This is a genomic window from Shewanella sp. 10N.286.51.B8, from assembly GCF_041469325.1.
Taxonomy (GTDB): Bacteria; Pseudomonadota; Gammaproteobacteria; order Enterobacterales; family Shewanellaceae; genus Shewanella.
Genome location: NZ_JBFRKG010000004.1, coordinates 99,373 through 155,467, shown reverse-complemented (window position 1 = coordinate 155,467; position 56,095 = coordinate 99,373). Strand labels below are relative to the sequence as shown.

The 56,095-nt window shown below is 41.1% G+C and carries 48 protein-coding genes and 1 pseudogene; 21 read left to right on the top strand and 28 right to left on the bottom strand.

Annotation, left to right across the window (positions count from 1 at the left end; genetic code table 11):
- On the top strand, positions 1-687 hold a 687-nt coding region (locus AB4160_RS01965; protein WP_372003437.1), incomplete at its 5' end, for a M16 family metallopeptidase.
- Positions 688-757: 70 nt separating this feature from the next.
- Here AB4160_RS01965 and AB4160_RS01960 read toward each other — a convergent pair.
- Both AB4160_RS01960 and nrfA read right to left on the bottom strand, forming a co-directional pair.
- A complete protein-coding gene (locus AB4160_RS01960) occupies positions 758-1,183 on the bottom strand; it encodes a GFA family protein (protein ID WP_102438428.1) in 426 nt (141 codons plus the stop codon).
- Between the two features lie 141 nt (positions 1,184-1,324).
- Positions 1,325-2,719 (bottom strand): ammonia-forming nitrite reductase cytochrome c552 subunit, encoded by a 1,395-nt coding sequence (gene nrfA / locus AB4160_RS01955; RefSeq protein WP_198590494.1) that lies wholly within the window; start codon positions 2,717-2,719, stop codon positions 1,325-1,327.
- Positions 2,720-2,968: 249 nt separating this feature from the next.
- On the opposite strand from nrfA, the gene narQ reads away from it, so the two are divergent.
- Together narQ and AB4160_RS01945 are read left to right on the top strand one after the other, a co-directional pair.
- Positions 2,969-4,705, top strand: coding sequence for a nitrate/nitrite two-component system sensor histidine kinase NarQ (gene narQ / locus AB4160_RS01950; RefSeq protein ID WP_303412005.1), 1,737 nt, complete (start codon positions 2,969-2,971; stop codon positions 4,703-4,705).
- Positions 4,698-5,327, top strand: coding sequence for a response regulator (locus AB4160_RS01945; RefSeq protein ID WP_102438422.1), 630 nt, complete (start codon positions 4,698-4,700; stop codon positions 5,325-5,327). The genes narQ and AB4160_RS01945 overlap by 8 nt, the downstream gene beginning before the upstream one ends.
- Positions 5,328-5,464: 137 nt before the next feature.
- Here the strand turns inward: AB4160_RS01945 and AB4160_RS01940 are convergent, their stop codons facing one another.
- Positions 5,465-5,836, bottom strand: a complete 372-nt coding sequence (locus tag AB4160_RS01940; protein WP_102438420.1) for a YacL family protein — start codon at positions 5,834-5,836, stop codon at positions 5,465-5,467.
- Positions 5,837-6,093: 257 nt separating this feature from the next.
- On the opposite strand from AB4160_RS01940, the gene AB4160_RS01935 reads away from it, so the two are divergent.
- Entirely contained in the window at positions 6,094-7,062 is a 969-nt protein-coding gene (locus AB4160_RS01935) for a zinc transporter ZntB (protein ID WP_102476908.1), read from the top strand.
- A 55-nt stretch (positions 7,063-7,117) separates the two neighbouring features.
- Here the strand turns inward: AB4160_RS01935 and fkpA are convergent, their stop codons facing one another.
- The gene (fkpA, locus tag AB4160_RS01930; protein WP_102438416.1) at positions 7,118-7,870 is read right to left on the bottom strand and encodes an FKBP-type peptidyl-prolyl cis-trans isomerase; all 753 of its coding nucleotides are present in this window, start codon (positions 7,868-7,870) and stop codon (positions 7,118-7,120) included.
- 150 nt (positions 7,871-8,020) lie between these two features.
- Between fkpA and AB4160_RS01925 the strand changes: the two genes are divergently transcribed.
- The 6 genes from AB4160_RS01925 (at position 8,021) to pepN (ending at position 14,651) form a co-directional block, all read left to right on the top strand.
- The gene (locus AB4160_RS01925) at positions 8,021-8,986 is read left to right on the top strand and encodes a WD40 repeat domain-containing protein (protein WP_372003436.1); all 966 of its coding nucleotides are present in this window, start codon (positions 8,021-8,023) and stop codon (positions 8,984-8,986) included.
- 21 nt (positions 8,987-9,007) lie between these two features.
- A complete protein-coding gene (locus AB4160_RS01920) occupies positions 9,008-9,220 on the top strand; it encodes a SlyX family protein (RefSeq protein WP_076540726.1) in 213 nt (70 codons plus the stop codon).
- 134 nt (positions 9,221-9,354) lie between these two features.
- The gene (gene def, locus AB4160_RS01915) at positions 9,355-9,891 is read left to right on the top strand and encodes a peptide deformylase (RefSeq protein ID WP_102438412.1); all 537 of its coding nucleotides are present in this window, start codon (positions 9,355-9,357) and stop codon (positions 9,889-9,891) included.
- Positions 9,885-11,258, top strand: a complete 1,374-nt coding sequence (locus AB4160_RS01910; RefSeq protein WP_372002057.1) for a COG3014 family protein — start codon at positions 9,885-9,887, stop codon at positions 11,256-11,258. Before def ends, AB4160_RS01910 begins: the two co-directional genes overlap by 7 nt.
- A 68-nt stretch (positions 11,259-11,326) precedes the next feature.
- Positions 11,327-11,920 (top strand): penicillin-binding protein activator LpoB, encoded by a 594-nt coding sequence (lpoB, locus tag AB4160_RS01905; protein ID WP_372003435.1) that lies wholly within the window; start codon positions 11,327-11,329, stop codon positions 11,918-11,920.
- Between the two features lie 97 nt (positions 11,921-12,017).
- Positions 12,018-14,651: an aminopeptidase N gene (gene pepN, locus AB4160_RS01900; protein WP_102532007.1), complete on the top strand. Its 2,634-nt coding sequence runs from the start codon at positions 12,018-12,020 to the stop codon at positions 14,649-14,651.
- A gap of 53 nt (positions 14,652-14,704) precedes the next feature.
- On the opposite strand, the gene AB4160_RS01895 is transcribed toward pepN, so the two are convergent.
- Positions 14,705-16,027, bottom strand: a complete 1,323-nt coding sequence (locus tag AB4160_RS01895) for an endonuclease/exonuclease/phosphatase family protein (protein ID WP_372003433.1) — start codon at positions 16,025-16,027, stop codon at positions 14,705-14,707.
- Between the two features lie 212 nt (positions 16,028-16,239).
- Between AB4160_RS01895 and AB4160_RS01890 the strand changes: the two genes are divergently transcribed.
- The 3 genes from AB4160_RS01890 (at position 16,240) to AB4160_RS01880 (ending at position 19,052) form a co-directional block, all read left to right on the top strand.
- On the top strand, positions 16,240-17,616 hold the full coding sequence (locus tag AB4160_RS01890) for a DUF4397 domain-containing protein (RefSeq protein ID WP_372003431.1): 1,377 nt from the start codon (positions 16,240-16,242) through the stop codon (positions 17,614-17,616).
- A gap of 180 nt (positions 17,617-17,796) precedes the next feature.
- A complete protein-coding gene (locus AB4160_RS01885; protein WP_372003429.1) occupies positions 17,797-18,360 on the top strand; it encodes a CIA30 family protein in 564 nt (187 codons plus the stop codon).
- Between the two features lie 92 nt (positions 18,361-18,452).
- Positions 18,453-19,052, top strand: coding sequence for an HAD family hydrolase (locus AB4160_RS01880; RefSeq protein WP_372003427.1), 600 nt, complete (start codon positions 18,453-18,455; stop codon positions 19,050-19,052).
- A 159-nt stretch (positions 19,053-19,211) separates the two neighbouring features.
- Here AB4160_RS01880 and AB4160_RS01875 read toward each other — a convergent pair whose 3' ends face one another.
- Both AB4160_RS01875 and AB4160_RS01870 read right to left on the bottom strand, forming a co-directional pair.
- Positions 19,212-19,571 (bottom strand): DUF2750 domain-containing protein, encoded by a 360-nt coding sequence (locus tag AB4160_RS01875; RefSeq protein ID WP_372002053.1) that lies wholly within the window; start codon positions 19,569-19,571, stop codon positions 19,212-19,214.
- 133 nt (positions 19,572-19,704) lie between these two features.
- Positions 19,705-20,085 carry a hypothetical protein gene (locus AB4160_RS01870; RefSeq protein ID WP_303445958.1) on the bottom strand — a complete coding sequence of 127 codons (381 nt, stop codon included), beginning with the start codon at positions 20,083-20,085 and terminating at the stop codon, positions 19,705-19,707.
- Between the two features lie 1,290 nt (positions 20,086-21,375).
- Between AB4160_RS01870 and AB4160_RS01865 the strand changes: the two genes are divergently transcribed.
- Positions 21,376-21,591, top strand: a complete 216-nt coding sequence (locus tag AB4160_RS01865) for a TIGR02450 family Trp-rich protein (protein ID WP_102438391.1) — start codon at positions 21,376-21,378, stop codon at positions 21,589-21,591.
- Here AB4160_RS01865 and AB4160_RS01860 read toward each other — a convergent pair whose 3' ends face one another.
- The 3 genes from AB4160_RS01860 to AB4160_RS01850 form a co-directional block, all read right to left on the bottom strand.
- Positions 21,592-22,263, bottom strand: coding sequence for a nitroreductase family protein (locus tag AB4160_RS01860; RefSeq protein WP_102438389.1), 672 nt, complete (start codon positions 22,261-22,263; stop codon positions 21,592-21,594).
- 63 nt (positions 22,264-22,326) lie between these two features.
- Complete coding sequence (locus AB4160_RS01855) at positions 22,327-22,500, bottom strand: YbaM family protein (protein ID WP_102438387.1); 174 nt, start codon at positions 22,498-22,500, stop codon at positions 22,327-22,329.
- Positions 22,501-22,654: 154 nt separating this feature from the next.
- Positions 22,655-23,029, bottom strand: coding sequence for a PH domain-containing protein (locus AB4160_RS01850; protein ID WP_102438386.1), 375 nt, complete (start codon positions 23,027-23,029; stop codon positions 22,655-22,657).
- Between the two features lie 420 nt (positions 23,030-23,449).
- Here AB4160_RS01850 and AB4160_RS01845 point away from each other — a divergent pair, with 420 nt between their 5' ends.
- Entirely contained in the window at positions 23,450-24,166 is a 717-nt protein-coding gene (locus AB4160_RS01845) for a nucleoside-diphosphate sugar epimerase (RefSeq protein ID WP_372003425.1), read from the top strand.
- 166 nt (positions 24,167-24,332) lie between these two features.
- Here AB4160_RS01845 and cydC read toward each other — a convergent pair whose 3' ends face one another.
- A complete protein-coding gene (cydC, locus tag AB4160_RS01840) occupies positions 24,333-26,120 on the bottom strand; it encodes a heme ABC transporter ATP-binding protein/permease CydC (RefSeq protein ID WP_303445955.1) in 1,788 nt (595 codons plus the stop codon).
- Entirely contained in the window at positions 26,120-28,000 is a 1,881-nt protein-coding gene (gene cydD / locus AB4160_RS01835; protein WP_372003422.1) for a heme ABC transporter permease/ATP-binding protein CydD, read from the bottom strand. The genes cydC and cydD overlap by 1 nt, the downstream gene beginning before the upstream one ends.
- Positions 28,001-28,350: 350 nt before the next feature.
- On the opposite strand from cydD, the gene AB4160_RS01830 reads away from it, so the two are divergent.
- Positions 28,351-29,232 (top strand): sensor domain-containing diguanylate cyclase, encoded by an 882-nt coding sequence (locus AB4160_RS01830; protein ID WP_102532015.1) that lies wholly within the window; start codon positions 28,351-28,353, stop codon positions 29,230-29,232.
- Between the two features lie 56 nt (positions 29,233-29,288).
- Here the strand turns inward: AB4160_RS01830 and AB4160_RS01825 are convergent, their stop codons facing one another.
- The gene (locus AB4160_RS01825) at positions 29,289-30,362 is read right to left on the bottom strand and encodes a DUF3626 domain-containing protein (protein ID WP_102476891.1); all 1,074 of its coding nucleotides are present in this window, start codon (positions 30,360-30,362) and stop codon (positions 29,289-29,291) included.
- A 277-nt stretch (positions 30,363-30,639) separates the two neighbouring features.
- Between AB4160_RS01825 and AB4160_RS01820 the strand changes: the two genes are divergently transcribed.
- From AB4160_RS01820 to AB4160_RS01810, 3 genes and pseudogenes are all read left to right on the top strand, one after another.
- Complete coding sequence (locus tag AB4160_RS01820) at positions 30,640-32,058, top strand: DEAD/DEAH box helicase (protein WP_102532017.1); 1,419 nt, start codon at positions 30,640-30,642, stop codon at positions 32,056-32,058.
- A gap of 304 nt (positions 32,059-32,362) precedes the next feature.
- Positions 32,363-32,725: pseudogene (locus AB4160_RS01815) on the top strand (DUF6445 family protein); the annotation flags it as partial.
- Positions 32,726-32,813: 88 nt separating this feature from the next.
- Positions 32,814-33,293, top strand: a complete 480-nt coding sequence (locus AB4160_RS01810; protein WP_303411965.1) for a hypothetical protein — start codon at positions 32,814-32,816, stop codon at positions 33,291-33,293.
- Positions 33,294-33,395: 102 nt separating this feature from the next.
- Here AB4160_RS01810 and dbpA read toward each other — a convergent pair whose 3' ends face one another.
- From dbpA to AB4160_RS01775, 7 genes are all read right to left on the bottom strand, one after another.
- Positions 33,396-34,799 carry an ATP-dependent RNA helicase DbpA gene (gene dbpA, locus AB4160_RS01805; protein ID WP_102438372.1) on the bottom strand — a complete coding sequence of 468 codons (1,404 nt, stop codon included), beginning with the start codon at positions 34,797-34,799 and terminating at the stop codon, positions 33,396-33,398.
- A 129-nt stretch (positions 34,800-34,928) separates the two neighbouring features.
- A complete protein-coding gene (locus tag AB4160_RS01800; protein WP_372003419.1) occupies positions 34,929-35,810 on the bottom strand; it encodes a pirin family protein in 882 nt (293 codons plus the stop codon).
- Between the two features lie 185 nt (positions 35,811-35,995).
- On the bottom strand, positions 35,996-36,391 hold the full coding sequence (locus tag AB4160_RS01795) for a DUF2391 family protein (protein WP_102438368.1): 396 nt from the start codon (positions 36,389-36,391) through the stop codon (positions 35,996-35,998).
- Positions 36,392-36,443: 52 nt separating this feature from the next.
- Positions 36,444-37,856 carry a class II fumarate hydratase gene (fumC, locus tag AB4160_RS01790; RefSeq protein WP_303501796.1) on the bottom strand — a complete coding sequence of 471 codons (1,413 nt, stop codon included), beginning with the start codon at positions 37,854-37,856 and terminating at the stop codon, positions 36,444-36,446.
- A gap of 159 nt (positions 37,857-38,015) precedes the next feature.
- A complete protein-coding gene (locus tag AB4160_RS01785) occupies positions 38,016-38,375 on the bottom strand; it encodes a group 1 truncated hemoglobin (RefSeq protein ID WP_102438364.1) in 360 nt (119 codons plus the stop codon).
- Positions 38,376-38,814: 439 nt separating this feature from the next.
- Positions 38,815-39,471, bottom strand: a complete 657-nt coding sequence (locus tag AB4160_RS01780; protein ID WP_102438362.1) for a hypothetical protein — start codon at positions 39,469-39,471, stop codon at positions 38,815-38,817.
- A 222-nt stretch (positions 39,472-39,693) separates the two neighbouring features.
- Complete coding sequence (locus AB4160_RS01775) at positions 39,694-40,416, bottom strand: hypothetical protein (protein ID WP_303445951.1); 723 nt, start codon at positions 40,414-40,416, stop codon at positions 39,694-39,696.
- Positions 40,417-40,696: 280 nt separating this feature from the next.
- Between AB4160_RS01775 and AB4160_RS01770 the strand changes: the two genes are divergently transcribed.
- Positions 40,697-40,924, top strand: coding sequence for a hypothetical protein (locus AB4160_RS01770; protein ID WP_133126443.1), 228 nt, complete (start codon positions 40,697-40,699; stop codon positions 40,922-40,924).
- Positions 40,925-41,057: 133 nt separating this feature from the next.
- On the opposite strand, the gene AB4160_RS01765 is transcribed toward AB4160_RS01770, so the two are convergent.
- The gene (locus AB4160_RS01765) at positions 41,058-41,507 is read right to left on the bottom strand and encodes an SMI1/KNR4 family protein (RefSeq protein ID WP_102476887.1); all 450 of its coding nucleotides are present in this window, start codon (positions 41,505-41,507) and stop codon (positions 41,058-41,060) included.
- 413 nt (positions 41,508-41,920) lie between these two features.
- On the opposite strand from AB4160_RS01765, the gene AB4160_RS01760 reads away from it, so the two are divergent.
- Positions 41,921-44,335: an ATP-binding protein gene (locus AB4160_RS01760; protein WP_372003416.1), complete on the top strand. Its 2,415-nt coding sequence runs from the start codon at positions 41,921-41,923 to the stop codon at positions 44,333-44,335.
- A 167-nt stretch (positions 44,336-44,502) separates the two neighbouring features.
- Here the strand turns inward: AB4160_RS01760 and AB4160_RS01755 are convergent, their stop codons facing one another.
- The 7 genes from AB4160_RS01755 to AB4160_RS01725 all read right to left on the bottom strand — a co-directional run.
- The gene (locus AB4160_RS01755; RefSeq protein ID WP_102438353.1) at positions 44,503-46,662 is read right to left on the bottom strand and encodes an ATP-binding cassette domain-containing protein; all 2,160 of its coding nucleotides are present in this window, start codon (positions 46,660-46,662) and stop codon (positions 44,503-44,505) included.
- Positions 46,663-46,665: 3 nt separating this feature from the next.
- Positions 46,666-48,276 (bottom strand): ABC transporter transmembrane domain-containing protein, encoded by a 1,611-nt coding sequence (locus AB4160_RS01750; RefSeq protein WP_198589346.1) that lies wholly within the window; start codon positions 48,274-48,276, stop codon positions 46,666-46,668.
- Positions 48,269-49,645, bottom strand: coding sequence for a TolC family protein (locus AB4160_RS01745; RefSeq protein WP_372003414.1), 1,377 nt, complete (start codon positions 49,643-49,645; stop codon positions 48,269-48,271). The genes AB4160_RS01750 and AB4160_RS01745 overlap by 8 nt, the downstream gene beginning before the upstream one ends.
- The gene (locus tag AB4160_RS01740) at positions 49,642-51,873 is read right to left on the bottom strand and encodes a response regulator (protein WP_102520556.1); all 2,232 of its coding nucleotides are present in this window, start codon (positions 51,871-51,873) and stop codon (positions 49,642-49,644) included. The genes AB4160_RS01745 and AB4160_RS01740 overlap by 4 nt, the downstream gene beginning before the upstream one ends.
- 2 nt (positions 51,874-51,875) lie before the next feature.
- Positions 51,876-53,225, bottom strand: a complete 1,350-nt coding sequence (locus AB4160_RS01735) for an HlyD family type I secretion periplasmic adaptor subunit (RefSeq protein ID WP_372003412.1) — start codon at positions 53,223-53,225, stop codon at positions 51,876-51,878.
- 43 nt (positions 53,226-53,268) lie between these two features.
- Positions 53,269-53,592, bottom strand: a complete 324-nt coding sequence (locus tag AB4160_RS01730) for an Hpt domain-containing protein (RefSeq protein ID WP_102438343.1) — start codon at positions 53,590-53,592, stop codon at positions 53,269-53,271.
- 184 nt (positions 53,593-53,776) lie between these two features.
- Positions 53,777-56,095, bottom strand: a 2,319-nt coding sequence (locus AB4160_RS01725; RefSeq protein WP_372003410.1) for a tandem-95 repeat protein, incomplete at its 5' end; no start/stop codon positions are given.

The following is a 56,095-nucleotide window of genomic DNA, read 5'->3' as shown; positions in this document are numbered from 1 at the left end:
AAAGCAAGTGCTAAAGCAAGCACTATAAATTCAAGCACAGTTGAAACCAGCACTGCAAAGGATAAAATCCTTTATATCATTGATGCGCCAGACACTGTGCAGACCCAAGTCAGAATTGGACTCGTCACAGCTACAGCTGATGCGACAGTGCAAGATGCCAATACTTGTCAGATGATTGCCGCGCTATTAGGTAGAGGTTATTCAGGGCGGTTATTTTATGATTTACGTGAAGTGCGCGGCTTAAGCTATGGGGTTTATGGCCGCTGCGTCAATGCGCCATTGAGTCAATATATGTATTTTTATGGCAGCACCGCATTAGAAAACTCAAGCGCTTTTATAAAAGGGATGCTGGATCATTTAAGTCTTATCACTGAGCAAACCGCCTCACAAAACGAAATCAATGCCACTGTGACCTACTTACAAGGTAAGCAGCAACTTAGCCTTGATAGCCCATTCGGTAAAGAAAGCCTCTACATCCGTCAATTATTAAGCGGCCAAACCACGGCTGAATTTAGCCAAGGGATGAAGCAACTTCAACAACTGACTCCGATGCAATTATTGCAACAGGCCAACACCTTGAGCCTAACCACGCCTATCGTAGTGCTGCGCGGTGATGCCGACAAAATCAGCGCAGACCTACAGCAAAAACTGCCCACATGGGAGCTTAGGCAGTTAGAGCCTGATTAACTGTATTTAAAGCGAAAATTAGCTGTATTTGAAGCAACAATGAACAGCAGCTGAAGTCGATCAAAATCAATCAACTGCTTCTTTCATATTGATAACGCTGACAATCGTCGACAATATTAAGCCAGCTAACCTGATTTTGAGTATAAATGTGGTAATTGGGTTTCACTGAACTTGGCTTATCAAGGGATGCGATGGTTAAAGTGTAATAATCAGGATAGCGGCGGTCTCGATAACTCATAGTACAGCCACACTGAGCGCAAAAGCCCCTTAGTATATGCTCAGAAGAGGCATATTCAGTCACTGCGCCAGCGATCCAGCTTATCTGCTCAAACTTAAAGTCCATCCAAGCTTGAAACACTGCCCCAGATGATTTTTGACACTGCACACAATGGCAATAATCGGCATCAAACGGCGCAGCACTGACTTGATAGCGAATTGCGCCGCACAAACAACCACCCGTGAGCATAGCTGCCTGCTCAGTTGATTTATCATCCATATAAACCTTCAATTGTTAAGCCTGTAAACCTTAATTAAAGCATAAATTTACCCCAATAAAAAAGCCCTCAAAAGAGGGCTTTTACAAGACATAATGACCTAAGCTCTAGTGCTAAGTTCTAGTGCTAAGTAATAGTGCTAATTAGTAAGTCGCTTCGCGCTTTTCAGCTTCAGCATCCCACTTAGGCGCAAGTTCTTTTAAGAATCTTTGCTTATCAGCATTCATTTTGTCCATATCCATGCCAAGTGCTTCCTGTGCTTTCTCTTTAGTAGAGATATCAGGGATAGCGATAGGCATTTTAACGCCTTTAGCAGCAAGTAATTGAGCCAGCTTGATACGTGCATCAGCGGCTTTATCAACAGCGCCACCTAAAATACGTAATGCTTCAGCTGGAGCATGTGCAGCAACACCGTGAGATGCAGTTGCAAAGTCCCAACGCCACTGGCTGTGACGGATATCCATTAGGATAGGCTTCATTTCAGCTTCAGTTGCACCAGCGTCCCATGCAGCACCCGCTTCGAAGTGAGCGTGTACAAGTTGAGTTTCAGCTCTTAGCTTGATTTCTGTAACACTTTTTTGATTAGCATGTGTTACTTCCATCATGAACTCTTTAGTCTTGCCTTTATGACAAGTTGCACAAGTTTCTTCGAAACGATCAAATGGGTTACCCACTTTATGATCGGTAAACTTACCTTTACCATTTGCTTTAGCAACACGTGGCATGTGACAGTCAGTACAACTTACGTTGTTCTTACCGTGCATACCTAACTGCCAAGTTTCATAACCTGGATGTTGTGCTTTGAGCATCGGGGTTTTAGACACAGCATGAGTCCAATCAGAGAAGTTGATGGCATCGTAGTACACTTCCATTTCTTCAACTGTTGTACCGTTATCCCAAGGGAATTTTACGAAACCTTTACGGTCTGCTGTTTTCTCGAAGTAGTACTCAACGTGACATTGACCACAAACCATAGATTGCTTGTCTTTACGAGAAGCTTTATCAAATGGCTTATCAATTGCTACTAGAGCGCGATCAACATATGGACGAGAAATACGTAGTTTTGGTGAACCTTTTTCATGACAATCGCCACAGCCAAGACTGTTAACGATTTCAGGACCGCCTTTAGCCCATTTACCTTTGAAGTAACCGTCTTCGCCTTGCTCTTCGATCATGCGAGGTACATCAGGGCTTTTACAGCTCCAACATGCCATAGGCATTGGGCCGTCATCAGGTCCTGTTGGTGCGCCAGTACGTAATGTATTACGTAAGTCAGTCACGGTATAATGGTGACCACGTGCTTTATTGTAATCCTTAGCAAAGCCGTAACCTGCCCATAACACAACAAGGTTTGGATCTTGAGCTAACACATCAACAATTTCATCACTTTCTGAGGTAGCATGCCAAGTTTCATATTGAAGCTTGTACTTATCTTTATATACTTCATTTCTAGGTTCTGTTTTATCACTAGCCATTGCACTAGTCATCATAAAACTGCTTGCTAATAATGCACTTAGTGCAACAATCTTTCCTTTCATCTTCATCACCGTTCATCTCCGTGTTACATTTTATATTTGAATAATCACGACATCTCTATTGGCAAACTTATACATTTAAGGTTCAATTAAGAATACCCCTTAATGAGTATTAAGCAATAAGCTTGCGCTAGATCAAAGTGTTAATATGTTGTATGTCACATATTTGCTATTCTGTTAACATAATGACAAGGCTCTCAATGAAAAAATTGAGTGCTTTGTGTTCAATAATATACTTAAGTTGGGTAACTCATGGCGCAGCGAGGCAGTCTCACATCAACAATATTAAGACTAATGTTAGTACTAATATTTATTTCTTCCAGCCTAGCTGTGTACTCAATTATTAATCTTTCATTTAGTATTGGCGATGCCCGAGCCATTAATGCCTCTGGTTCATTAAGAATGCAAAGTTACCGCTTAAAGTTATTTTTAGAGCGAGAACCACAGTTATTGAATGAAAAAATAAATCAGTTTGAAGAAACCCTAGACTCTGAAGCACTACAGCGCTCCAATGCTTGGTATAGCCCGAAAGAACTTTCAGACCAATATTTATTGGTCATTGATAAATGGCAACAAATGCGTTATTTCATTGAAAATAATGAAAAACCACTCTATACCGCTGCCCTAAAAGACTTTGTTGATACTATTGATTTACTGGTGCTAGAAATGGAGCGGTTTGCGGCATTTAAGCTCAGAGCATTAGTTATAAGCCAAATAATCGGTTTATTTTTAATGCTAATAGTGGCAAGTTTTGCGACCCGCTATACCCGCAAAAAGATGGTGCAACCGATACTGCAATTAATGGATGTGGCCAATTCAATATCTAAAGGAAAATTTAACGTTGAGGTGCCAGCCACAGACTATATAGAGCTGCACTCATTAGGGGTCGCTTTCAAAAAGACCGCCGCCGAGCTTGATAGGCTATATCAAGACTTAGAAGGCCAAGTAAATGAAAAAACCACTGCCTTAACTCGCGCCAATAATGAGTTGAGTTTTTTATATGACAACTTAATTATGCTTCATGCTGACAGACTGGATTACAAAGCATTGGGCTTAGCATTAAACCAGCTGCAGCAATTTGAAAGTCTTGATTTTTTACGCCTTGTTATCGAACATGATGACCATTCAATCGATACCATTGAGGCTGATACAGGCTGGCCATCACCTGAACATATCCTAAATAAAGAAAGCAAACTAATCCCTGTTAAGTTTGACCTTAAACTGGAAAATAAAACCTTAGGTTATCTGGAAGTTATTTCTCTAAAGCCGATCAATAACATGTTATTTGTCAATTTCGCTATGATGCTAACCCGCTCTATTGTGATCCATAATGCCACCGAAGAGCGCCAGCAATTAGCTTTAATGGAAGAGCGCGCCGTGATTGCCAGAGAGCTACACGACTCTCTAGGTCAGCTATTATCATATTTAAAAATTCAGGTGAGTTTATTAGGAAAACAAATTCAACCAGCACATAAAACTGAGAAAGTAGCATCACAATTAGCTGATATTAATGAAGGTGTTAGCGTAGCATACGGTCAATTACGAGAACTATTATCCACCTTCCGCTTAACCATTAAAGAGCCTAATTTAAACCAAGCCATTGAAGTCATGATTAGTGAGTTACGTAAGCAATCTGGCATTAACATTGAGCTTAAATATAGCCTTTCGCAGCACCTATTTGCCTCAAGCCAGCATATTCATGTGCTACATTTAATGCGTGAAGCAACCATTAATGCCATAAAACATGCCAAGCCAAATAAAATAGTTATTGATTGTTTTTTAGCAGACTCTGGTATGATACAAATCAACATAAAAGATGACGGCATTGGTGTCTCTCACTTAAAAGAGCGGGATCAACATTTTGGCATCGGCATCATGCATGAGCGTGCAACTAAATTGCACGGCACGGTAAAGTTTGACAATAATCCGCAGGGCGGCACAACTGTTTCCCTCGTATTTCCACCCCAGCAGGAGCCTTTAAATGGGTAAACCTTATTCTGTACTCGTAGTTGATGACCACCCTCTACTTCGGCGTGGCATCTGTCAGTTAATAACCTCAGATAGCGATTTTAAACTATTTGGTGAAGCCGGAACGGGGTTAGATGCATTAACCGCAATAGGTGAAGACGAACCTGATATTATTTTGCTCGACCTTAATATGAAAGGCATGTCAGGCTTAGATACCTTAAATGCTATGCGTCAAGAAGGAGTCACTGCTCGTATTGTGATCTTGACCGTGTCTGATGCTAAACAAGATGTGGTGCGGCTATTACGCGCTGGCGCTGACGGCTATTTACTTAAAGATACTGAGCCAGATTTATTATTAGAGCAGCTTAAAAAAGCCATGCTTGGCCATCGCGTTATTAGTGATGAGGTCGAAGAATACATTTATGAGCTGAAAAATGCTGATAATGATGAAACTTGGATAGCCTCGTTAACCCCACGTGAATTGCAAATTCTCAAAGAGCTTGCCGAAGGTAAAAGCAACCGCGTGGTCGCTGAAGATTTACATATCAGTGAAGGTACGGTAAAAGTTCACGTGAAAAACTTATTACGTAAAGCCAATGCTAAATCAAGAACTGAAATGGCGGTAAGATACTTAAACCACTAACTTCAGTCGCAGCTACTTGTGCCCATTGAAAGTGTTTAGGCCATAAAAAATGGATGACAGCCACTGGCTATCATCCATTTTTATCTCTAAAGCAATAATAAACAGCTATAAGGTCAAGATGCCTGACGAAACATCAACTAGGCTCTGGCGATAAACTCAACCCAACTCTTTAAGGCACTTTCAAAGTCTTCTAAACCACAAAAGGCTTCTGACTCTGCATCATACATATTCATTGACTCTTCCAAGTCAAAGTCTTCATCAAAATCAATGGCATTGGTATAAATCCGCACCTGCTCACTGTCAATCGCGATAGACAAATCGTTACTTTGCCACGACCAGCCTGCTTTTTTGCTGGCCCTAATTTGTTCAATTTGCTGCAAAATATCGTGGCATTGGGATTTATCAGTACCAAGTTGCTCAGCAAAAAATCGTCCGAGTATCGCATGCTCCATACTGAATTCTGCAAACACGGTGCCGTCTAGACTATTACGGCGAAATTCATATTCCATGGTAAAGCTCAATTAAATAAGGCATTAAGTCTATTTTAACTGATATTGATGCAAACTGCTTAATTACAGCCAGTAAATAATTAAAAATACCCCGAATGGTATTTAAACTTACAGCATCTAAAATGCCTTAATAAGGCATTAGCAAGTAGGTTAAATAGTTAGCGGTATATTTAATGCTAAGTGATAGGATAGGCATTACCAACAAGATAAATCCGCTTTTAAACCATACACCATACCGCCTAGGTATAAGGAATCATATGGAATCAGGTTTTATATATTGCTTATTGTTATCAGGTCCTAATGCTGGTCAAAGTTTAACACCTGAGCAAGTTAACCAATGGCAGCCTGCAGATGGTTTATTGTGGCTACATCTGCGTTATAGCGCAGCCGATGCCATAGCGTGGATTAACAACGCCCAATTACCCGCCACTGAAACAGACACCCTACTGGCAGAGCACACTCGCCCAAGGGCTCTTAGCACTGCAGATGGTATATTAATGGCTTTACGCGGAGTTAACCTTAACCCCAATTCAGCGCCAGAAGACATGGTGTCGATGCGCGTTTTCGCCCAGCCACAGCGGATAATCTCTACCTGTGAACGGCCACTACAATCGGTAAAAGATATTGCTCAACAGATAATAAGCTCACCTGGATCTATTGATTCTAGTGCTGATTTTCTTATCTCTTTATGTGAACGTTTAACCCACAGAAAAGTAGAACTCATCCATAATCTGGAAGATGAACTAGATAACCTTGATGAGCAGGTGTCTGAGCATAACAGCCAAACTTTACGCTCCGATATTGCTGAGCTGCGTAAGCAAACGGTTATTTTACGGCGATACTTTTCGCCCCAACGGGATGCTTTTTCGCGGCTACTCAATGACAGCCACTTGCTCTTTAATACTGAGCATAAGCTTCGCATTAGAGAAATTAATGAAGTGCTCATTCGGGTCATTGAGGATTTAGATGCGGTGCGTGATAGAGCCAGCGTCACTCAAGAGCAGCTGCAATCAGTACAATCTGAGCAGCTTAATAAACGGCTTTATTTTCTGTCACTGATCTCAGCAATATTTTTACCATTGGGCTTTTTAACGGGCTTGCTTGGGGTCAATATTGGCGGCATACCTGGTACTGATAGCCATTTAGCGTTCAGCTTATTTTGTGCAGGACTGTTTGCCATTATTGCGCTGCAAATGTGGCTATTTTATCGCTTTAAATGGTTGTAGTGATTTTCAGACAATAAAAAAGGACGCTTGGCGTCCTTTTTTATTATTCGAAAAATTACTGCGCAGCTGGTGCCGCTTGTGCTTTTTCGATAGACAGCAATTCAACTTCAAATACTAAGGTTGAATTAGCTGGGATAGTACCAGTATCACGTTCGCCGTAAGCAAGTTCTGATGGGATAACGAACTTGTACTTAGCACCAACAGGCATTAATTGAACACCTTCAGTCCAACCAGGAATAACGCGGTTTAGTGGGAACTTAGCTGGCTCACCACGGCTGTATGAGCTATCAAACTCAGTACCGTCAATCAAAGTACCTTTATAGTGTACTTCAACCGTGTCTTCAGCAACTGGAGTGTCACCTGCACCCGCTTCAAGTACTTCGTACTGTAAACCAGATTCTGTGGTTACTACGCCTTCTTTAGCTTTGTTGGTTTCAAGGAACTTTTTACCTTCTTCAACCGCTTTGCTGGCTAATAATGCAGCTTGCTCAGTACGCTTTTCGTTTAATTTAGTGTCTAAACCTTGAAGAACCACTTGCATCTCTTCTTCAGTTAACTCTAGCGTATCAGCTAAACCATCGCTAAAACCTTGGATAACTAAAGTTCTATCAACTGCAAACCCTAACTCTTCTTGTTCAGTAATATGACCCGCCATGTAACGGCCAATAGAACCACCAACACTGTAAGCTTCTTTTTGTGCATCCGTTGTTAATTCAACTTTTTTAGCAACAACTTCTTGCTCTTGATTACACGCTGTTAGACCAACTACAGCCAATGCAACTAACGATAATTTGTAAATAGATTTCATTAAAGCTTCCTCAGCACTCTTGAGCGGTTACAATAACCTTTAAATGTAAAATTTGTATATATTTGGCCACTTTATACTAATTAAAGTGTTTTTAGCAATGGCCGTAAGTCATATCAACGCCAATGAGACAACATTTATGGGAGTAAGTTCATGGTTAGGATCATAATGCTGATATTTTGCATTTGCTTACTCATAGGTTGTCATCCCTCTGCCACACACGTCTTTAGCGTCACTGATGATGCCAGTTACAGCGCCAGCTTATCTGAAAATGGCCAATATGCACTTGTTAGTACAGCAAGTAATGGGATTTTATGGTGGGATCTCAAGGCTAACCAGCTAAAATACCATTGGCAGCATGGCAATAGTGCTAGCGAAAGCGATAATAGCGTCTTTGATACAGCGATCTCTGCCAATGCGCATTATGCCGCGACATTATCTAATAGCTCATTAGTGATTTGGAATATCCAAAGTGGTAAATCCATTGGCTGGTGGTCGTTGCCCGCATCAGCACAATCGGTGGCGATTGCTAATAATGCCCAAACCCTAGTGGGATTGATTGATGGCTCAGTAATGTCATTGGCACCAGAGAAAAATCTGATTAAATTTTTGGGCCATAATGAGCGCGTTTCAAGCGTGTCAATTTCCGCTGATGGCCAGCGGGCACTAACAGGCTCCAATGATGGCTCTGTTATCTTGTGGCAAGCACAAACAGGCCAACCGATTCAGCAATGGCAACTTGAGTCACGCCTTAGTAAAGTACAATTGAATCAGCGCGGCAGCTTGAGTTTTGTCAGTGATATTAAAGGTCATGCCTATATCTATCACAATGACACTGGCGCACAGCAATCGCAATTGGCCATAAACCGACGCCAAATGACCTTTAGTAGTGCCAGGTTTATTCATCAAGATAAACAGCTAATAACAGGCTCACCTTCCAAAGAAATTATATTATGGGATACAAAAACTGGTAAAAAACAAACAACAAGGCAAATTCAGCTGACGAAAAACAGCCAAAATAGAGGTGCCGTTGTATACTCTATTGCAAGTGATGAAAATCAAAACATCATCAGTATCAGTAATCAAGGTTTAGTAGAAACATGGGGCAACTTAAAATAGTGCCATGTTTGGAGAAGATTAATGCAAGATGTACATCAAAAAATTGATGATTTAGAAATGAAAGTCGCTTTTCAAGAAGCAACCATTGAAGATCTCAATCAAGAAGTGATTAAATTAAATGACCTTGTTGCGTTTCAGCAACATCAATTGTCATTAATCGTCAATAAACTACAAGCGATTGAACCCAGTAATATGGCTTCTCAAGCAGATGAAACACCACCGCCACATTATTAATCTATGCTATATAAGCCATGATGAGCTAAGCCGCTATGAGCTAGCTTTTAGATAACGTGGTCGCTTTATTATTAACATTAAAGAGTCAAGAATTCGCTTGATGTTATCAAGCTGAATTTTCAGTAAGGGATTATATGCTAGAAAGTAACATTCTAACGATTGCTAAAACCGGTGCCGCTATTTTAACTCACCAAACTCAGCCCGTTGTTACTTTTGATCAAGCTCTGGTTCAGCTAACCGACGATATGATGGCTACTATGTTGGCAGCCAATGGAGTCGGGATCGCTGCGCCACAAGTGTTTAGTAATAAAGCGGTATTTATTATGCATTCAAGGCCAAATGCGCGCTATCCCTCAATACCCACAAGCCAAGCAACCATAGTTATCAACCCACAAATAATTAGCAGTTCGTTAGAGGTGGAAGCGGCTACAGAGGGATGCTTATCAATCGATAACCAGCGTGTTAGCGTCTATCGGCATAAACACATTAACGTGGAATACCAAACCTTAAGCGGTAAGTGGGTAACACAACAGTTGAGCGGCTTTGATGCCCGCATTTTTCAACATGAATTTGATCATTTACAAGGTATTACTTTGCTAGAAAGGATAAATATGCCAGATCAGCAACAGGCCTTCGACCAAGAAAAATCACGGTTGCAGGACGTATGCTAATGAAAGCACTGAGCAGTATTTTCCTATTGCCAATCCTGTTATCAGGCTGCGCTTATAATAGTGTGCTGATTAACTACCCTTCGCAAATTGCGCCGATTAAACAGCAACTCAGTGGCCCAACACCCAGCGCCAAACTTAATGAGTTGGCCGGTGAAATTGATACCAATGATGGCCTACTTTACGCCCAAGAAGCTGGCCGAGTAGCGCAAATATCGGGTGATTTTGATGCCAGTAAAAATTATTACCAACAAGCCATCAAAGCCTATCAAGCCTTTGATGACAGAGCCGTTATTAGCGCCTCAGACTTAACCGCCACCGCCAGTAGCCTAGTATTAAACGACAATGCCATTCCATATCGCGGCCCTGGCTATGAGCGCATTATGGTGCATCAATACCAAGCCTTTAACTATTTATTTGCCGGCGATCCCCAAGGGGCGTTAATTGAAGTGCGCCGCAGTAATGAGCTGCAAAGCAGTGAGCAGGCGCGCTACCAAAAATCGCAAAAATCAGTGCAAGCCATGGCCAATGGCACCATTGATAGCGAATTAAATAAATTAGGATCAGCGGCTGGCACAGTCACCAGTTCCTTTTTAAATGCCTACAGCTATTACACTACAGGGTTACTGCATGAGTTATTGGGCGAGCCCAATGATGCCTATATTGATTACCGTAAAGCCGCTCAAATAAGCCCGAATAATAAATACCTCCAACAAGATTTAGTCAGGTTAGCCAAGCAACTTTCAATGCCGCAATATGATGAATTCAAACGCCGTTGGGGAGATGCCATTTTACCTAAACAAGGCCAAGGTCAGGTGGTGATGGTGGTTGAACGTGGCTTTGTCCCCGAAAAACAAAGCCTGACCGTGCCGTTTACAATTCATGGCAACTGGCAAACGGTGTCATTAGCCACTTACCAGCCCTATAACCAAGTGATCCCGCCCTCAATCATTCAAGGTTTTGGCACAGTGCTAAAAGCTGAGCCCATTGCCAATATCGATGCCTTAGCCATTAATGCCTTAAAAGAAGATTTACCCGGCGCATTGGTTCGACAAGCCGCGCGGGTCTATACTAAATCAGAGTTTACTCGCAGCGTCGAAAGTGGCAGTAAACGCCGTAATAATGAAGCCGATGCCGCCGCCATATTAATGCAAATATTCAATGTGGTAACTGAGCAAGCAGACAGAAGAAGTTGGCTAACGCTGCCAAGGCAAGCGCAAATAGCGCGCCAATATATTGAGCCAGGCGCCTATCAAGTCAGCCTAGGTAACAGCCCAGCTGCGACCATTAATGTTCACGCTAATCGGGCCACCTTAATTTGGGTAATAGAAACTGGCAATCAAACCCGTTTTTATTCAATAATAATTTAATACGACTCCTATTTAACGCGACTTTTTAAAAACAACAACTTTACCTTTTATCTAACATGGAACTTACTATGAAACATTTTAAACTGATTTTTGTTTTAGCTGCGGTTATTGGGCTATCAGCGTGTCAATCTAAGGTTGAGTATGGCGATGCCACAGAAGTAGAAACCGTGAATGAAAACTTCGGTTCAACGGATCTACAAGTCATTGCCGCCAAAATGGTCGACAGCATGTTAACCTTCCCACCAGTGATCGTAATGACCCAAAACGATCGCCCAATTATTTTCGTTGATAAAATTAAAAATAAAACCTCAGAGCACATCGACACAGAATCAGTCACTGACACCATCAGTAACAAGCTATTACGCTCAGGTAAGTTCCGCTTTATTGACATGACCAAAGTCGATTCAGTGCGCAAGCAGCTTGATTACCAAAACAATGCTGGCATGGTCGACCCATCAACTGCGATTAAGTTTGGCCGCCAAGTGGGCGCGCAATACATGCTATACGGCAATCTTTCTAGCATAGTAAAACAAGATGGCAGCACTAAAGATGTTTACTATAAAATGACCATGCGTCTTATGGATCTTGAAACAGGCTTAATTGAATGGTCTGATGAAAAAGAAATCCATAAAGTAAAATCGAAGTCTTTCTTAGGCATGTAAGCCTATTCGATTTACAATCATAAGCCGACGTCACGTCGGCTTTTTTATAGCAAAAATAACAATAATAAAAACATCAAATTAGGTTAGGGAAGAATTTGTGAACTCGTTTAAGTCTGCGCTTATTGCACTGGTCTGCTCCAGTTTATTTGCCTGTAATGCCACCGCGCCCAATATCAAACCCCGAGATGGCAGCGCGAACATCACTCAGGGCCAAGCTAAAGCTCGCTCAAATGTGGTGTCAGAGGTAGATTACCAACTCAGTTTTACCCTCACTGGTGAAACCCGTTTTGAGGCCATTAGCAAAATAGATTTTAGCCTTGCAAGCACAGCGGAAGCATTAACCATCGACTTAAACCAAGCCAATATCAGCAAATTATTGATTAATGGCAAAAGCCTTTACCCTAACTACAATGGCGCATACCTCACCATTAACCCGCTGCTTTTATCAAGTGGCAAAAACACCATTGAGATAAGCTACAGCCGCGAGCACAGTACCAATGGCGAGGGCTTGCATCGCTTTGAAGACCCCGTTGATGGCAAGGTATATTTGTATTCCCATTTTGAACCCGCTGCTGCCCAGCAAATGTTTGCCGTGTTTGACCAACCCGATTTAAAAGCCAGCTTTCAAATTACTGTTGAAGCGCCGCCAAGCTGGCAGGTGATAAGCACCATGGCTGAAACCCATATTGAAGATCTTGGCGACAGCAAAATTTGGACTTTCCCAGCGACGCCAAAACTGAGCCCTTATAACTTCTCAATGCATGCTGGGCCTTATCATGTGTGGCAAGATAACTCAGGCAAATACCCCATGCGTTTATTTGCCCGCCAATCTGTGGCTGAGCAAGTTAACTATCAAGATTGGTTTACTTACACCAAGCAAGGCCTCAGCTTCTTTGATGATTACTTTGGTATTGACTACCCTTTTAAAAAGTACGACCAATTATTAGTGCCTGATTTTCTCTATGGCGCGATGGAGAATGCTGGCGCCATTACCTACTCAGAAAGCCGCTTTATGGTAAAAGACACCATGACCGCCGCCCAAAGGCAGCGGTTAGCTGGGGTTATCATGCATGAAATGGCGCACCAGTGGTTTGGCAATTTAGTGACCATGAAATGGTGGAATGGCTTATGGCTCAACGAAAGCTTTGCCTCCTTTATGGGCACCTTGGCCACCAGCGAAGCCACCGAATTTAACCACGCTTGGCGCAGCTTTTACGCCAGTGGCAAGCTAAAGGCGTATCAGCAAGATAGCCTAGTGACCACTCACCCCATCGAAGTTCCTGTGGCCAGTAGCAATAATGCCTTTGATAATATTGATGCTATTACCTATTCAAAAGGCGCGTCGGTGTTAATGCAATTACGCCATTTACTGGGCGCTGAGACATTCCAACAAGGTGTGCAGCAATACCTTAAAACATACAGTTATCAAAATGCCCAGTTAGCGGATTTTATTAATAGCCTTGCCAAAGCCAGTAATCGCGACTTAAGCCAGTGGACACAAGAGTGGCTGTACCAAGCTGGGGTTAACACCTTAACAGCCCAATACCAATGTAAAGACCATCGCATCAGCAAGTTTTCATTGCTACAAAGCGCCCCAAGTGAAGACTTTGCCACCCTGCGAGAACAAAAAGTACAAGTGGCATTATTTAGAGCAGCGCGGCATTTTATTCACCATAGCACCACGGTAGCGGTCACTTATAAAGGCGCCATTACCGAGGTACCTGAACTTGTAGGCGAGTATTGCCCAGACTTGGTTTACCCAAATTTTGATGATTGGGGCTTTGTAAAGGTTGAGTTAGATCAGCGCTCGTTTAACACGGTAAAGCAGCAGTTAGCTAAGGTCAGTGACCCATTACTGCGGTCAATGTTATGGCAAAGCATGTGGGACAGTGTTAGCGATGGCCACACCTCATTAAAGCAGTTTATTAATGTCGCCTTAGTTAATGCCCCATTAGAAAAAGACTACACCATTTTAGGCCAAGTCATTGGCTACTTAACAGAGGTGCAAAAAAACCTTCATAGCATGGCGCCTAACCATAAATCTTATGCCACTAAAGTCAGCAAAGCGCTAACACAAATGAGTTTACGCATGACCATGGAGCACCACGACGATGCTGATTTTCAGCGCCGTTGGTTTGATGCTTATATTAGCTTAGCCAGCGACAATGCCGCCCTTGGGCACTTAGCCGATATCTTGGCTGGCATTGCGCCGATTAAAGGGTTAACTATCAGTCAGGATTTACGTTGGAAAATAATCATTCAATTAAATCGCTATGATTACCCTAATAGCGCGGCGTTGCTGGCAAACGAAAAACAACAAGATAACAGCGACAGTGGCCAAAAATCTGCCATTGCCGCAGAAGTGTCTCGCCCTCAAGCTAGCCTTAAACGTCAATGGCTACACAAGATACAAGATGACAGCCGACTGCCCTTTGCCAAAGCCCGTATCGCCATGGATCATCTTTACCCAAGCGAACAAAAATTACTGAGCGCCGCTACTGCGGAGCAGCGTTTAGATACGCTAAGTGAGATTGATAAAAAAGGCCCGGTATTTATGCGCGCTTACAACCGAGCATTAATCCCCATGGACTGCACCAATGCCAATATTGAAGCTTTATCTGAAGTGTTAAATACCCAAACGGGATTATCGAAAATGACTCGGCGGGCACTGTTAGAAGCCCGCCAACAGGAACAAACCTGTGTCAGCATGAGTGAGGCCTTAGCAAGATAATAAGCGAGCGCTAGCTTTTTGAACTAGCACTAGCTTTTTGAACTCACGTTAGCCTAGCGCCTAACCCTAAAGGTCATCATAATAGGCGCGTGATCAGTACTATCACTGTCACGCTCATATTCTGGCCTAACTAAGTGCCTATCGTAAGTTTGATAACCACTCACTTCCGCTAAATTGCGTGGGTGAGCGGCATCAAACTCACAGCTTGCCAAAATATAATCTAATACCGAGCCAGTATTGCCATAATAATGGGTTGCTGGCCTATCATGCTTATGTAAATCAGGCGCTGGCGCATCATCAATGTCGCTAGTCGATTCATCTGCATTAACACTAGATTCATATTCATCTTGGGCTAAGGTGGCATTGAGCTTTTGCCCTGCTTGAAACAATTCATAACTATCAAATAAGCTAAAGCGTTCAAACTCAGCTTTAAGATTAACGTCATTCAATACTTTAAGGTTTGGATCGATAATATCGCTTCTAAACACGCGTTTACTGTTAGCCCTAAAAGCCTCCAGCGCAGTGCTTTGAATAGAATCGTTAAAATCACCCATTAATAACACCGGCAGCTGATTAGCCTGGCGGCGTTTAGCAATTTCATAAAATAATAACGCCGCTTCACTGCCCCTTTGCATATTCGATGCCCATGTACCAAGGGCTTGTCTGGCCATAATATCAGCGCCGCCAGTCATGCCAGTATCGGCTAAGGTGTCAATACCCATGCCACTGCGTTTAGACTTTAAATGCACCACATAACACTCACACTCACCAAAGTGAGGTATGTTTACCCTTGCCAGTAACGGTTGGCGGCTAAAGCTAAAATCACTGGCAATGCCCATCAGTGGCAGCAGTGAATCATCAACGCTAATTAAGGCGGTTTCGGTGATCGGAAACTTAGAGGCCAGCGCCACCACTGGGCTTTGATAAACATAGTCACTGACTAAGGTGGGTTCATCTAATACTGCAAAATAGTCATAGCCTAAAGTAAGCAATAACGCTTTTAAAGCATCGGGGCTAAAGACTTCTTGAAAGCCAATAATGTCAGGTTGCTGCTCAGTGAGATAGTCAGTTAACCAGCGACACTTTTTTTGCCATTGCTGATGGGAATAGATGTTTTCAAAATCATAATAAGCCGCAGGCGGCTCGATGAAGTTGAATAAATTAAACGAGGCCACCCGAAACTGGCGCTCAGTTTTTTGTTCAATTTTAGCGGCAACGCTAGGAGCAATTTCAGGTTCGACTTTAGATTTGATTTCAGCAGCGACATCTGCCGCTATTGGCAGTAACAGATCATTATTTTGATCCTTTTGCAGATCTTTTTCTAGACTATTTTTAAGAGCTTTATTCAGAGTATTTTGACGGCTTTTTAAACTCACACGCGACACCTTACAACACCGATTAAGACTACAGATTATCCCCTATTCACCCCTATGTCGATGTTTGTCATACCGACTAAAAATCACCCTATTAGAATCTCTAAAACCAACAATTGTGTTTAAAGATTAAATAAAAACATGATCCTAAATTAGCAAGTGCCGTATTACCCATCGACATGACAATACGACAAAATGAATTTGAGGATATAAAGATGAAACGGAAATACTCCCTTGGTCTGTGCTTTTCACTAATCGCCCTAACCGCTTGTTCAGATGATGACGATGACAAAATTGTTATTGAAGAAACCCCCAATATTGAATATGCCCAAGTACGAGTTATTCACGCATCAAGCGATGCGCCTATGGTTAATGTCACTGCCGATGGCGCTCAGTTATTAGCCGATGTCGATTACGCCGTTTCAAGTGGTTTGTTAGAAGTTGAAGCCTCAACCTACGCCATTACCGTAGATGCAAAGCTTGCAGATGGCACCACTACAACGGTATTGTCAGCCGACTTAGCCGCCGCTGCTGATATGGAATATACCGCCGTTGCTTTAGGTAACGTCAGCGATGAAAACTTGATGCTCAAGTTGGTTGCCAATGAAAAAGCCGACATCACCGCAGACAATGCCCGAGTGCAAGTATTACATGCTGCTCCTGATGTGGGTTTAGTGGATATTTACGTCACCGAGCCAATGGCAGACATCGCCATGATGGAGCCAACCTTATCGGCCAATTACATGGATAACAGTGATCAGCTTGAAGTGCCGACCGCTGATTATCAAATTCGAATTACCCCAAATGGTGACAAAACCGTGGTGTTTGATTCAGGCACAGTCAATTTAGCCGCAGGTAATGATTACTTCATTTCGGCAATCCCAAATGAATGGTCAGGAGACTCATCTGTCGCGCTGTTAGTGGCATTACCAGATGCACAAGTACTTTTAAATGATGTGAGCAGTGGTAGCGACATCCGTGTAGTCCATGCCGTAGCAGACGCACCTGCTGTTGATGTGTTTCTTGATGGCAGCATGACTCCCGCCATTGACATGCTATCGTTTGGTCAATTTGCAGGTTACGTCAACATCCCAGAAGGCATGCACACAGTCACTGTGGCAGCTGATGCTGATAACTCAGTTGAAGTGATTAAAGATGCCGAAGTCGATTTAATGCTAGGTGCCAGCTACTCAGTGCTCGCAGTCGGCTCTTTATCTGACAACGACATTAGCCCTTGGGCCTTTGCCGAGCACACTCGCCGCATTGCAACTGAAGCTAGATTAAACGTCATCCACGCTTCGTACTCAGCGGGTAATGTCGATGTTTACCTCACCCCTACAGCCGACATCAGTGCATCAGAGCCTGCGCTAACAGATGTACCATTTAAAGCAGCGTCAGGTAGTTTAAGTGTTGCCCCAGGTGATTACACCGTAAGCGTCACTGTAACAGGTACTAAAACTGTTGCCATTGGTCCACTGCCAGTGAGCTTAGCTGCAAATGGGCTATACAGCGTTGCTGCAGTGGATGCAGAAAATGACACTTCTATGTTTTCAGTTATTCTAATGGATGACTTTGTTGCCGAAGAAGAGTAACAACCAATTCAATACTGATATCTACCCAGTATGAGTATTGATTAAACACGATTTACCCGTCCCTGCGTTACCTTTTGCGACTTATCCCTCACCCAGATAAGTCGCTTTTTTTACTAAAATCATCAATCAAAACCATAACTCAACTTAAATGCCAGCTAAACAACCTTGAGGCACAGCATTATGCTAAAGTTATTTCCGCTTTATATTGTCACTTTGGTGTTATTTCATTTACTCAGCATAAAGGCTTTCGCCATGGAAATTCAGTTTGATAACCCCAATCATGTCAAAGAGGGCAGAATAAGTAATGACACGGTAATGGGCGGATTATCGGCAAGTCAGCTTGACTCTCAACAAGGCCAAAATGCCGTATTTAGCGGTAATGTCTCGCTAGATAATAATGGCGGCTTTGCCTCGATAGAGTTTCAATTACGTCAAACAGCCCCTTATAGTGACCGTATTACCCTTAGGGTCTTTGGTGACGGTAAACGCTATCAATTACGCCTAAAAACCGCCAAACTGAGTTTTGGTGAAGCCTATGCCGCCGACTTTGATACGCAAGCGGGGCAATGGAGTGAACACACATTTACCGTGACAGATTTTCAGCCACGTTTTCGGGGTAGAAATATCAGCGCGCCAGCGTTAAAATTTGCTGATATCAGCCGTATTGGGTTACTGATCGCCGCCAAACAGCAAGGCCCATTTAGTATTACCTTAGATACGCTTATATTTGATAGCCACATATAAGCTCAAGCTAAGCATAAGCTGTGTAGAATCAGAGCGTGAGCGCGAACGGCTATCGCACCTCATCACCCTATTTTTGACTGCAAGGATTAGCAATGAAAAGTTTGGCCGGCATTAAAGGCGTCATTTTTGATTTAGATGGCACCTTGGTTGAATCAGCACTGGATTTTAGCCAAATAAAAAAGGAATTAGGTTGCCCATGCGATGTTGACCTACTGGGTTTTGTCGCCGATATTACCCATCCGCCTTTGCGAGATAGAGCCAACCAAATTATCTTGGCCCATGAAACACAAGATGCCACGAATGCCAAACCCTTGCCGCATATGCAAGAATTGCTCAGCAGCATTGAACAGTTAAGTTTGCCCAGCGCCATTGTTACCCGCAACAGTAAAGCGGCCACGGCCACCAAGCTTAGGCAAAATAATATCAATCTCGAACTGGTATTAACCCGCGAATGTTATCCCGCCAAACCCGCCCCAGATGCACTGCTGGCCATCGCCACCACTTGGGATTTAGACCCTGCGTCACTGATTTATGTGGGCGATTATTTATATGATATTCAAGCGGCGAAAAATGCAGGGATGAAGTCGGTGTTTATCAACCACAATAAGCAGCCTGATTATCAATCTCAGGCTGATTTTATTGTGAATGATTTACGACAATTACAACACGCGATTTTGGCGTCTAATAGCTAGTTAACTCGCTACTTTAGGGGCGTGATTGGGATTGGTTTGTAACTTTTTTTGGACAAAAAGTGGGTTAGTAACGCCGCATTAAGCGGACTAAAATAGAGGGTTTAAATGCGTAGCAAAGCTAAACGTAACCCGCTGTTTTAGTTATATTTAAATGCCTCATTAACTGTTCACCAGGAACTTAGCAACTTCAATAGGTTCAACTTCTTTGCCGAACATATTTGCATCCCAGTTAGCACCGACTAAACAATCGTCTTTGTGCATACCATGAAGCCAATTATCTATAAATGAATCAAGAGTAATCATCTCAGGCTTATACTCTTTCCAATTATCTTTTGCACAACGTAATGCATATGCTTCATCAGACCAAAAGACATACACATCAATATCTTCATATTCGTTAGATGGGCATACTGCCCAACCACCTTCTGGGTGTTTAAGTCCCCAAACAGCGCCAAACTCAGATACTCGCTTTAAGAAACGTTGATAATTACTTTCAGTTGTTGCTACATCTTGAAACACATACACTCCTTAAAAACAGTTAACGCTTCACATATGGGGCGCAGACTTGCTGGCTAAAATTGCGCGTAGCGCCAGCCAGCGAGTATGCGTCCCAATGAGCGAAGCGAATGAACATAATGTGTTTGTTATATTTTTACTCAAAATCAACCTCTAGTGTTACGGACATGCCACACCCAGTACCGTAGCTAAAACTTAAATAATGCTGTTGAAAGTTTTTGTGGTCTGTAACGAACCATACTTTAGTAACACCATCATCTTCATATGTGCTTAATGTAGCAAAAAAGGTGGGGTGTTCAAGATTGCTCACGAATAGCGAGACTGAATCAAAGCGTTGACCATCAATACTTTTTGGCAACTCTGCAATTACGTCGTATGCACCGCTGTTCAGAGTAGTTTCTACTTTGAAAAGATTACCGTATTTTTTATTCCACTCTTCCGCTTGCGCCTCTGTATGAAAGCAAGTTGTTGAATTAGCAAAACAACTAAAAAAACACAGTGCAAAGATAGCTCTCAATGTTCAATCCCTAGAAAAATATAACAGCTTATTATCCAGCGTCTCGGATAAATCCCTGCTTATAATTAATTCTGAATTCAATTTATCATGTAACCTACTGATATAAAAGAACTAATACCTACTTTATTGACCACATTAAGGTTAATCACTCCGCAAAGTTGAGCCTGAACATTTATCGGGTCCATTGTTACTCAATATGAATAACATAAACCCATGAAATATATAAGTTAAACTTTCAACCTCAAATTTATCGATGCCAATTGACCTGATTTTGGCTTCGATAATAATGAAAAATTCTTAGAGGATTAATATAACTGCGTTAATACACAGTGATATTAAGCTTTAAACTTCATTTATATTGGCCCCGTTACAGCAGGCCATTACTTCAATCTAACCAATTGCCTACCGCAGGTGATGTATAGGATATACAAATGTCGCGATCACATGGTCAATGATGTTCCCGACATCATCATGACATTTCCCAAATCCCTATGGGTCAGATGTGAAAGAGCGACCTTATGTGCAAGCACTACTGTGACACGCTGCATTCTTTATATAAATCAAAAGGTCCCTGAAAGCTCTGCCAAAACAAATAACATCCTTGTTAAACGGCCAGTTCGGCATCCATGCCTCTCGCTCAGAACGTTTCACACTGTGAAACTTCGCCATGTCATGGACGGTCACAGCTGCGCTTACACCGGAATTTTCATATCTTCGATTTAGCCTCATATATTGCGGCAAGTAAAAGCTAAAGAGTTGAAGATCTATTTGCCTCCGACTCAATTTGAATTGAGGACGCAGAGAAAATAGCGTGATGCTCACATGAATGTGAGCATAGCTTTCGCGGTGCAGGGTCACTCCTTAGCATCCATGCCACCGTGACATTTGTAAATCCATTTACTTCAGACTCACCATCGGAAGCGTTAGCATTTTCACTCTTTATAATAAACAGGGGCCGAAGTTAGCAACAAACGAAGTCAGAAGCTGGATCAATCCCCGTCGAAAATTATGCGCTTTTCAGCATTTTTCGTCGGGGGCTGAGGGATTGTTAAGGGGGACAAGCAGTTTCCCCCTTGACTCTGGTGTGGGCGAAGCGCCACGACTTTGATTTTTACATGGCAAAATAAATTGAGGGCAAGTGTGAATGTGAAAAAACCACAATGTTAATCCAAACAGAATTTGGAAGCAGAACCCTTCTATAGCTGAACCTTTTAACCCGATTCAACGTAATAACGTAATGAGGTAAATAAACAATCAGATGAGATATAGACCGCCAACTAGGAAAAATGAATGAACCCATTACACCCAAAAAAGTTACTTCATAGTAAATGGACAAAGGTCAATGTGACCGAAAAACTAAAACACTTTTCGGTCACTAAAGTCAGTTTTGATGAACAACAAAACGTAATTGAATGCTTAATTAGAGCTGAGCTAAACGGTCAAGAATTTGCTATCAATTGGCGCGAGTTAAAACAAACCAGCCAGTGGTTACAAGGCTGGAAGTAATCATAAAAAATCACAAATCTCAGTTAACGGTTTCTTGTGTAAAGCATGCTCTGGTACCGTAGCATTCTCATCAGGATAACCAGCCACAATCAGCATATAGGGGCGCTCATTGTCATTATCTCGGCCACATACTTTACTTAAAAACGACATAGGTTTGGGAGTGTGAGTTAAGGTGCCAAGGCCTGCATTGTGCAGCGCCTGAATTAAAAAACCTGTGGCGATGCCTACCGACTCATGCACGTAATAATTCTGCTTTTGCTCACCATTATCTTCGCTGCGTTTTTTAGAAAACACCGCAATTAACCAAGGGGCGGTTTCTAGATAAGGTTTGCTGGCATTAGTGCCTAATGGCTTTAAATTATCGAGCCACTCTTCACCGCCGCGACCGGCATAAAATGCTTGTTCGATGGCTTCAGCTTGCTGGCGAATTTGCGCTTTAATCTCAGGGTTACTGATGGCGACAAAGTGCCACGGCTGATGATTCGCGCCATTTGGCGCTGTCCCTGCCGCTAAAATACATTGCTCAATGACCTGCTGAGGAACCGCTCTATCAGAGAACTTACGTATCGAATGACGGCGTTTTACATTTTGATAGTTTTGCTGCGCCCGTTCAATCATCTCTGCTTGGCTATATTCGATGAAATCAGTCAGTGGTAAGTGAGCTTCGGTCATATCTGTTCCTTGATTATTTTAGTTCGACCATGTGAGTGGTTCTCAAGCCGTTACTCCGGGCAATTACGTGCCCTGTTGCTGCTTTTTTTTGAAATCAGCTAAGGTGATTTGTAATGCTTCAATCGCCGTTGTGGTATCTATTTTATTTTCTTCGAGTAACTGAATTAAATCGACCGCAAGTTGAATGGATTTAGGGGCATCATTCAGAGGTGATGGTTGCGGGTTATCTGTGGTCATTTGCGTTATCCAATATGTAAAGTAGGCCTAACCATACGCACATAATGTTTGCGTTAAGGCTCAGCCAATATGTTAACTCAGTAATTGTTGTTGGCCTGCGGTTTCTTGTAAGCCGTTAGCTGGCAGCTTTGTTATAAAACACATTAACTCGCAATTAAAGTGAAAAGTTAGCAATGGCTTTTTGAATGCCCACCACATCAGTGCCTTTTTTTAGCTCTTTAACTATGGGTTGCTCTGTGCCTGAAATATAAATTTTCAGCTCGGCATCCATATCAAAGGTACCTGCGGTTTCAACAATAAAGTGAGTCATCGATTTATAAGCAATTGAATGATAACTCACCTTTTTGCCCGTCATGCCTTGTTTGTCGATTAAAATAAGCCGTTTGTCGGTGAACACAAACATATCGCGGATCAATTTATAACCCAGATGCACTGACTCATTGTCAGCCAAAATTGGCGCAAGCTCTTGCTCTAATTCTGCTAAATCAACTTCTGACGAGTTACCTAATATCGCATCAAATAATCCCATAACGTCTCCCTGTTTTTATGTTTTCAAACTGAATGGTCAGCTTATTCATTATATTTATGCCACAAAATACTGCGCTATCTTGATGATATTAACAAGCTTATTCCATGCTAAAACCGACACTTATTAGATGTTCAATGACAGCAGTTATGTACTGATAACCCGGTAATTTCCTATGCAATAGCGCTTTCTGCGCACTTATTTTGAGCCGTACTAACAAGCTTATTCCATGCTAAAACCAATACTTATAAATGTTCAATAGCAGCTGCTATGGACTAATAACCCTGCAGTAATCCTGCAATTACCTATGCAGCAGCGCTTTTGTGCGCACTTATTTTGAGCCGTATTAACAAGCTTATTCCATGCTAAAATCTCTGCTTATAAAAAAGAGTCAACATGCTGGCTTGGAACTTTAGGAAAAATATGAATGCTGCAATAATTGGTGCCACAGGGCTTATTGGTGCAAATGTGTTACTTGGATTACTGGCTGATGAGCGCTACCAGCAAGTAATGGTTTTAGGTCGACGTCTGCCACAACTGGCTGAAGGCACCCACGGCATCGACAAGCTCAGCTTTATTCAATGCCAGCTAGAAGACATCCCCAGTTTATCCATTCCGATCGACATCGATCATGCATTTTGTTGTTTAGGCACCACCATTAAGCAAGCGGGTAGCCAAGATAATTTTAATAAAGTAGATGTGACTGCAGTTATTGATTTCGCTAAGTTAATCCAACAACATCAACTCAGCAGAAACAGTTCAAAGCCATGGTCTTTTTCAGTGGTCACGGCATTAGATGCCAATGCAAATTCAAGCATTTTTTATAATCGTGCTAAAGGTCAGGTACAGCAAGCCTTAGTCGCGCTTAACCTACCTAAACTAATGATATTTCAGCCAAGCTTGTTATTAGGGGAGCGTGCGAGTCAGCGAGCACTTGAGGATGTAGGCCAAGGGTTATTTAAACTCACTTCCGGTTTGTTTATCGGCCCACTTGTGAAATATAAGCCCATAAGCGGCGAGCGAGTGGCAAAAGTGATGTTGCAGACAGCTATACAAAATGAGCTACATACAGCCGCTAATAACCACTCCCCAGCAGTGCAAATCATAGATAACAAAGCCATGCATTTAACGGCTAAATAACTTATTCATTTCCATAAAAAAGGCGCTTATTATAAGCGCCTTGATTAATTAGCCTTGTCATTTAGATGCTTATTTGATGAAAGCTTATTCATTAAAAGCTTTGCCAATGAAGGCGCAGTTAATAAAGGCTAATCTAAAAATAACACTAGCCTTAAAAATTAGCCGATTAGTCTTTGGCTAAATGCTTATATAAACCTTGGTATTCAGCACAATCTTGCATTAAGTCTTCATGGGTGCCACTGGCGGCAATCAGCCCATTATCCAGCATATGAATTTGATCCATTTCAGCCATGGCGGTGAGTCTGTGGCTTATCATCAGTAAGGTTTTACCTTCAGCAAACGTAAACAGTAAGCGTAAAATTTCCCGCTCAGTGCGTTTATCAAGCCCTTCGGTTGGCTCATCAAGCAATAAAATAGGCGCATCACGCAGTAATGCACGAGCCACCCCAATTCGGCGCTGTTCGCCACCTGATAACTGACGCCCGCCGTCACCAATCCAGCTGTCTAAACCAATTTCTTCACCGCGATCTGTAGCCGTTACGGACTCAAGTAACGTGCCTAAGCCCACTTGCTTTAACACTGCGATTAAGCGCTGATCATTGGCCTTTTTCTTTTGCCCCTCAACATAAGGTAAGGCAATGGTTAAGTTATCGCGTACTGTGCCAGCAAATAAATGCACCCGCTGACTCACCACTGTCATCGCGTTGCGTAATGACACTTCGTCATAGTCAGCAATATCATGACCTGATAATCTGATTTGACCTTGTTGCGGCATCCACTCACGGGTGATCAGTGCAAGCAAGCTTGATTTACCACAGCCCGTTGGCCCAAGTAAGGCCACTTTTTGGCCTTGGGTTATATGTAAATTAACCCCGGTTAAAATTGACCGCTCAGCTTGATAGCCAAAGTGAATGTCGTTTAACTCAAGTTCTGTAGCAGCTAATTCACCCCCTTGAAATTGGCGCTCACCGTACTGAATATCCCCTTGCTGATCGGTAATTTCAGTAATACGTTTAGCCGATAACACACAGCTAGATAAATGCTGAAACGCCCCAGAGATTGGCATCATCATTTCAATTGACGCCATAGTAGCAAACACCATTGTCGCCATTAAGGGGCCTGGCGGCACCTGCGCACCAACGCCTTGTCCAGCAAGATATAACATCATTACCACAGCAAAACCGTTCACCGCAATCAATAGCCCTTGGCTAAAACCAGTAATATTGGCCATGGCTGTTTGGCTGTTAAATAAGGCTGTTTCAGCATCACGTAATTTTTGTCTATAACGATCATTAGCTGCAAAAATGCTTAATTCAGCTTGTCCCTGAATAACATCAAGGATTAACACTCTAAAGTGGCGCTTAGCATCTACCACAGCCTCACCAGGTTTTCTGCCTAAGCGATAGAATATCAATGGCAGCACTATCCATACACTCAGCAACAAACCACATAGGCTTAACGCTAGGGTTAAATCAAACCAAGATAAAAATGCATACAAGGCAATGATGGTCAATAATGACGCTGTCATTGGCACCAGTAAGCGTAAATACAAATGATCTAAGGTATCGATATCGGCCACAAGACGGTTAAGCATGTCGCCTTGTCGTAACCCTTGCAGATTACTGGCACTAAGCGGAAACAGCTTTTTCCAAGACCAAACCCGTAAATCCGTAAGTAATTTAAAGGTCGCCTCATGGGTAGCTAAGCGCTCACCATAACGACTTGCGGTGCGGGCAATAGAGAAAAAACGCACCCCACCAGCAGGAGTAAAAAAGTTAAAGGCTAATGCCGTGGCTGCAGTTAAACCCGCGATGGCGGTTGCGGATAAAAACCAGCCCGATAATGACAATAAACCGATACCCGCAAGGATAGTAGTACAGGTAAGAAACAAGCCAATGGCCATCATCAGCCATTGGCGTTTAAACAATTTAAGGAACGGATATAAAACTTGCATTATTTATCCTCCTTAGTGCCAATGCTCTGCGCCATTTCGGCTTGGTTATTTACGTTTGCCGCGTCAGTATCAGATTCAACAGTAATAAACAGTGATAAACCATCATCTTGTTGCTGCATTGATTTGAATAAACCCGGTTGCTGGCTGAGGGTTTTATAGTCGCCTTGTTGCACAAGTTTGCCATTATCAATCACTAAAATATTATCCATATCTTGTAGCTGGTCTAATCGATGGGTGATCATCAAGCTGGTTTGCTGCAACTTGGCTTGATTAAGGGCGGCGCTAACCAGTTGCTCACTTTGGTTATCAAGACTGGCGGTGGGCTCATCCAACAAGAATAAGCTCGCAGGTTGCGACAACGCCCGCGCAAGGGCAATACGCTGAGCTTGTCCCACTGAAATACCCGCTGATTGGTCACTAATAATGGCATCAAGCCCTTGGGGATGAGCCTGAACAAAATCAGCAATATTGGCTTGTTGCAGTAACGCCATAATCTCAGCATCGCTGAGCTGTGCGTTGCCTAGGCTGACATTATCGCGGATAGATCCATGGAACAACTGCGGGTCTTGACCTAACCAAGCAAGCCTTGAGCGCCAATAGTTTTTATCAAGTAAACTCAGCTCAGCGGCATTAATTTGCAGTGAACCTCTGTAAGGTAAAAAGCCCAGCAAGGCATTTAATAAACTGGTTTTACCGGCGCCACTTGGGCCAACAATAGCAATATGTTCGCCGGCTTTAATGCTAAATGAAATCGGCCCTAATAAGGGTTTTCCCTCTAAGGTGAGCACTTCAAGATCTGTTGCGGTGATCACAATTTTACTGAGATCGGTGTTTCGCAGCTGGCCAGTTTGCTCGCTAAAGTTTTCGTCAACTTGCTTTAATGGATTAGGATGTTCAAGAAGTTCTACCAAGGCTTCTGCTGCACCAATGGCTTGTGCTTTAGCATGGTAATGGGTGCCTAAATCACGTAATGGCTGAAAAAACTCTGGCGCTAAAATCAGCACAAACATACCGGTAAATAAACTAATTTTAACCCCATAATGACCAAAATTAAGGTGCTCTAGGTAGCTAAAGCCAAAATACACCGCCAGCACAGCGATAGATAGCGCGGCAAAAAACTCCAGTACCGCCGAACTTAAAAATGCCATTCTCAGCACTGACATAGTGCGTTGCCTAAAGTCTTCTGAGCCAGTTTCGATTTGCTTTACTTCAGCTTCTGCGCGGTGAAACAGCTTGAGGGTACTTATGCCCTTTAAGCGATCCATAAAATGGCCGCTTAAACGTGACAGCGCGCTGAAGTTTTTACGATTAGCATCGGCGGCGCCCATGCCCACTAAAATCATAAACATGGGGATCAACGGCGCTGTGGCCAGTAAGATCAGCCCTGAGGCCCAATTGAGCGGAAATACCGCCACTAAAATAATTAGCGGAATAAACGCTGCCAGCATCATTTGCGGTAAATATTTAGCATAAAAATCGTGCAGATCTTCAACTTGCTCAAGAACCACACTGGCCCATGCCCCTGCTGGTTTACCTTTAATAAAAGCTGGACCTAAATCGGTGAGCTTATTGAGCACAGCTTCACGAATGTCGCCACGAAGGCGTTTACCCGCTTCAAAACTCAAACGCTCTCTAGCATATGCCAGCACCGCTCTGACTAGAATTAAACTAATTAAAGCGCCAAATTGCAGCGTAAAACTGCCCATGGGTAATTCCAGCATGATCACCCCATGGAGGATGGTCGCCAACAAGTAAGCTTGGGCAACAATTGCCACCCCATTAGCGGCCCCGGTAAAAATGGCTAATTTAAGGAAAATACCACAAGATGATTTCTGCGATTTAAGCCAGTGAGTGAGGGACTTTTCTAAAGTTTTATCCATTAGATTCCTGAAGAGAAATACGCCTAGATTGGCGCAGTAAAGTGTGGAAAATTGCCGCAGTATCGCAAGCTAAAGCCCTAGATTACAGCCGCCACCTTAGAAGTGTTAACTGACTCACACAATACTAATAAAAATTATAGTAGGTAAAGCTTATTAACCTTGTTTAGAGGGTTAAAAGATCTGCTTAAAAACCACAGCGGCTTTGATGACCAGAGCCATAAAAACTCCCCATGACTAAAACCATAAACATTGCTACGTTCAAATATTAACCATTGACAAATACCCTAATTCTACCCACATTTAGTTAGTCCTTTTTAATGACTAAAAATTCACTGTGGAGATGCAATTAAATGCAATTTGATCTTCCTGCGCTGCGGGCCCAAGCATTTGATTATTTATTTGATGCTGTGGTGGTCACCGACACTGAAGGTGTTGTGATCGATTGGAACGCAGGTTCTCAATCTTTATATGGCTATAGTAAAGCCGAGATACTGGGTCAACACGTCAGTATTTTGCATTCGCCGGAGGATACTGAATCTATCACCGAACAAGTGATGTCTGCAGTGGCCAAGCATGGCAAGTGGAGCGGTGAAATTCGCTTTAAACATCAAGATGGCACCATAGGCTGGATTGAGTCCATGTGTATCCCGCTGTTTGATGAGCAACAGCAGTTTCTCGGCGCACTCGGCATCAACCGCGATATCACCAAACGCATTGAAGATGCCCAGCGGTTATTAAACCTTGCCTATTACGATCAACTCACCCAAATGCCCAATCGTCACTTACTCACTGACAGAGTCGGACAATATATCGAAAGAGCCAAACGCAATAACAGTCGTTTTTGTCTGTTTTATATTGATTTAGACGACTTTAAAAAGGTCAATGACAGCCTTGGTCATAACGAAGGTGATCAAGTGCTAATAGAAGTGGGCCGCAGGTTAAATGCCCAAATCAGAGATGCTGACACCATTGCTAGAATGGGTGGTGATGAGTTTGTCTTAATGATTGAAGGCATTCACGACAACAACGACATTGCCGCTGTGGCAGATACCTTAATTGCATGTTTATATAAGCCCTTTCAATTGGGCGAACAATCGGTAAACGTTAATTGCAGTATTGGTATCGCCACTTACCCTGATTCGGGTGAATGCTTTGATAGTTTGATTAAATCAGCTGACTTTGCCATGTACAAATCCAAGCGCCAAGGCGGAGCAACCTATCGTTTTAGCTAGCCTTATCAGGCTGCTGATTTAGCTACTGGCTTTAGCAACAGGCTTTAGCAAGTCGCTTAAGATGTTGGCTCAGTTGGCGCAATCGCACCAAATTTCACTAACACATGCCAGATTAACTTCAACTGCTGTAACTGCTGTGCTTGCTTACCGCGCTCACTCCATAACATTGGCTTTAAGGTGAGATCCATTGCCGCTTTGCCAATTAATTGTGCGGTGATTAAGCCGTCTTTCGCAATTGCTTGAGCAAGTACTGGCATATCAGGGCCACGAAAATCTTTTGGCACGCTATCAACTGTTAATTGATAACCCTGATGCCACAGCAATCTGATGTCATATTCCTCACACAGGGCTTGCATGCAATCCCCCACTTCAGTGAGTTTAAAACTTGGGTCTGCCACCAGATAAGCAATATCATCATCCAGTGATACATCACCGTGGATCTGCGCTTCGATATAATGATCAAGATTACCTAAGGGCTGGCGAGCAAAGCGTACATTAACTTCCATAGGCAGCTGCTGTAAATGCGTAATAATCTGCGCCGGTTTGATATTAGCCAGCCCCAGCGCATAATGGCGCTCAAAACTTTCACTAAGTAACGCCGCTAAAATCACTTCAAAACACTGCAGCGTGCCCTTTTCTTTTGGCAAGCGATATGAATCCATATAACTAAAACTGCAGCGAGATAACACTTGGGGCTTTGTAATGAAGTAACAACTACCAAAACGGGGTGCTGGGCCTAGTGGGCAAAAACCTAAATCTAAAGCGCCATATTTAGGCCGATGTTTTACCCCTGAGTAGCATTGACCAAACAGTTGGTTCTCCCAATGATCTCGAGGGCCACCTAATTCAGGTGATAACTGGCCATTGGAGATATGAGTCTCAAACTGGGTTTTATAATAGCCATCTTTTAATAGCCCAGCAGCCACACTGAGCCCGCGACTATCAATGCGATCGGGATGAAAATGCAGTGCCACTTGGCCGTGGGCATGTAACTTTTTCATTCCCTGCTGCACATCTTGGCTGGAAATATTAGACATCAGCAAAATATTTTTAATCACCGAACAGGCTTGTTCACGAAGGCAAGCCAGCGTTTTTTCAATATGAACTTGCGCGGCAAACTGCGGTTTCATTTATCGCGACTCCATTCGGTAAGTGATTGTATTTCATTGTATGTTAAATAGCCGACTTTGCCATCAAAGATTAATCCTTATTCATCGATTTCGGCCATTGTGCTGAGTGAAAGTACCGCTAACACCAGCGTTAGCTGTGGATGCCATGCCCTAAGGCCAAGGGTTAAATTGGCGATTTATTAGCACTTATGCACCTATTCAGGTAAGCTTCACGCCCGCCACATTCTGGCTCCCATTTATTGTAAACAACGTTAGCGTTGACCAAAGAGATCATTCTATGAGTTTTGCCTCCCTTGGCTTAAGTGCAGCAATTTTAAAAGCTGTTGAAAAACAAGGCTATGACACGCCTTCCGCTATTCAAGCACAAGCGATCCCTGCTGTACTTGAAGGCAAAGATGTTATGGCTGCAGCACAAACCGGCACCGGCAAGACAGCAGGTTTTACCCTGCCACTACTAGAATTACTTTCAAAAGGTCAACGTGCACAGCGCGGACAAGTTAGAGCCTTGGTATTAACTCCAACACGTGAATTAGCCGCTCAAGTTGCTGAAAGCGTGTCAACGTATGGCGCAAACTTACCGCTAAAATCTGCAGTGGTATTTGGGGGCGTATCTATTAACCCGCAAATTGCAGCACTAAGAAATGGCGTTGATGTTTTGGTGGCGACACCGGGTCGATTATTAGATTTATGCCAACAAAAAGTATTGAGCTTTAGTCAGCTTGAAGTGCTTATTTTGGATGAAGCCGACAGAATGCTGGATATGGGCTTTATTCGTGACATTAAGAAAATCTTAGCCATGTTGCCAAAGCAACGTCAGAACTTAATGTTCTCAGCCACCTTCTCAGATGAAATTCGCGAGCTGGCTAAAGGCTTAGTGAATAACCCAGTTGAAATTTCAGTAACGCCACGTAACGCAACAGCGAACACGGTTGATCAAGCGGTATACGCCATTGATAAAAGCCGTAAAGCTAAAATTCTAACCAAGCTAATTAAAGAAAATGATTGGCATCAAGTGTTAGTTTTTTCACGCACCAAACATGGCGCCAACCGCTTAGCAAAAAACCTAGAAGCTGATGGCATTAAAGCGGTTGCTATTCATGGTAACAAGAGTCAAAGCGCTCGTACTAAAGCTTTAGCTGACTTTAAAGCGGGCACTGCACAAGTGATGGTGGCCACCGATATCGCTGCCCGTGGTATCGATATTGACCAACTGCCATTTGTGGTTAACTTTGACTTACCGAATGTGCCTGAAGATTATGTGCATCGTATTGGCCGTACTGGCCGTGCGGGTGCATCTGGTCAAGCGGTATCATTAGTGAGTGATGAAGAAGTCAAATTACTGCATGATATTGAGCGTCTTATTAAGCGCGTAATTGAACGTAAACAGATTGCCGGTTATGAAGCATGTCATACTTTGCCTGAGCCGAATTTGAATCGCGCTGGTGGCCACAACAGCAACCATAAAAAGCCGAACCCAAATCGCCGTAAGCATGCGAGCCAAAACAGCAGTGATAGATCAGGTAAACCAGAATCTAGACATCACTCTCGTCAAAACTCACGTTCTGATGCTAATTCAGATGCCAGTGGCGCAGCGAAAAAGCCGCAACGTCGTCGTAACAATAACACCTCTGCAAATAGCTCAAGCTCTGCAAGTGTTGACCCATATGCGAATGCAAGACCGAAAGCGCGTAGCTAAAGTTAGTCAGCGATGAGTTAATAAAGGTATGAAGACAATGTTTTTCATACCTTTTTTTATGGCTTTTTCTTTAATAAAATGGAACCTAAAGCCTTCATAACACCCGATTAAAACACAAGATAAAAACTCTTAAAAACAACAAGAACCACTTCATTAATGCATAAAGTACCCCATGACAATTTATTGTTCTCAAAAGACAGTGATTGCATACATTAACTAACAACAGAAAATAACAAGGCGGCGGATAAAAAGCGCAACTGGCACCGATACAGCTTAATGCCACACAAACTATGCCCACTTTGATTCGTTAACCAGCCAAAATATGACGGCAGTACATTACCTCAACGGTAGTGACTTGGGTGGTACCTGTTTCTATCGTTACAAGGGAACTGAGAAGCTGGGTTTATCTGTCGATGACAAAGAAGTGATTATAAAAATGGTTGAGGATGTAAAAAAGGCTGCCAATAACAGAAAAGGCTATATGGATGACTCAGATGAGTTATTTGAAAAAGTGTTCAGTGTTGATGCTAAACCCAATCGAATTATCATCTATTCAGGTAATTTACTTCATAGTGCAAACATCACTGAGCATATTGATTTTGATAAGAAGTCACCTAATAACCGCACCTCAATTAACTCTTTTTTTCGTGTGGGAGCGTCGATGTAGATGAACTAAGTTTAACTTGGGATAATTGTCCTTTTATTATTAAATAAATGACTTAACGCTTTATTTAATACATATTTAAAGGAATATTTTGCTTAAATTTGAAAGGATTCAACAGCAACGGCATACACTTGTTACAGCAAGCGAAGCCGCCCCTGCTAACGCCAAAAAAGTCGAACAAGAAATAATTGTTCGCTATGACCGCTTCACTTCTCGCTTCGAAGTCATACATCAAGATAAAAAGCTCATTTCGCAATTGATCTACTGTTTGCCCTTTAAGCGGTTCAAGTTCAGTATTGATCAGCAAGACTATCAAATTAATATCTCTTTCTTTGTTGTCTGGCAATCAACGCTTTATAGATTAACGCCTTCCTCAACTAGCTGCAGCCAAGATAATCTTATTAAAACTAAATCGCCTGAAACCAAGGTTGCTAAAATCAAACCGACTAAATCAGAAGTGACTAAGACAAAAGTAATTAGCGAGCTATTACCTCAAAGGCGCAGAAAATCGCAACTCCTAGCCTGCTATGTACTGATGATGAGTATACTAAAACTCAGCTTCATTTTATGAGCAATAAACTTATTCCACAGATACAAAAAAGCGAGTTTAGTAATAACTAAACTCGCTTTCAATTCAGTGAGTAACGCTAGCGTTACCGACTCAAAATAATATCTACAAGAACCAAGCGCGGTAGGTTTTACCTTTTAAACGGCCTTTAGTGATCTTGTTAAGTGCCTTTTTAGACGCGGTGCGTTTCACTGCCACAAATGAACGGATATCGGTCACTTTAATTTTGCCAATGTCTGCGCCATCAATGCCATTTTCGCCAGTTAAACCACCAACGATATCGCCAGGGCGAACCTTATGCTTCTTACCTGCATCGATTTGAATGGTAACCATCTCAGCTTCAAGTGGCATTTTCGTTAACGCACTCATGGCTGGTAATGCTTCACCGTCGATTTCGCGGCCAATTAGCTCACCGATTTCAACCATACGATGACCATCTTCATGACTATAGAAAGTGTAAGCTGCGCCAGTACTGCCCGCACGACCGGTACGGCCAATACGGTGAATGTGTACTTCGGTATCGTAGGCAATGTGATAGTTAAATACCGCGTCTAAGTCTTCGATATCTAAACCACGAGACGCCACATCGGTTGCCACTAATACGCGGGCACTTTTGTTGGCAAAACGCAGTAACATTTGATCGCGCTCGCGCTGCTCTAAGTCGCCATGTAAGGCTAGTACGCTAAAACCTTGTTCAGCTAACGTATCCGCCACTTTTTGAGTTTCACGGCGGGTGTTACAAAACACCACCGCACTTTCAGGCTGCTTATCCAGTAACAATAACTGTAAAGCCTCCATACGTGCATGATTGTCTTCGGTTAGATAAAAATGCTGATCGATAGTGAGGTTGTCGTGCGTCGCTTCAACCTTAACCATTAATGGCTTATACATGATTTGATCAGCAACCTGCTTAATTTGCTCAGGGAAGGTCGCGCTAAATAGCAAGGTTTGACGCTCACGCGGCGTGTCTTCAATAATTTGGTCTAATTGCTGCTGAAAGCCCATTTCTAACATGCGATCGGCTTCATCTAAAATCAGCATGTTAACGTTGCTTAAATCTAAGCGATTGCGATCAAGATGATCAACAATACGTCCTGGGGTGCCAACAATAATGTGCGCGCCATGTTCCAATGAACCAATTTGTGGTCCCATTGGTACGCCGCCACACAATGTTAGTACTTTCACGTTATGAATGCCGCGAGCTAGAGTACGGATCTCTTTTGCCACTTGGTCGGCGAGTTCACGTGTTGGGCACAACACCATGGTTTGGATGCGAAAACGTTTCACATCTAACTTGTTTAGTAAGCCCAAACCAAATGCTGCAGTTTTACCTGAGCCGGTTTTTCCTTGGCCAATCACGTCATCACCTGCAAGGATTGCTGGTAAGCTCTCAGCTTGAATTTGAGTCATTGACTCGAATCCCATGGTTTTGAGATTTTCAAGCAAATCAGGTTTAAGATTTAGTGATGCGAAAGCCGTATTAGCGGCTTGTTGAGTAGACTGACTCAAGGCGAATATCCTCTGATATAAAACGGGTACTGAAACAAAACGAGTACAAACAAAACAGCCAAGATATTTATACCTTGGCCTAATTGCATATTGTAGCAATTTTATCCGCACATGGCAGATATATCTTTGCTAAATGATCTTACCAAAGCGCCCTTGTTGGTAATCATCTACTGCTTGATCTATTTCAGCTTGGCTATTCATTACAAATGGGCCCATATGGACTATTTTTTCATTAATGGGTGAACCTGCCAGTAACAATAACCCTGTCTCGGCAGAGATAGCATTGTTAAAATGACTTAGCTCAGCTGACAATAACAATAACTGTCCGGCGCTGGCCGTCATCAAGTCTCCATTGGCGGCGATATATTCAAGCTCACCTTGATAGATATAGGCATGAACCACCTCATGGCTGGATAAATCAATACTGGCGTGGCCATTAGCTGCGAGCGTTAAATCCGCAATGGCACCATTGCCCGCCAAGCCTTGAATACTCGAGACTAATACCTCAACGTCATTGTCCCTATCATTGCCAGCAAATTGCCAATGGCCAGCAAGCGCCTTTAACTGCGCACCGTCTTGGTTAGTACCCGTTGGATTAGCCTTTTCTGAGGTATCTTGATAGATCGCCGGACGCATTTTGTCTTTAGCGGGCATATTGAGCCAAATTTGAAAGCCATGTAGGCCATCTTCTGCATCGGCTAATGGCATTTCAGAATGAATCACCCCACTGCCAGTACTCATCCACTGCACATCGCCAGCGCGTATGGCTTTAACATTACCTAATTGATCGCGGTGTTCAAAGCCACCCTTACGAATATAGGTAAAGGTTTCAATACCGCGATGAGGATGCGGTGGAAAACCACCAATGAAATCTTGCTGATCATCTGATTTGATCTCATCAATCATTAAATAAGGATCAAAGCGGGTATTGATAAAATCCGCAACCCGCTTAATGTTAACCCCGTCACCATCCATTGCTGGTCGAGCGCTAAAACGGCCTAATACTTTCATGATGTTCTACTCTATGAGTGATTAATAGCCTTAGCTTAACAAGCAACTAATCGAATAAATATTGTAATAAAACGCTACTTTTAGTCGATTTAATCGGATAGTTATTAGCGGCCAAATTGAACGGTCATAGCTGAATACTTATAGCTAAAGAGGCAAGGTTATTTTACAGGTTACTCTTTTAAGGCTTACTCTTTATCAAAGCTATCCACCACTATGGCGCCCATAGAGGCTGGCATAGTAATGATAATAATCCGCCGTAATGAGGTTATGGGATCGTCTAATAAGGGTAATTTATTAAGGCATAATAACACCAAGCTCACTACCAAGGCCGCCATCAAATAAGCGATAACGATCCGAAATATAAACACAATAACCCGTGATTTAACATCATGTTGAAACACGCTGTGATAGGTAAATAACCCCAAAAACACCACCGACAACACAAACAGCATCATGACGTTGATTAAGGGTAAAGTCTCACCCAGTTTCCACGCTTCTTCAGAAAAAGAAATCGGTACAGCTAAAGCAAAAGCGCCGACAAATATTTGGCTGGCATCTTCCATATTAAAATTAAGTTTCATAAGCAACTCTTTACTTAGACGGTGTTTTAAGCGAGATCATTCGATCGTTTATTTAAGGTTTGCCTTTAGGTAAATCATGGGGCGCTAGCATCTTCTCTACCACGACCCACTGATTAAACTGCGCTTCGGTGAGTAATCCAAGGGCAAGGGCTGCCGCTAGTAGTGTCGAGCCATCTTGATGAGCTTTTTTAGCGATGCTGGCGGCATTATCATAACCAAGGTAGTCATTAAGCGCGGTTACCAGCATTAATGACTCATCACAAAACTTAGCAAGTTGTGCTTCATTGGCACTAATACCGCAAATACATTTATCAGTAAAACTGCTACAACCATCTGCCAGTAAAGCAATTGATTGCAGTAGGTTATAAATCATCACTGGCTTAAAGGCATTGAGCTCAAAATGGCCATTGCTGCCTGCCACTGAAATGGTTGTATGATTTCCCATAACCTGCACCGCTATCATAGTTAACGCTTCACATTGGCTCGGGTTCACTTTAGCGGGCATTATCGATGAGCCGGGCTCATTTGCAGGCAGATTAATTTCCCCTAATCCACAGCGCGGCCCTGAGGCCAAAAAGCGGATATCGTTAGCAATTTTCATCACACTGACGGCCACGGTATTTAATGCACCACTGGCTTCAACAATGGCATCATGGCTCGCTATGGCCTCAAATTTATTTGTCGCAGTAATAAAGGGCAATTTAGTCAGCTTGGCAACTTGCTGAGCAAAGCTTATATCAAAGCCTTTAATTGAGTTCATGCCGGTCCCCACAGCAGTGCCGCCCTGAGCCAACTGTAATAACGCAGGCATTACCGCTTCAACTCGAGCAATGCCATGACTCATTTGGGCACTATAACCTGAAAACTCCTGACCTAAGGTCAGCGGAGTGGCATCTTGAATATGGGTTCGACCGATTTTTATAATATGATTAAATGCTACCGATTTTATCGCTAGCTGCTGCTGTAAATGCCTTAATGCGGGCAACAATTGCTGGTGTAACTCCAGTACTGCTGCGATGTGCATTGCAGTGGGAAAGCAGTCGTTTGATGACTGGCCTAAATTACAATGATCATTTGGGTGCACGGGGGTTTTACTGCCAAGCACGCCGCCAAGCAATTCAATGGCGCGATTAGCAATCACCTCATTGATATTCATATTGGTGTGAGTGCCCGAGCCAGTTTGCCATACCGACAACGGAAAGTGTTCATCCAGTTTGCCTTGCATCACCTCGCCAGCGGCCTGTTCAATCGCTTGACCAATATCAGTATCGAGAATGCCAAACTCCATATTCACCTTGGCCGCACATTGCTTCACCATTCCCAAAGCATGAATTAATGGCTTGGGCATCGTCTCGACCCCAATAGCGAAATTGATTAAGCTGCGCGCCGACTGAGCGCCATAGTATTTATCCGCAGGCACCTTTAATGGCCCAAATGAATCCGTTTCTGTGCGAAATGTGCCCATAAGGTTATCCTTTGCAGCCGAGCTATTGATGACACAAGCTATAGAGCTGGTTTGAAGTCTGCGTTAACAGATTAGTGATAAGAGACTAAGTCGATCCTGAATAACTGGTTAACTTAGCCTACTCTCGGGGTTAAGTGAGCCATTTAGGGCAGTAACAAGCTAAACCAACACGATATCAGATCGCATGCTGTACAAAATATACAGCGCTTGTTCTTGATCCCGCTGGCTAATATTATTCATTTCAAATGCCTGCAATGCATCATCCAGTACCGCCATAAATTCAGCCGCCGATATGTTCATGCCTTTATGTACCGAGAGCATATCTTGGCCTTTATACACACTTGGGCCGCCAGTTCCTGCAATGAAAAATGTCGCCGCGGCATTTTTTAGCGCTACGGGATCTGATTTGGCAAATCTTGGGGAGATTGTCGGGTTGGCCATATGCAAATCGACCAAGTCATTTGCAATACTCTCAATGCCAGCACTGCCGCCAAGTCGTTCATACAGTGAATTACTCATAAACTATATCCTTGCTTTGATTCAGGTGAATCACATTGGCGTTTAATATTTAACAGCGAGTTTATTACGAAGAAATATCACGCCACTCGCCCTAAAGGGCACTGATAAATTGTAGGCTAAAATGGCGAAATGAGAGGGCTGCGACTCAATAAATAGGACTATTGATTGAGCAAGGTTATAGGTTGGCAAAACTCAATTAGGTTTACTTCTAGCTTTTAGGTGAGCTTTGAGAGAGCGCGTTGAGACTTTATATTAACACTAAGATTTAGCACTAAGATTTAGCACTAAGATTTAGCACTAAGATTTAGTGCTAGTTTTCAGCCTAGGTTTTGGTGCTAGTTTTAGCCTAAAGCGCCAACGTTAGCTGCTGATAAAAATTGCATCTTGCATAATACCTTAAGAGATCAATCCAATCTGCCAAAGAAATTAATTAACCCCCTTACTCGAGTATATTTTCGTTTATTTTCAATAAACAGCATTTAAAAAAATAGCCAAGCCAACTAACAATACCAATCAGCTTAAAGCCATCCTCAAACAAAATACGTGAGTCACCAATAAAGGCCTCGATTGGAGTTTGAAACTGATCAACCAACACTGACAAAGCAAAAAAAACAAAGGCGAGCAGCAGAATTAGATACTGCGTTTTTAGGATGCACTTTCTGAAAACCACCATCCAGCAAAACATTAAACTGAAGTAAGCCAATAGAAAAAACTTCTCTTTGATAGCTAAATAACGCGGAAAAATATAATCGTGCAGCATAAAAAAGTCGTCACATAATAGCAGCGTGGTTAATAGGCCTGAACACAACATAAATACAGCGAACCACTTTTCTTTAGGCTGATGACGAAAAACCTCCCAAGTTAAAAAGCATATGGTCGCAGCAGCTGCCCACAATAAAGCGCCAACATTTGATGTCACCCCAGTTAAAGGATTCACTTCTGCCGTCGCAGCGAGATCACGGGTAAAAATGCCAAAAGGTAAATCCATTGTGGTACTGGCGAGGATAACAAATAGCAATAAGGCAAGGGGTAAAAAATAGAGAAGAAAGAAGAAACCGGTGAGATTTTTAGCCTGAGAAACTATCTGCATGTTCATGTTTAAACTTTTCCTAAACGTTTTGGCAGGCTCACCCATTAGAGTCGACTACTTAAGTTATAGTCGTAACTTGGGTGATAGTAAACTTTAGCGCTTGGGGTTTTAGCTGTGTGTTCTTGTGACTTGAATGAATGGAAAAACCCTATAGCGATCAATCTGCTTTCACAGTTTTCTTACTATAATCCGGTAAAGTCTGTGCAACTCTACGGCGAAGATCATAGCTTATGATTCTGAGCGATGAATAGCCAAACAAAGCTTTCTATTAAGCATCTCTCGATATAAAGCACAGTTTAATATTGCGATGCCATACATTTCAAACGCCTCTTCAAATACTCGGCGCAGTTTGTACAATAAGTCAGCCTTGGAATCGACTAATCCGTGCTCTAACATCACAGCACCTAGATATTCAAAACCAATAGCCCCGGTAAGAAAAATCCCCCCTGAAAGTACAAAATAAAAAGCGCTTTGTTTTGATAATGATCTTAAAAATGGCACTAGCGAGACGCCTACAACAAACACAAACAACACCCCAAAAGGTAACCATGTGTGTGAGCTAATTAAGGCCGGTATGATGTCTTTCGCAGCAAGGTAATCATGAATATTTGAAAAATTTTCGTGTACCCCTACGCTCTCATCACAGGATAATAATAAAAATAGCACTGCTAAATATAACCAATAATTAAAGCCTTTATGATGATTGGTTTTTTCAAATAGATATAAAACAAAAAACAATATTGACGCTAATAGTAAATTTAATACCGAGAAATAAGTCGGAAAGCTTTGCTCATTACCTACGTCAAATAACGGCAAGAAACCCAATACATATTCATGTCCAGTGATATGAGCATAAATATAGGCAGCGAGCCCAGCAAGAACCAACAGGGTGACTATTGAGAACTGAGTAATACAGAATGTAGATAATTTGATATTCAATTTTATGTCCACAACCACTCCTTGCATCGCGTCATCTGAATTAAACTCAAGGCCTGTGCAGTTTAAATTTCAAGCAAACAATAGCTTAAACATAGCTTTGCGATACCGCTTATGTAAAGTAATATTCTGACTAAAAAGCAACAAAAAAGGACTCGATATCGAGTCCTTGATGAATTAGCCTGAATTAACACAGTGGCCAAAAAATGCCCCAAAATTAAACTTCGAGTCTTATACTTCGAGCCTTACATTAACCATATTAGCGGCTGTTATTGGCATCGTACTTGATAAAACAGTGCTGTTTGAATCGTGGAATAAATATCTAGTTAACCTCTGTTTTTCGGCAACCATACTATTTCATTTGATCCCTACTGCCACCGAGATTATGACCCGTTTCCCTATGGATGACCCCATAGTGACATCATTAGAAGACCCTTTATTGCAAAAAACATTCTTAATCATTTTTATGGTATTTATCAGTTTTGTTATTTACCAAATGAACTGGTTACGCAAACAAAAATAATCCATAAAAAACCGGCTTAATTACTTAAGCCGGTTTTTTCACTAACAGAAACTTACACTTAAAAACAATATACTTAGACAGTTAACCTACTGGAAGCTATACAATAAGTAACTTAGCTAGTGATAAATCCGCTTTAAAGATCATTGAACTGCTGTAGCCATTCACTGAACGAATTAGACACCTTTTCAACCGTCCCCCAACCTTGATTATAAAACCACACAGCCACATCTTGCTGCTGAGTTTGACACTCGGTTTGCTTAAAGCAAAACATGTTGCCCTTACAATCAGAGGCAAACAAAATATGCCCTTTTGGCATGCCGCTCATCTCATATAAGTTGGACAGTAACGCCACATCTTCAAGGCTTAAAAAGTCCTGCACTTCAGAAATATCGACACCTAAATCGCAAATTTTTGTCAATACATTAGGGGTGTGCACCAAGCCATAGGTTGAGATTAAATACTTATATGAGTCTGGCAGCACTGCCGTCAGTTTTGCTTCAAGTTCAGCGATAAACTGACTCTTTATTGGCACCATGGCATTTTTACTGCCCCAGTTTTTTACAAATAGATCGATGCTATTCATGCCTACATATTCCCAAAACAACTAAAGCCAGAATACTGGCCAAAAAATTGTGACTAAAATACCAGAGAAACCCAAAAAGTCCGCGGTTTAACTGTAATTAATATTAGTTGACCACTTGTATCTTGAAGCTTTGGATGATTAGCAATCTGTATCACGCTATGTGCTTCCCCAAAAACGGCAAGGTTTTTCATTATATTCAAGCCTTACCCATGTCAGCCTGAAACAATGCAGGTATGAGTAAGCTAAACCTGCTGCATTTTGTTTGTACTGTGACTGATAAACTTAACCTATGGCTTGATTTTATCAGTGTTTTATCAATCTTTTTCTGTTTGTTTTCTGATATTAATATGATTTACAACTATAGTTATTAGATAGGATTAGCAATGATAATGGATTACTAAAGGTTTATGGATATGAAAACTTTTGCACGACTTAATCTTAAGCAGTTAATGGCTGTTGGTGCGGTTTCAATATTTATTATTTTGATACTTTTTTTAATCGCCAATCAAAAAACTATTCAACAGCGACACGAGCTCGGAGTGTTTCAAAATAAGATATCGCTTGCCTCCAATACCCTTTTACAACTTCGCCGATTGGAAAAGGATTTTATCCTAAGACGTGAAGAGCAATACATCACCCAGCTTAATTACAGCGAAAGATTATTAGAGCAACAACTGCTGGATATCAATAGCATATTGATATCCCATGACTTACAAATAGACTTTAACGGCCTTGACAGTATCAAGAGTGTCGCCCGCTATACCAACACCTTTAACGAACTTAGCAAGCAAACCTTTTTGATTGACGGAGATGACCTTGAACCTGGTTATCAAGGCAGATTTAAGCTTGCGGAGCTGGCATTTGAGCAAGATGCTTTGCAGCGTCATGATGCTGAATTAAACCAGATACAGCTTGATATTCAGCAGCAGACTTTCGAGTTTTTCTCCAGCTTTGCCCCAAAGCAGCTTGAACAAATTACGCAGCAATTTGACACGCTTGGCTCACTTCTGGGCCGAAATAATATCGATAAATCCATTACTCGCCATTTAGAAGCCTATAAAAACGCATTTTTCACGCTACAAACTGCACATCAAAAGCTTGGCTACGACTATAAATCAGGGCTACAAGGTGAGCTTCGCGCCTCGATTCAACAGGTTGAAGAGGAGCTTGATGGGTTATTTAATCAACTTCCAAGCATGATAGATGAGAAAATTAAAAATTACTTATTGTATGATTATCTGCTTGCCTTATTATTATGCTTACTTATCTTTATAACCTTATATACGGTCAACATTGCCAGCCATCAACTTGAAGAAGAACTGATTGACGCTAAGCAAGATGAAATAAAGGCCAATCGGGCTAAAAGCTCGTTTCTCGCGAATATGTCCCACGAAATACGTACTCCGTTAAATGGCATTATTGGCATGACCGAGATCCTCACAGACTCTAATTTAAACGCCATGCAAAAAGACTATTTAGCGACGATAAATGCATCCTCTCAAACACTATTAATGCTTATCAATGATATTTTAGACCTCTCCAAAATTGAATCGGGCAAGTTTGATATTAATGTTCACACTTGCGCCATAAAAGAAGTTATCTACGATACAGCAGCCCTTATCGCCCCCAAGGCACAGCAAAAAGATATCGAATTGCGTATCGATATGGATGCACAAATACCGACGTTAATCCGTGCCGATGAGCAAAAGCTAAGACAAATTTTGATGAATCTGGCATCAAATGCGATTAAGTTTACCAGCTCAGGTTCAGTGCAATTTACCTTGCGACAACAGCCATTAAAAAGCGCCCAAGACCATAAGGTTAATTTATATTTCTCAGTAAGAGATACTGGTATTGGAATAGATGAGGACAAACAAAGTCAGGTATTTGAAGAATTTAAACAAGAAAGCAATAGCACCTCTACTGAATTTGGTGGCACAGGTTTAGGGCTGGCTATTTCAGCAAAAATGGTTCAAATGATGGGCAGTAAAATTGAAATCAACTCAACCAAAGGAGTCGGCTCAGAGTTTTATTTCAATTTGATTTTAGACAAGCAGGCCCATACAGCCCCTGCTAAGCCAGCTCAAACCATTTATTACTGTGCTAACGAGCATGAAACCCTGTTACTGCAAAATTTGGATGAATTTAACTACCCTGTCATCTTACTTAAGGCCTTTGATGAGCTGCCTGAATCAATATCAGACAGTGCAGTATTACTGCTCAAGCAAACTCCCACGACTAAAGCCTCTGACATCATTAACATAACTAAAGCTTACCCAAACTTGCCTGTGGTGCTATCTCGTCATAACAATGATAGCAAGGATGACTTTGGCGAATCCATTTCTGGCTACGTCACAATCCCATTGTTAGGGCTTAGATTAGATACCTTACTGAAAACCGTCACAAGATCAGTTACTGCTGACATTGAAAGCACTCAAGCGACGATGAAAAGTGACAAACTTATTTTGCTGGTGGAAGATAATAAAATTAATCAGAAAGTGGTTGAAATTAACTTAAAAAAATTAGGAATAAATTACAAAATTGCCAACCATGGTGGCGAAGCGCTAGAAATATATAAACGTCACCATAAAAACATCGAATTGATACTGATGGATTGTATGATGCCAGTTATGACAGGCTTTGAAGCCACTGAGGCCATACGCGCTTTTGAAAAGGTAGAAGGCTCAGAGCCTGTGGTTATCATAGCCTTAACCGCTTCAATTTTAGATGATGATATTCAAAAGTGTTACGATGTGGGCATGAACGATTATTTACCTAAACCCTTTAGACGCGAAATTCTGGTAGAAAAGCTCACTAAATTTATTTGATGTCTTTTATCTGTGCTTTATTTATAGCAAAACTCAATTCACAGCTAAGCTCAATTAAAAGCCCACTACAAGAATACACTACCAAATTTGACTGATGAAAAAGGGGGATTAAAAGTAGCCTCCTTAGACCCTGTTGAAGCGAATACCATCTGCAAAGGCTACGGCCTTTAATACAATATTTTAGACGCCGCTGATAAGACCTTATCAGGCGTACCAAAAAACTTCTGCGCCCCCTCTTCATCCAGCAGTAAACACAGATCTGATGTTGCCACCATGGCCTTCTCATTGCTGGTATAGATCACTGTGCATTTCTTTAAATAGCTAGAAAAAAGCGAAGTTAAATAATGGCTATTTTCTTTTTCTGAGCCGACAAATGGCTCATCAATAATAAGAAATTTTTGCTGACAACTACCAATACCAATCATCAGCTTTATTTTTCTTAAAATACCATCTGGTAAGCTTTTGATTAATCCGCTGGTGATCAGTGTTGACTTACCTTCTGGCAAGTATTTTTCTAAATGAAAAAAGCTGATCATTTTATCGATATGGTCTTCATCAACATAGCCATTATAAAGCCGATAATTAGCCAGAATTGACCCTTGGTATAAATGAAAGTCAAAGGGGATATAGCAGATGCTATTTCTATATTTGAAGCTATTAAACTGGGTAATATTATAATTATCTAGCGTGATTTGACCTTGAAAACGGGTTTCAATCCCCCCTAAAAGGTTCATTAACGTGGTTTTACCTACCCCAGAAGGCGCACAAACTGACACTTTCTGGCCTTTGCCAACACGAAAAGATAAGTTAGTTAACCCTTTTGAAAGCCCCGTATAACGATGGGTTAGCCCGGTGACTTCTAACTGTCCCTGAAATTGATTTAATGGCGAGCTTTTCTCCATTTTATTGCGGTCATCATCTAGTGACATTAGCGCATTAATTTGCCCCGTTGAAGCTTTAATAGTATCTATTTTGGCTAAGGAATTATAAATCCCCATAATTGGCGTTAGTGCCTTCCACACTAAAATGATAATCGCCAACATAGCACCTGCATCTGTCGTGCCTTCCATCACGCCTGACACCGCGGTGACAATACTGGTGATGCCGATAATTTGAATCAAACTACCACCCATACTCTGCACTTTGCTGTTAGTGGTACTAACTTGGTGTGAATCGCTTAATCGTTGTATTAACGCTGAATTAAAGCGTGATTTTAATACCGAAATTAATGGTAACCCTTGAATTGAGGAGGTATTGGATAATATTTCATTCCACTGATAAGAAACCATCGCATTGGCTCTAGAACTTTGAGAAGCCGATTTTGAATAGATGTAGCGGCCATACACACAAAAGCCCACCATGACTAAAATACCAGATATTACGGTTATCGCCGCGGTGCCAGACATGATGACTATGGCAATGATAAAAATAAAGATAAAAGGTAAATCAAAGTAGCTTAAGCTTGATTCAGCTGTCACTAACTGCCTAAATTGGTCAATATCTTTGAGTCTGGCTAACTGTGAAGATGTACCAGCACTTGATGTCATCGCATAGGGCAGCCACAGCAGTTTAGACAAAACACTGTAAGAAATATAACAAGAGAGCTCTTTGCCTGAGGTTGCTAGAATTTCCATACGCTGCTTTTTCAAAATATATTCGAAACAAGCGACCATCACAGCCCCTGCTGAAAGCCACAATAAGGTAGAAATCGAGCCTGCACTTAAGGCAAAATTATATACACTCATAATAAAAAAAGGCTGCAGGGCGCCCAACAAGTTGATCCCTAAACTCAGTTTAATGAGATCTTTAAATTCTGCGTTATATCGATAAAACGAATATTTAATCCAATTCTTTTTATCTTGAGACTCTGGCGGCGGTTCTCGAAATAACCGAGAGTAACTTGATATGTAACAGATCGATGCGACAAACTCGCCGCTGGGATCAAACACATATTCGAAAATATTGTCATTTTCATAATCATATAAGAAGCAGGTTTTATCGTTATAACTGAGTAAAATATAATTTTGATGTTTTAGCGAAATAAAGGCCGGACATGTGACCTCGTGTAATTGATCTTTTGTTTTTATATCAATGCTTAGACACTCATAGCCAACTCTGGTTAATGTGGCTTTAAATGCGCTAAGGTGGTTGTCATGATGAATAAAGACATCGGATAAAATACTGGGGGTCCCTTCCCACTCTAATGCAATCAACGCATAGGCTATGCCATTTAATAATGGCGTTTGTTCAAAGCGCTGCTGATACTCACCATGCTTAAAGTGCTCTAGTCTTTCGTTAAGCTCATCAAATGCTATTAAAGTATCCATTTTTTAACCCAATGTAATCGTTTCAACCAGGGTGTCAGTATTGGTGATTTTATTACTCACTATGACAAAGGAGTATTTTCCGGTGCGGGGCCTCAAACAAGAGAGCAAATTAATGGCCACTTCTTTATCGTAAACAAGATCAAAATCATCAATAATAATAACCAACTTGTTATTTAATAGTGCTCTTACAATAAGTAATAAAAAAGAAACCTGACGAGAAAATACTTTACTATTACCGCTACTGAGCTCAGTAAAAAAACCGAGTTTGAGTTGGTCGATATCTTCTTTTATTGATAAAGCTTCACAAAGAGAATATGCCGCCTTATGTAATTGCGGCCTAAAACAAGTGATATTATCTATGATAGTCCCTTCAATAAAACTGCTGTTTTTATCTATAGTTACAACAAGGTTAGCATCGATATTCTCTTCTTGAGATTTTTGTACAATGCGCTCAATTAACCGGGTTTTACCACTACCCGACTTGCCTTTTAGTAGGGTTATTTTTCCCTTAGTAAAAGAGATTTCTCGATTATTAAAAATTATCTTGGGGATCCTACTGTTGTAGGCTAATAACGCTTCGTTAGCTTTATCACTGGCCAACACACTTGAACCAGAGCTAGTGTTAGGCTCTTGCCCGGCAGCAGACTCAGGTGAGGTGCAAGCCGCTTTATTGGTATTTTCCATCAGCAACATTTCATTCAAGCGATCAATATAAATTTTATTGATTTTCCATTGTCCCATAGTTCTCATCGCTTGCTGATACGGGCCAAAATAGCGGTTAGTTAATAAAATAATAGCCGCCATCACCCCTTGGCTCATTTCTGTTGCGATCACGCTAAGGGCACCATTAATTACCACTACCGCCACTGAAAGCTGCTGCACCAAAGAAAGAATTAAGGCAAAATTTGATTCCTGTCTTTCAAATTTAGTACTGAAATGCTCTCGTTGTTCGATCATGTTATTCATCAAGTTTTCAACTCGGTATTCCATGGTGCGACTTTTAATATCCAGTGGATATGACACAATCTCGATTATTTTAGAGTTTGTAATCCCCTCAATAGTCGACTTGGTTTCTAATAACTGCACTTTTTTACTTGTTGAAAAATAGGCAATAATAAATAGAAATAATGACGCTACACTGATGATAATACCGGTATTCAGATTAATGACCGCCAGTACGACTATGGTCACAATACAAGTAAATATATTGATAAAAGATGACACTAAGTCGCCACTAAAATAGGATTTTAAGCTGGGGATCGTATTGAGTCGTTCTAAGTATTCACCGACTTCAAGCTTTTTAAAACGGGTGATATTGGCATGACATACCGCCTGAAACAGTTGATTGGTGATTTTTCTTTCAAACTTATTACCAATATCAGCAATAAGGGTTTCTTCTAATGCTTTCACTTTGTAATCTAAAATTATCGCTATTAAAATAATTGAATAGATAAAATACAAAGTGGAAGTTGCTTGATTTGGCAGTACCCGGTCAAAGATAATCAAAATTGCAAATGGTAGCACCAACCCAAGTAAGGTCGTCAGAATACTTGAAGTGAATAGAAAAACTAAGTCGATTATCGACAGTTTAGGAATATAGGATAATTTATTCATCAGCTTCCTTTTTCAACTTTTCAAGCACTTCCAAATCAAAATTATTCTGTATCGGCACCATACTATTTGATAATGCACTAAGAATATTAAGGTCAACTGGGCCGAGTAAGGCGTCAAACTTAGTCATATTGATGATGTAATCATATTGATTAGAATAAAAATCACGAATACTGTTGTATAAATTTGACTCTGAAGAAAGTAAATCCGTTAATGTTTTAGTTCCGATTTTATAAGCTTTTTGCGTTCCTTTATAAACTGAGTAGTTCGATATAATAATTTTCCGCAACAAATTAATTGATGTGACATTGTCATTAATTTGATAAATCAACTCATCAAATTCAACTCCTGCGTCATCAATTGATTGCCTATGGTTAGCGATACTCTGGAATATTTTATTCTTATTTTTTTGATATTCATAATAAGTGGAGCCACCACTCATTATGGGAACATTTATATTTAAAGAGTAGCTGATATCATCGTTATAGGTTTCAACATTATTATTGCTATCATTGACACTATAATTTGCCGACGCTGAAATGGTGGGGTAAAAGCCTGATTTGGTTTTATCCAATGTGGTTTCTGATTTTGTGATATTGTATTGTGAAATAATAATGTCGTAGTTTTTATGGGCTAAGTTTTTTTTAAGCTTACTTTTGCTTCTTGATGGGATCTGTTGATAGTGCTGATTTAATTGGATATCAAACTTAGGTTCGAGCTTTGTTTGGGTTGTAGAATTGAGCTTGATTAGAGAAATCCTGATGTCTTTTTCAATGCTTGCCAAGCTTTTTGCATTTTGCTCCTTCTTAGCATAGGCCTCATAAACATCTGTTTTGGCCACATTACCCAGCTCATTGTTTCTACTAATTTGCTCTAGGCGTGCTTGAGATGACTTTAGCTCCGCTTTGGTGGCTTTATGCTGCGCTTTGAATTTTAAATAAGAGAAATAATTTTCAACCACCTTGATGATAATATCATTGAGAATTTTATTATGTTTTATTTCATTTATTTGTAACTCTAACTTGCTCAAGTCGTAGTCATATACGATAGAGTAATCCAGTAATACCTGTGACAAGGATAAACTGTAACCATTACTGTTATAGTCATTATCGGTACGACTGCCATCATCAGGGTTAGGGTAGGTGGTTTTAGATTCATTCCAAGTGGAATTTGCCTGAATATTCACGGTTGGTAAGAAAGGCGAAGTCCCTTTTTGTAGATCATATTCTGAAGACACTAATTCAAACTCAGAACTGATAATCTGATAATTATTCCTCAATGCCTGATCAATTAACAAAGATAGCTCTGATGCCCTTGTAGAAGCAGCATTAACAACACACAACAGTATTAAAGCGAATTTAATAATCTTCATTTATTCGCCTTATTAATTGCTAGATACTTTCTTAATACATTAAAAATCTCATCTTTTTTATAGGGCTTATGGATGACATAATCCATGCCCGCACTGATACATTTTTGATGTTCATCGTTACTGGTTAAAGCGGTCGCACCGATGATGACCCTGTCAGGCAGATTATTTTCATTGTCACTCTGTCTGATCCTTGATGTCGCCTCTAAACCATCAAGATTAGGCATAATACAATCCATAAACACCGTTTTATAATCGCCCACTTTGACTGACTCAATGGCTTCTTTACCATCATTAGCCGTATCACAATCAAAACCTAAATCAGTGAGTATTTTCTTCAAGATAAATTGCTGCAACCTATCATCTTCAACGATTAATATTTTTTCTGATTTTTCATCTACCGCTGCGTCTTCGTCTTTATTTATATGCTCAACAATATGGGCGATAAAATCACTGGGTGGACAAGGGTGATAAAAGACATGATCAACATGTTCGTAGAGCTTCTCATCGATATTTGAGGATGATAACGACAAGAATATTTTGATCACTTTCTTATTCAGCCTCGCCTTTAATATTTTACAAAATGACTGTAAATTTACCCCCTGAATAGTATTGGTTAAGATGATGCCATCTTGGGGTGAAAGCTCCTTTATAGATTGAAATAATTCATTGCCGGTGCGGGCAATAATCACTTTAGCCCCTTGATCTGTTAGCATTTGTTCAATCACATCAACTTGCATATAAGATGCACCACAAATTAGCAGCGTTCTGCCGTAGAGCTGGTTATTTTCAGTCTGATAATCAACAGGGGTGACATCAAAAGAGATCCGCACTCTTGATATGTCATCAATATTTTTTTGAATGACATGATATTTTTTTATTTGATTGAGTAATGTTTTAACCAATGCCTTGTTGGTTATGTCTTTTTTAGGTACGACACCCCAAGCTAAATTTTCGATATGCTCCATGGAGGGTATATCTTGATCATAGAGGTATAGATCAATATTAATCTGTAACTTCTCAACCCTTGTTGCCGAGCTGCAACTTAAAGAAAACAGTACGTTACGACAGTTGGAACTGGAGATTGTTTCGGAAATTTGCATCAGCAAAAGCCAAAATAAACCAGTATGATGACCATAAAAGGATAAGGGAATAGTATTTGCGACGTAACATTCTATAAGTTTATTTTGTTGCTTAGATTTTGTTGATAGTAGTACTACTAATTCACTAATTAAATTGTAAAAATCGACCAACTTTGTGCTAGAAGATGACTCTACTGTTGAAAGTAAATTAAAATTTTCAGCAAGGTTTTCTAATGTTCTGGTCGCAGTGGTGATCTCTTTGGCCTGTAAAACCTCTTGAACATTCTCTTTATTGACCAGTAGATCAATGCCCCCGTGTATGGTGTTAGTTATGCCTCTAATTTCATAACCTAATAAGTTATACAGCCTTTGGTATAAGTCAGTTTTACTCATTTGCTGCTCTAACTTTTCAAAACTAAACAGCAGCATGGAGTAGATTTTTTTTTCATCTGAGCTTGAGTCAATATCTGATAAGCGATGCTTTAGAGAACTATGATTGAGGGTTTTAACGTCACCTAAAATATGATGAAACGACTGCGATAATCTGCTCTTTTCTTTTACTGTGTATCGAATTTGCTTCCTTATCAGGTACCAGCCAAACACAAAAAAACCAAATATGGCGGTATTGATGGCAAAAAATATCGCCATTTGGGATTGTGAATTTTGCTTTATATCAGCTGCTAATTTTTGATTTAGGTTAGCTGAAATATCACTAACTTCTGCTAAACTTCCTTCGATATCAAGTTTTAATGTATTGATATCTTTATGATCATTATACTTTTTTACATATAAGTTAACGTAGTCAAACTTTAACAGACCAGCAAGGGATATAAGTTTTTTTTCAGTAGATGCGATAGAAATGAAAGACTGTACGTCTTTAGCAATTTGCTGCGTCAAAACAGAAATTTGAGCCTTATTACATGGTGAGCGCCCTACTTCGCATAAGGAGAGGGTGGCATTTAATATTTCAAGTTGATCGACGATATTGTTTGAGGTGTTAATGAGTGCATCTTGATTAGCCGTGACGGCAGGCTTCTGACCAGAAACGGTATTTTTTAGTGAATAAACCACCTGGCCGAGAGTTAATATCAGCACAATAGCAAAAGCAATTTTAATTTTTAGCGCATTATTATTATATTTTACATTCATGTTTAACGCTCATTAAACGACTCTTCTAACGCAGCCATTATAGGTTTAAGAGCATAATCAATAATTTTTCTACTGCCTGTTTTTACATCTGCAGTAAATTCCATATATGGTGCTAAGTGGTACTTAACCCCTTTATTTTCTAAATAATTTTTATTGATTGTGAGTTCGGCTAGAAAAAATTCTTCTTCTTTTTCTTCGTATGATCCTCTCGAGATAGATGAAATCACCGCATCGATAACACCGTATTTAGCAAAATTATAGGCATCAAGCTTTAGTTTTACTTTTTGGCCTTTAACGATAAAACCTATGTCTTTGCGGGCTATTTTTATCTCAGCTCGTAAAGCATTATTTAACGGCGTGATATCAGCAATGCTATCCCCTGGCGATATAATGGCAGAGATATAATTATAATTAAGCTTATCTACTGTACCGTCTACCGGTGAATAAACAAACAAGCGATCCACTTTATCTGAAATCGATGGCAGCATTTTTGACTTTATTGAAAGCTCTTTGTCTAGCGCAACAACCTTGGTTCGATATTCGCTATCCCTAATAAACTTGGTGTTTTCCAGTAGCTTGGTGAGACGAGTTAATAAAAAACCTTCATTAACTACTGACTCCTCTAAATTTTCAATTTCACGCAGCATATTCATTTCTTGCACTTGCATATTAAGCACGTCGGTATATGACGCCATTTCTTCTTTATACAATTGCTCTTTTATGGCGAGTTGCTTTTTAATTATGTTTAACTGGGCTGTAGAAGAAAGTATTCGCTGTTTCATAGAGTCGATGATCACCGTTTTATGGGCAATATCATGCTCCATTAAATCATCACTGGTTACATTTTTGCTATTCTCTTCTCGCCATTGCTCTTGCTGTATTTTGAGCGTTTGTGGATAGTCTTTAAAGGCTGAAAAGTCGGGTTCTTGTTGGGATATTAAAGATTCGTATTTTATTAGCTCTATCCTAAGCTGATTGATTTCAAAAAGATTAACAGCAAGATCACCAAGCTTATCTTTTGATCTTAATTGTGCAATTTTTTGGCCTTTGTAAACAATATCGCCAGGGGCGACATAGAGTTTTTCAAGTATCCCTCCTTCTAAGTGTTGCACTTTTTCGATATCTGAGTTTAGAAGTATTTCCCCTCTTGTGGCCACAGTAATTTCAAGCTCTGCTTGTGAGCCCCATATCAATAAAATAAAGAAAAAGACAAATGCAACCGAGGAAACTTTTTGTGAACTATTACTGCTGTTTTTAGCTATTAATACGCTAGAGCTATCAGAATGAACACTGTTAATAGACTCCTCGATGATGTCTTCAAAGTTTTGCTCAAGATTATCTTTACCTTTCATTTATCTCCATCACTACCTTGTTATGTCAATGAAATAAATTTTTTTAAACGGAAAGGCTAACCTGCTCAGCAATTTTTGATAGGTGTTGCTGTATTACATCTATTTGCTGCCTGCTTGGCATTTCGCCCTTTTTACTTATCCCCTCGGCCTCCCTAATCAATGGAACAGCATCTTCTTCGCACAAGTTAGACAAAGAACCTGATAAGGTATGAAAAACATGAAAAAGCGCCTCTGTATCCTGAGTACTATAATGCGCCTCAATGGTTGTTGCGGCATCAGCATTGCACTCTAAATACAAACCTAATAGCTCTTTTACGCACTCTGTATCACCATCAAACATGTCACTTAACGCTGTTATATTTATCATATTTAAAACTCATTTTGACTTGGTTAACACCACCTAAATTGACGACTTAGGTACTGTGTAATTACGATTTAATAATCCCTAATAATAACTTTAGTTTAAAATCCAGATATCTCTATAAAAAACATATATTTTATAAAGATACCTGCACTTTAACGTATTATCACTGTAAATATTTAATCGTGATTTATATTGAATCAGCCAATGTCGTTGAGTCATCCTCTGTTGTTGTATGAGCGCTATCATCAAAGCTGGCGCTGTCATCCATAACGTCAATACCGAGATCGGTGTTATCACCTGAAGTCCAATCACCTGCATTACTATCATCAGAGCCTGTGATTAATTGTTGCGTATCAGCACTTGAGCCATCCATTTCATAAGAGGAATTAACGTCAATGATAATAGACGTTGCTGCTCCATCAATTGGTTGATCCATGCTATTAACACCACTCATGTCCATATTAATATCACCGCTAAAGTTTTCTGGTATTTCTAGCTTGACTGGTTGACATAAGTCCCCAGCAATTAAGTATTCACTGTCTCCTTGCTCTATACCTGACTGAGGCGAAACACCTTCTGGTAAACCAGAAATAATCACATGGTCGACTTCACTGTTTGAGCTGATATCTGTTGGTATGAATACATTTACACTGCCACCAGGTGCTGCTGTATAGTCATAATCTTCAGATTCATTCCCTACTGCAGAGCCAAGGGTTATTGAGCTATCGACTGTATCTGTGCCATTACTGACACTGTAAGTTAAGTCTAAAGAACCTTGTGAATCAGTATCTTGCTCAACACTATAGCTACCATCAAGTAAATCGATAACGACTGCATTTTCTGCCTGCACGTTTGAAACAGTTAAATTATCACCTTCTATACCTTCTACATTTTCAAGTAACTCATCAACAGTTACGATTGTTGCAGCTGGCGCTTCGATACTTGCCTCGGCAATATTATCTACTGCTGCCTCTGTGTTTATTGCCGATATTTCAAAATCAACCGAATGAGATGTGCCGTCATCTACGGTAAAATCGACAGTGACCGGTCCTTGATAATCAGGATCTGACCAGAATGTCCATGTCTCATTATCGTTGTCTATCAATACTCCTTCTTCACCTGAATAACTCACGCTTTCAACATTGACAGCCTCTGAATCTAAACCTTGAGATTCCAATAAATCGCTGGCCTCTAAAAGTACGTAACCATCATCATTCATGGCAAATGCTTCTTCATGTGGCACATCGTTCAATAATGGACTGTCATCCTCTACTGAACTTTCATCGCCAACATCTAAAGTAACTGAAGATACTGTGACAAAGAAATTACCGTTGTAGTCTTCTGGTGGCGTCATTGATAAGTCTTCAAGATTCCATTGGGTTATATCAACAACCTGCCCTTCTTCAGTGATAGTCATGGTATTGGTGCCATCACTCACTACGAAGCCTACTGGGTAGCCTGTCATCACAAGACTTTCCATTGTTTCTGATGCATCAAGCATTTCAACATTAAGTGAGAAATGACCCGTGCTATCTTCAGCAAAAACAAGTGGCCCTTCATGAGCTGTGGTAATAACAGTACCGTCAGCTACAGGTCGAATATAAATAGGTAAGTCGACCGTTGCTTCACTATTTCCATCTGTTGCGACGATCTGCAAACCTGCGGTACCAGCAAAATCACCTGTCGGGCTAAAGGTCCAGGTTCCATCACCATTGTCAGTAATACTGCCGTCAGCCTCCTCACCATCTGCGGTAACCACTTTCGAAATGGTTAGTGAGCTGTCAACATCACCGAATAAGGCTAATAAATCAGCTTCGCTAAAGGTTATGTCGCCATCTTCTTGAATAGTCAGATGCGCATTACCATTTTGGAATGGTGAATCATCCACTGGGATGATATCCATTGCCAATTCACCTTCAACTTCCTCTCCAGTTTCATCAGAAATGGTATAACTTAATTCTATTAAGCCATTGAAGTGCTCAGGAGTAATGAGGTTATAAGTACCATCCTGATTCTGTGTTAGTGATGAGTTGGCAGGTTGACGAACCGATAGATTATCTAACGTCAGATTATCACCATCGATATCACTTGCCTGTGAAAGGATATAGTTAGGGTCAATGGTTATGCTGACGTCTTCAGTACCCTCTAGATTGATAGTAGGTGCTGTCGGTAAATCATTAATTGGATTTACTGTTAAATCCATTGCGGCAGAAACAGTTGCTTCACCATCTGAAACATCAAATGTCAGCCCTAAATCGCCGTTGTAATCTGGATCTGGTGTAATGGAGAATGTGCCATTACCGTTATCAACCACACTGCCATTACCATTAACAGCTAAATTACTAGCAGTTAACTCATCACCATCGATGTCACTGGCATTAGCCAGTAACTGCTCTTGCGTGACCGTAATAACACCATCTTCGTCCACTGAGTAAGCGACATTGCCATCAACTACAGGTGCGTCATTAACCGCCAGTGTAGTAATGCCTGCGGTGGTTTCAGCAGT

What these genes read in the sequence shown, in the direction of transcription:
- AB4160_RS01960 (WP_102438428.1), bottom strand. Translation starts at nt 1,183, where the DNA reads ATGGATGATAAATCAACTGAGCAGGCAGCTATGCTCACGGGTGGTTGT.
- nrfA (WP_198590494.1), bottom strand. Translation starts at nt 2,719, where the DNA reads ATGAAAGGAAAGATTGTTGCACTAAGTGCATTATTAGCAAGCAGTTTT.
- narQ (WP_303412005.1), top strand. Translation starts at nt 2,969, where the DNA reads ATGGCGCAGCGAGGCAGTCTCACATCAACAATATTAAGACTAATGTTA.
- AB4160_RS01945 (WP_102438422.1), top strand. Translation starts at nt 4,698, where the DNA reads ATGGGTAAACCTTATTCTGTACTCGTAGTTGATGACCACCCTCTACTT.
- AB4160_RS01940 (WP_102438420.1), bottom strand. Translation starts at nt 5,836, where the DNA reads ATGGAATATGAATTTCGCCGTAATAGTCTAGACGGCACCGTGTTTGCA.
- AB4160_RS01935 (WP_102476908.1), top strand. Translation starts at nt 6,094, where the DNA reads ATGGAATCAGGTTTTATATATTGCTTATTGTTATCAGGTCCTAATGCT.
- fkpA (WP_102438416.1), bottom strand. Translation starts at nt 7,870, where the DNA reads ATGAAATCTATTTACAAATTATCGTTAGTTGCATTGGCTGTAGTTGGT.
- AB4160_RS01925 (WP_372003436.1), top strand. Translation starts at nt 8,021, where the DNA reads ATGGTTAGGATCATAATGCTGATATTTTGCATTTGCTTACTCATAGGT.
- AB4160_RS01920 (WP_076540726.1), top strand. Translation starts at nt 9,008, where the DNA reads ATGCAAGATGTACATCAAAAAATTGATGATTTAGAAATGAAAGTCGCT.
- def (WP_102438412.1), top strand. Translation starts at nt 9,355, where the DNA reads ATGCTAGAAAGTAACATTCTAACGATTGCTAAAACCGGTGCCGCTATT.
- AB4160_RS01910 (WP_372002057.1), top strand. Translation starts at nt 9,885, where the DNA reads ATGCTAATGAAAGCACTGAGCAGTATTTTCCTATTGCCAATCCTGTTA.
- lpoB (WP_372003435.1), top strand. Translation starts at nt 11,327, where the DNA reads ATGAAACATTTTAAACTGATTTTTGTTTTAGCTGCGGTTATTGGGCTA.
- AB4160_RS01890 (WP_372003431.1), top strand. Translation starts at nt 16,240, where the DNA reads ATGAAACGGAAATACTCCCTTGGTCTGTGCTTTTCACTAATCGCCCTA.
- AB4160_RS01885 (WP_372003429.1), top strand. Translation starts at nt 17,797, where the DNA reads ATGCTAAAGTTATTTCCGCTTTATATTGTCACTTTGGTGTTATTTCAT.
- AB4160_RS01880 (WP_372003427.1), top strand. Translation starts at nt 18,453, where the DNA reads ATGAAAAGTTTGGCCGGCATTAAAGGCGTCATTTTTGATTTAGATGGC.
- AB4160_RS01865 (WP_102438391.1), top strand. Translation starts at nt 21,376, where the DNA reads ATGAACCCATTACACCCAAAAAAGTTACTTCATAGTAAATGGACAAAG.
- AB4160_RS01860 (WP_102438389.1), bottom strand. Translation starts at nt 22,263, where the DNA reads ATGACCGAAGCTCACTTACCACTGACTGATTTCATCGAATATAGCCAA.
- AB4160_RS01855 (WP_102438387.1), bottom strand. Translation starts at nt 22,500, where the DNA reads ATGACCACAGATAACCCGCAACCATCACCTCTGAATGATGCCCCTAAA.
- AB4160_RS01850 (WP_102438386.1), bottom strand. Translation starts at nt 23,029, where the DNA reads ATGGGATTATTTGATGCGATATTAGGTAACTCGTCAGAAGTTGATTTA.
- AB4160_RS01845 (WP_372003425.1), top strand. Translation starts at nt 23,450, where the DNA reads ATGAATGCTGCAATAATTGGTGCCACAGGGCTTATTGGTGCAAATGTG.
- cydC (WP_303445955.1), bottom strand. Translation starts at nt 26,120, where the DNA reads ATGCAAGTTTTATATCCGTTCCTTAAATTGTTTAAACGCCAATGGCTG.
- cydD (WP_372003422.1), bottom strand. Translation starts at nt 28,000, where the DNA reads ATGGATAAAACTTTAGAAAAGTCCCTCACTCACTGGCTTAAATCGCAG.
- AB4160_RS01830 (WP_102532015.1), top strand. Translation starts at nt 28,351, where the DNA reads ATGCAATTTGATCTTCCTGCGCTGCGGGCCCAAGCATTTGATTATTTA.
- AB4160_RS01825 (WP_102476891.1), bottom strand. Translation starts at nt 30,362, where the DNA reads ATGAAACCGCAGTTTGCCGCGCAAGTTCATATTGAAAAAACGCTGGCT.
- AB4160_RS01820 (WP_102532017.1), top strand. Translation starts at nt 30,640, where the DNA reads ATGAGTTTTGCCTCCCTTGGCTTAAGTGCAGCAATTTTAAAAGCTGTT.
- AB4160_RS01800 (WP_372003419.1), bottom strand. Translation starts at nt 35,810, where the DNA reads ATGAAAGTATTAGGCCGTTTTAGCGCTCGACCAGCAATGGATGGTGAC.
- AB4160_RS01795 (WP_102438368.1), bottom strand. Translation starts at nt 36,391, where the DNA reads ATGAAACTTAATTTTAATATGGAAGATGCCAGCCAAATATTTGTCGGC.
- fumC (WP_303501796.1), bottom strand. Translation starts at nt 37,856, where the DNA reads ATGGGCACATTTCGCACAGAAACGGATTCATTTGGGCCATTAAAGGTG.
- AB4160_RS01785 (WP_102438364.1), bottom strand. Translation starts at nt 38,375, where the DNA reads ATGAGTAATTCACTGTATGAACGACTTGGCGGCAGTGCTGGCATTGAG.
- AB4160_RS01780 (WP_102438362.1), bottom strand. Translation starts at nt 39,471, where the DNA reads ATGAACATGCAGATAGTTTCTCAGGCTAAAAATCTCACCGGTTTCTTC.
- AB4160_RS01765 (WP_102476887.1), bottom strand. Translation starts at nt 41,507, where the DNA reads ATGAATAGCATCGATCTATTTGTAAAAAACTGGGGCAGTAAAAATGCC.
- AB4160_RS01760 (WP_372003416.1), top strand. Translation starts at nt 41,921, where the DNA reads ATGAAAACTTTTGCACGACTTAATCTTAAGCAGTTAATGGCTGTTGGT.
- AB4160_RS01755 (WP_102438353.1), bottom strand. Translation starts at nt 46,662, where the DNA reads ATGGATACTTTAATAGCATTTGATGAGCTTAACGAAAGACTAGAGCAC.
- AB4160_RS01750 (WP_198589346.1), bottom strand. Translation starts at nt 48,276, where the DNA reads ATGAATAAATTATCCTATATTCCTAAACTGTCGATAATCGACTTAGTT.
- AB4160_RS01745 (WP_372003414.1), bottom strand. Translation starts at nt 49,645, where the DNA reads ATGAAGATTATTAAATTCGCTTTAATACTGTTGTGTGTTGTTAATGCT.
- AB4160_RS01740 (WP_102520556.1), bottom strand. Translation starts at nt 51,873, where the DNA reads ATGAATGTAAAATATAATAATAATGCGCTAAAAATTAAAATTGCTTTT.
- AB4160_RS01735 (WP_372003412.1), bottom strand. Translation starts at nt 53,225, where the DNA reads ATGAAAGGTAAAGATAATCTTGAGCAAAACTTTGAAGACATCATCGAG.
- AB4160_RS01730 (WP_102438343.1), bottom strand. Translation starts at nt 53,592, where the DNA reads ATGATAAATATAACAGCGTTAAGTGACATGTTTGATGGTGATACAGAG.